Raw genomic sequence first — 57,671 nt, forward strand, 5'->3', positions numbered from 1 at the left:
AGAGAGGTTAATATTCGTTTATTTATCAAAACCGTATTCGGTATTGTATTCTGTAAATATAAATATTAATATTGTATTATTAATTAAATGACATTGTTAATGCATAAAAATGAAGAGTTCAGGAAGAAAGTTGAAGAAATGTTCAAAATGAAGATTTTAGATTTGTATTTTCCACATCAGAAGTATTTAGATTTCCTAATAAGCTCTCTATCCTTAACCGAAGCAAATAGTTACAATAATGCTGAGCTGGCATTCATCACTAAATTTAATTCAACTGATGTTAAAGATTTATCCCAATTTATTCATTGGTGTTTGAATCAACTACTTTGGGTTAACTCAATTTTAGAATCAGAGAAATATTGTTCTAAATCTGATGATATAGAAGAGTTTTTTGATTACCCTGAACCTAGTGTTGACGGGGATCATTGGATATTATCAAAAGTAATTGATAGAGGGTTATATTTTTATCATATGGAAGATATCACTGCCTCTAAAGTGATAATTAATTCAGCTAATATTACAGGTATAGCAGAATCTTTGTCGAAAGCAAAAAATAAGTCCAATTTGAAAAAGGAGAATCAAATTATTCTGCATAATGATGATAGCTCTACTTTATTTATAAACAAAGATATAGAAGAAAGGTGCATCAATGTTTTAAAAACTATAAAACATCCCGTATTAGATGAGCAAGGAGCTTTTATAAATAGTCATGGTATGATAGCTGCAATTGTTTTTTGGTACTATAAATGTAAAGTATTAAGTTTTATTTCTAAAGATTCATCTACAACAAGGGATAATATTTCAAAGGAGCTAATGGAACTCATTCCAAACCTATCAATTGAATCTAGTAATTTAAGTCAGAACACAAAAGCAAAAAAATACAAAGAAGATATTGAGAATAAACTTAATGAGATTGCAGATAAACTAAAAGAAACACACTAAAAAAACCTTCACAACCTTCACCTTTTTCCCAACTTCCTCCTCTAAACTTTAAACCTTCACTAACATTTTTAACAACTTTAACTAACTCTTAATAAGGTTTTTACACTTTATTCCTATTGACTAAAATTGTATCATATTATAAAAAAAATATAATTATGATGCAGAATATTACATATACTATTTTCAAGGTTTCAGCCTTAATTTACTCGCTTAAAAATAACTTATCGCCCTCTATTCAATGGGCAGTTTCCACTAAAAAATTACCCGCTTCTGTATTAGAGTTTTACTAATTATTAAAGAATAGTTAGTAAAGCATGTTCAAGCTCAAGAACAAAATAGCATCCATGGTAATGGACAATCTATCTCTAGAAGATTTGGAAGCTATGGTTGCGCTTAAAAAACAAGAAAGTTCTAAAAGAATTGATCCGGTTGAAATGACTGCGGATGAAAAAATTAGAAGCTATTGTACGGAGCTACTTAAAAATAAACTTTATGCACCTAAGTCTTAATAAAGGTTCTGTAGAATGGTTAAGAAGACTTCAAATAAAGACTCATTTTACAAAGCTCTTGGCAAGTATCATGTTAATCCCTTCATTATAAATGTCCCAAAAGGGTCTTTAAGAATTGTTAGTAGATTATCTGCTAAAAAGCTAAAGGTAATCGATAAAAATGCAGATGTTGCTAGAGAAAAGATTTTAATCTTCTTAAACGAATTTAATAGAGGGCATGCACTATTCCTTGCCGATAAATTGAAGTTTGACTCCGTAGATATACGTTCTAAAAAAATATCTAAAATATTTAGTTCTAAAAAATATAAAGCAGCATTAGAACTCTTATATGATAATGATATTCTTATTAGATCAACTAAAAACCCATATAAGGTTGGAGATTTTCCTAAGGCCTATAAACTGGCTAATGAAATGATTACTAAACCATTTGTAAAATACACTGTCCTATCTGATAAATTAAAAAAAAATCTAACCACTTTATATGCAGATCAATCTAGGTTTATTAATGATAACCCCATAGCAAAATCAGCAGTAGATACATCTAAAAATATAACTCTACCTACAGAGGAGGAATTAATAAAACATGCAAAAAAACTAATTTCTATAGAGTGGAACAATAAAGGGAAAAAGTTAGCTTTTAAAAGAAATAAAACCAAAAATGATAAAAAAATACAGGAGCTTAGGAAAGCTGGTATAGCTGAAAATGAATTACCGAAATTTTATTATATAGAAGATGGGATTAAGCTCTTTAAACTTTATACTGATAATGGTTATATGTTACCTAAAATTGGAAACTTTAAATCTGGAGGACGAGTAACCACATCATTTACATTAATGCCGAAATGGATAAGAATTTGTTTAAAGCTAAACAATAAAAGTATTGTAGGTGTAGATTACTCTGCATTGCACCCAAATATAGCTTCTAAATTATGGGGAACAGGTGTATATATAGATCATCAAATAATAGCAGACTTCTTAGATATACCTATTCATATCGCTAAACTAGAGCATCTTAAATTTTTTAACACAACCAAAAGAGGTATGAAGAGGTTGAATGTTTACAAGTACTACAAAGAAAACCAGCCAGAGTTACTAAAGAATTTAGAAAAAACTAAGTCAAAAACCTACAAACGCACATCTGCACTAATGTTTAAAGCAGAAGTAGAAATTATGAGCGAAGTAATATCAAGGCTAGAAAAGAAAAATCTTTCAAACAGTATTATTTATGTATATGATGAAATCATGACAAATAAAAAACACGCTCAAACGGTTAAAGAAGTTATGGAACAAGTAGCTATTGATTTAGGTTATAAACTATATGCCAAAATCGGTTAATATTTATAAAAAAAAAACGCGAAATTGATTCTAAATTCAGTCTAGAATTATTCTATAATTTAGAACTTAGAGTTATATTTAATTATAACTCCACTTAATATAAGCAATCAATAATTTAAATTGCTCATCTTACAGAATGGTATATTATTTCTTTCCATTGTTTTCTCAAAATCATTTACCCCTAATGTCTTTAAACTTAGTTATAGCAGGTGTTTCAGGCTTTTTTTGTGAAAAATTTTCTGACAAATAAATACATATGCTGTAGTTAAAGTATTTATATAAAGTTCAAAACAATAGTAAATATTTCATAATTGCCTTTTAACTAAGATTATATAAATTGGTTACAAGCCCTTAAAATATATAGAAAAGTTTTCTACAATTACGGTACTACTTTTACACTATATGTTTAAAAAGATTCCTATTTTTAAAGTCAATTTAAAAAATAGCTATTCTACAATGTCAGAAGATCATAAAAAGCAATTAGAACAACAACTCTGGAATATTGCCAACACCCTGCGTGGTAAAATGAATGCAGATGAGTTTCGTGATTATATATTAGGCTTTATTTTCTACAAGTACCTTTCTGAGAGAATGGAAATATACGCTAACAAAATATTGAAAGAAGGTGGTGATGCATTTCTATTTTCTGAAATAGACGAAAACACAGAAAACGGTCAAGAATACATAGAAGCTATAAAAGAAGAATCTTTAGAAAAATTGGGTTACTTCTTAAAACCATCAGAATTATTTTCAGCAGTTTCTAAACGTGGTAATCATAATGAAGATTCTACAGAAAGCGATACAGTAGCAGAAGATACTTCATTAACGTACAATACAAAAGACAACTTCATATTAGAAGACTTGCAAAAAATCTTAAACAATATCCAAAACAGCACAATGGGTACGGATAGTGAAGAAGATTTTGAAGATCTCTTTGAAGATATGGATTTAAACTCTACCAAGTTAGGAAAAACACCAGAAGCGCGTAATGAAATTATCGCTAAAGTACTCGCACACTTAGACAAAATAGATTTTAAATTAGAAAACACAGAGTTAGATGTATTAGGTGATGCTTACGAATACCTAATAGGGAAATTTGCAAGTGGAGCAGGTAAAAAAGCAGGTGAATTTTACACGCCACAAGAGGTAAGTATGGTGTTAGCAAAGTTGGTAACAACAGGTAAAAAGAAACTAAAATCTGTATATGATCCAACCTGCGGTTCTGGTTCTTTACTATTGCGTGTTGCTAAAGAAGTAGATGAAGTAAACAACTTTTACGGTCAAGAATTAAACCGTACAACTTACAATTTAGCGCGTATGAATATGATATTGCATGGTGTGCATTATCGTGAGTTTGATATTAAACAAGAGGACACTTTAGAGCATCCACAGCATATAGAACATCGTTTTGAAGCTATTGTAGCAAACCCACCTTTTTCTGCAAAGTGGAGTGCGAATCAACTCTTTATGAGTGATGACAGGTTTAGTCAATATGGAAAATTAGCACCAGGTAGCAAAGCAGATTTTGCATTTGTACAACACATGGTACATCATTTAGCGGAAAACGGACAAATGGCAGTGGTATTACCTCATGGAGCTTTGTTTAGAGGAAGTGCAGAAGCACACATACGTAAATACTTAATAGAAGAAAAAAACTGTTTAGATGCTGTTATAGGTTTGCCTGCCAATATATTTTACGGTACTTCTATACCAACCTGTATTTTAGTATTTAAAAAATGTAGAGAAAACCCTAACAACATTTTATTTATAGATGCCAGCGCAAATTTTGAGAAAGTGAAAACTCAAAATATATTAAGTGAGGCTAATATGAATAAAATTGTAAGTACGTATCGTGAACGTAAAACCGAAGACAAATATTCTTATGTCGCACCTTTAAGCGAAGTGGTAGAAAACGACTACAACTTAAATATACCACGTTATGTAGATACTTTTGAAGAAGAAGAGTCAATTGATATTGATGCTGTAGCTACTGAAATTGAAAGTTTAAATACCGATTTAAAAGAAAACGAAACGCTAATAGCTTCTTTCTGTAAAGAACTAAACATTAAAACACCTTTTTAATATGCAGAAAGAAAAAAGGTTGATTCCAGAATTGAGGTTTGTGGGTTTTGAGAAGGAGTGGCAAAATAAGTTCTTTTCTGAGATGTTATTATCATCAAGATTGGGTGGTAACTATTCCAATTCTGAAATCCCTAACGACTACCCACTAATTAAAATGGGAAACTTAGGAAGAGGAAGTATTAAGCTTGATAAATTAGAATATATAGATGAAAAAGAAGAACTTAAAAGTGAAGATTTAATTAAAGAAGGAGATCTTTTTTTTAACACAAGAAATACGCTTGATTTAGTTGGTAAAGTTGCTATATGGAGAAATGAATTACCAAAAGCTTATTATAACTCAAATCTTATGTATATAAAATTTGAAAATAATTATTTTATGAATTACAGTCTTAATTCATTTCAAGGAATAAAAAAACTAAGACGAATAGCAACAGGAACCACGAGTGTAGCCGCAATATATTCTAAGGATTTATTTAAACTAAAATTTAATATTCCCTCATTAGAAGAACAACAAAAAATAGCCAATTTTCTAACTACCATAGATACCCAAATACAGACTTTAGAAAAAAAGAAAAGCCTTTTAGAACAATACAAGAAAGGAGTAATGCAAAAAATCTTTAAACAAGAATTTAGGTTTAAAATGGAAGATGGGAGTTTGTTTCCTGAGTGGGTGAAACTTAAGTTGTCAGATTTTTTAATTACCACATTGAGAGAAGTTGATAAGCCAAATAATAATTATTTAGCCATTGGTATAAGAAGTCATTGTAAAGGTACTTTTCAGAAACCTAATTCAGATCCTTCTAAAAACTCAATGAAGAAACTTTTTGTAGTTCAAGAAAACGATTTGATAGTAAATATAACTTTTGCTTGGGAGGGTGCAATAGCCATAGTGAAAAAAGAAGATGAAGGTGCTCACGTATCTCATAGATTTCCAACTTATACATTTAATAGAGACTTAGTAATTCACGAGTTTTTTAAATATGTAATTATTCAAAAAAAATTTAGAAATATTCTTGATTTAATTTCACCAGGTGGTGCTGGAAGAAATAGAGTAATGAGTAAAAAAGAATTTGTAAAAATAAAGTGGAGTATACCTTGTGTAGAAGAACAAACCAAAATCGCTAATTTTTTATCTGCAATAGATGAAAATATAGCTTTAGTCAATACCAAAATAGAACACACAAAAGCCTATAAAAAAGGCTTGTTGCAACAGATGTTTGTGTAATACTTTCTCAAAATATAATTAGTTAAAAATGAGAGGATTGTTAAAAAATATCACAAAAATGTTAATAAGTTATGCTAGGTTGTATAAAAAATGTATTTTTGTACCAACAAAGCACAGCAGTGTTTTTGTTTACATAGCACTAGACAGTACATACACTAACAATAATACACCTTCCATGCCTCTTTACAATGCACACTCGGAAGGTTTTTTCTTTTAATGCTATGAATAAAAAAAAGTACACCAAACAACCGTTGTCTTTTCAAGACCAAATCACACAACTTCAAGGTAGAAACTTAACCATTCAAAACCCTGCTGAAGCTACTGCATATTTACAGAGTATAAGTTATTACAGGTTAAGTGCCTATTTTTTACCATATCAGCAAACAAAAGATACTTTTAATGCAGGCACAACCTTTAGTCAAATTATTGAAACATATATGTTTGATAAAGACTTGCGTTTATTGGTTTTTGATTGTATTGAGCGTTTAGAAATTGCCATTCGCACACAGTTTATATACGCAATGGCAGTGCATTATAACGATGCACATTGGCAAGATAACAAAGCGTTATTTGTTAATCCTTTTTACAACAGAGTAGGTAACTTAGTAGATCCCTATAACGATTTGCAAAACATTATTTCTAAAGCAAAAACAAAACGTACACCAGAGGTCTTTATAAAGCATTATACAGATAATTATAATTCGCCAGCAAACCCACCATCTTGGATGTGTTTAGAGTTGTTAACTATGGGAGAGTTGTCACATATCTACAGAGGATTACGAAACAATGCCGATAAAAAAAGAATAGCTTCCTTTTTTGATGTTCATCACAAAGTGTTTACCTCTTGGTTGCATAGTTTAACATATGTAAGAAATTTATGTGCGCATCATTCAAGATTATGGAATAGAGATTTAGCAATTGAGCCTAACAGACTTTTAAAACCAAAAGGAGCTTGGATTGGTAGTAACTATCAAAATAATAAACGAATGTTTTACTTTTTATGTGTATTAAAGTATATGCTAAATAGAGCAAATCCTACAAATACATTAACACAAAGATTAGATACATTATTTAACAAATATCCATCTGTTCCTGTTCGGTATGTAGGTATTCCATCAGATGGAAATGGGAATTTATTAAATTGGAAAAATGAGCCTTTATGGCAATAATTTTATGAGTACACAACCAGAACAAGTATTAGAAAATCAGTTAATAGAACAGCTATCAAATCAAGGCTATGCTAAAGTTAGTATTCCAGATGAAGCATCTTTACTAGCAAACTTAAAAACACAATTAGAAAAGCATAATAATATTACGTTTACTGCTATAGAATTTGAGCGTGTTTTAAATATTTTAAGCAAAGGTTCTGTATTCGAGAAAGCAAAAACATTACGTGAAAAACAACATATTATTCGCGATAATGGCGATAATCTATATTTCGAGTTTTTAAATACCGAGCATTGGTGTCAAAATCAATATCAAGTAACCAATCAAGTTACTATTGAGGGCAGTTATAAAAATCGTTATGATGTAACTTTATTAGTCAATGGTTTGCCTTTAGTTCAAATAGAGTTAAAGCGCAGAGGCTTAGAAATGAAAGAAGCCTTTAATCAAATAAACCGTTATCAAAGGCATTCGTTTGGTGCTAAATCTGCATTATTTCAATACGTGCAAATATTTGTAATTAGTAACGGTGTAAATACCAAATACTATGCAAATAACAGGCATCAATCTTTCAAGCAAACATTCTTTTGGGCAGACAAAGAAAACAAACGTTTAACCAATATTTTAAATGGTTTTACATCAGAGTTTTTAGAGCCTTGTCATATCTCTAAAATGATATGTAAATACATTGTATTAAACGAAACGCATAAAATATTAATGGTGCTAAGACCGTATCAATATTATGCAGTAGAAAGCATTATAGATAAGGTTAAAAACAGTACGCATAATGGTTATATATGGCACACTACAGGATCAGGTAAAACGCTTACATCTTTCAAGGCAAGTCAAATAATTATGAAAATGCCACAAGTTAAAAAGGTGGTATTTGTAGTCGATAGAAAAGATTTAGATTATCAAACTACCAAAGAGTTTAATAGCTTCTCTAAAGGCAGTATAGATGGTACAGATAATACAAAAGCATTAGTAAAACAGTTTAGTGATGATACGAAGATTATTGTAACTACCATTCAAAAGCTAAACACAGCCATTAGTAAAAAGAACTATTTAGCGAAGATGGAGAAAATGAAAGAGGAGCGGATCGTCTTTATTTTCGATGAATGTCATCGTAGCCAGTTTGGAGAAACCCACAACCGTATAAAAGCGTTCTTCAATAACTATCAAATGTTTGGTTTTACAGGCACACCAATATTTGCAGATAATGCAGTTAAAAACGAATTAGGAAAACGTACTACCAAAGAATTGTTTGGTGATTGCTTACATAAGTACGTGATTACAGATGCAATTAAAGATGAAAATGTATTAAAGTTTGCTGTAGAATATGTAGGTAAATACAAGCAAAAAGAGTCAGCAACAGAAATAGATATTGAAGTAGAAGACATTGATCGAAAAGAGTTAATGGAATCGCCTAAACGTTTAGAAAAAATAGCAGATTATATTATCGCAAATCACAACCGTAAAACACACAGCAAAGAATTTACAGGAATGTTTTGTGTGGGTAGTACAGATATGTTAGTCAATTATTATGATATTCTACAACGTAAAAAAGAAGCAGGAGAACACAATCTAAAAATAGCAACCATATTTAGTTATGTAGCGAATGAAGACGATGCAGATGCAAACGGATATATTCCAGAAGAAGTAGCAATAGCAGCCGAACCTAATGCTGAATACAATTTAAACCTACATAAAAGAGACAAGTTAGAAAGCTATATGGAGGACTATTACAAAATGTTCGGTACTCGCTACTCAACAAAAGATAGTCAGTCATTTTACAATTATTACAATGATATATCAAAGAAAGTAAAAGAACGTAAAATTGATATTCTGTTAGTAGTAAATATGTTTTTAACAGGTTTTGATAGTCCTGCTTTGAATACTTTATATGTAGATAAGAATTTAAAGTATCACGGATTAATACAGGCGTATTCAAGAACAAATAGAATTATAAACGAGCAGAAATCACAAGGTAATATTGTAGTTTTCCGTAACCTTAAAAAGGTAACAGATCAAGCAATAACACTCTTTAGTAATAAAGAAGCGATAGATGTTATTATAATGAAACCTTACGAAGATTATGTAGATAAATTTGATGAAGCCTATAAAAATCTATTGGAATTAGTTCCTACAATTAATAGTGTAAATGAATTAGTAAGTGAAGAAGATGAATTAGAGTTTATTAAGGCATTTAGAGAGTTAATGCGTTTAAAAAACACAATGACAACCTTTGCTAATTTCGATTGGGAAGATTTAGCAATGGAAGAACAGTTGTTTAATGACTACAGGAGTAAATATCTTGATTTATGGCAAAAAACCAAACACGATAATGCAAAAGAAAAAGTATCTATACTTGATGATGTAGATTTTGAATTAGAATTAATCCATAGAGACGAAATCAATGTTACTTATATTCTAAAACTGTTGGCATCCTTAAAAGATGTTAAGAAAGAAGAACAAGAAACTAAGAAAAAAGAGATTATAGATGCGTTAACAGGTGAAGCTAATTTAAGAAGTAAACGAGAGTTAATAGAAAAATTTATCGAAGATAATTTACCTCAAATAGACGATTCTGAAACCATACCACAAGAGTTTGAAAAGTTTTGGTCAGAAGAACAACATAAAGCATTTGAAGTATTTGTTAAAGAAGAAAATCTATCATCAGAAAAAACACAAAAACTTATAGAAGATTATCTTTATGCAGAAAGAGAGCCTTTACGTGATGAATTATTAGATTTAATAGAGGGTACAAAACCAAGCGTTTTAAAACGTAAATCAATAGGCGATAGAATCTTAAATAAAGTAGTGAACTTTGTAGAGACTTTTATTAATGGGATGGATAGTTAAGTGAAGTTATATAAAAAGGGTAATAAGGTGTCCCTCAGTCATTCCACTTAATTCCGTAGAACATAATTAAAAATTCTCCTTCGATCGTATTTGTACTTACCATTCGTTCTGCCACAATTTGTGCTCCAGCTGGTGCTCATTGCAGCTCTCTCCTTTGTTCTACTGCATACGCTACTCTATTCGGATACCCATAGCTTTCTTTACTCTTAAAATCTAAAGAAGATATGCTACGCATGCATTTTTATTAAGAGGAAAACGCTATTTCACTCTTTGCGAGCCCGCTTTGTCTCTCAGACTATTTGATGTCATAGTTATTGTTTATTTATTGCTTGAAGATTATTGAATTTTAATGCCATTTGGAGAAATCACGTGCTCAGAAAAATCGCACAAGATTCTACCAACGCGCACAAGAGAAAAACAAACATTCCATTTCACTTTAAATTATTATTCTTAAGAACATCTGCAGAAGTAATTAAGGTATATATTATTAATAAAAACCATCTCAGCGCGCATTATTCACAGATTATTTGTGAGTTTTAATAGCAATTTATGCTATAGAAAATATATAGTTTAATATTAATTAGTTTATTGCATGTGATCTGTAAATAAATGCTGGCTTCTATTAATTGATACGAGTCGTTACATTCCATTTATTGTGTTTCCCTTGTCTTGCAGCCGCAAAATTTGGAAGGGGTTCAGATTAGTTAGTATTAATTATCAATAACGTACGCCATCAGCGTTTCACGTAGCTATAGCACGCTCTTATTCATTCTTCAACGAGCTAATGCTCTACCATCTTCGTTCCGCTCGCGGGGGCTACGCTGCAAGTCAATAAAAACCATTTAAAGATTTAAAACAGTTGATTGTTAACACGATTTTTTTACTTGTGTTTTTCAAAACAATAAGACTTATATAGTTGATAAACTGATTACTACACATCTAAAAATCATTCTGAAATCTATTTTTTTAGGTAATATAGAAAGAATGCAAATTTAAATCCTCCCATCAGCAGCCGCATATTTTTTGTAAAGGTCAAGCTAAAGTTTCCACGAAAACCTCCACCTAGAATAAACATTTAATAATACAATACAGACTCTTACAGAGGTAGTGTTTTCGTGTAAAACCTTGACAAAAAAGCCTCGTCAATAATACAGTCATTCTTTTTCTAATTCGCTCAAAAAATAGAGCAAAAAACTCAATTTAAGAATGACTAATATAGATTACTTCGAAATTAAAACTCATAAATTAGGTAGAACCTATGGCAAACCCCACTTCTTCATTCTAAACAAGGGATTAAATTCTGGTAGATCCATGAATCAACCTTGTCCCAATTGTTTTGTAGTAGTTTCTGAAACAAATGCACAAAGAGAATTATTATATTATCTGTGTTTATCACTTCAAGTAGGTCGCTATTTTAAATTTTATATCAAAGGTTCTGTAATTCCATTTATAACTATAGATGATGCTAGAAAAGTTATTAATAAAGCATTACTAAACTATGAAGCAGATCAATGGCAGATAAAAGTAGAGAAGCTTAAAAAGATAACCACCTATGAAGAAAATCTTAAACATCAGATAAAGATTATAGGACAATTAAAAATAGCCTTATTAAGAACTTAGTATTTATGAGTGATACATATTAAGACCCCACCCCAATAGATAATATTTCAGATTATATTAGAAGTTTATGGGGTGGGGTACTACTGTAGTATTCAACAATTATTATTTTGCTACTCTTATAGGTGTTTAACTGATTAGTATAGAGTGTACTATATGTTTATTTGTATCCTTTTTAGAAATATTTATTATGCCCCCTTTTTCAACATTAAAACCTTTAACAAGCTGTATTTATCTGCGGTTTTATTGATTTTTACTACATAATTCATGAGTTTTCAACTCAACTTTGTAATACATCCGTGCGCCAATAGTATATGTCTTTACCCCCCTAGCCTAAATTTTAGGGGAAATGAAACTATATGTAAAATTGAAGGTAGGTTGATTCTAAAAGTGACATCAATTTTTATTAGGGAGTAGTGTAGATTTTATTGTTTTATTTTCTTATTATTATAAAAAGTTTTAGAAAGGTGTTCAAATAGGGAGCATTAAAAAAATAAAACGTTTAAGTAGCAGTATTTCAGATAGTTAATAAGTAATGGGTAGCCCATGTGGGACCACTCATAATTTTAAAGCACTTACATAATTGTAAGTGCTTTTTTTATTGAATTCAGTACAAATTTTATAGCATTTTCAACTCTCATCAAGCAGGAATTTTAGAAGTAAAATCTAATTCTAAAGCGATAAAAAACCTCAAATTTTGCTTGAGGTTTAGCATATAATAATAATTATTAAAAAATTAAATCTTTAGTTTCGATTTTGGTAGATTTGGCAACTGATCAAAACCCATATTAAACAAGGTAAATCCGAAAATATCTGCAGTTTCTTTAATAATTTTAGCAATTGGTTTTCCTGCTCCATGACCAGCATTTACTTCTATTCGTATTAAAGTTGGGTTATTCCCTGTTTGTTTTTCTTGCAATTCTGATGCAAATTTAAAGCTATGTGCAGGTACAACTCTATCATCATGATCGCTTGTGGTAACCATAGTTGCTGGGTATTGAACACCTTCTTTTACATTATGTACAGGAGAATATCCTTTTAAGTAATCAAACATTTCTTTGCTATCGTTAGCAGTTCCATAATCATAAGCCCAACCAGCACCAGCTGTAAATGTGTGATAACGCAACATGTCTAAAACACCAACTGCTGGCAAAGCCACTTTCATTAAATTTGGTCTTTGTGTCATTGTTGCACCTACTAATAAACCTCCATTTGAGCCTCCACTAATGGCTAAAAATTCTGAAGAAGTGTATTTGTTTTCAATCAAATATTCTGCAGCAGCAATAAAATCATCAAAAACATTTTGCTTTTGCATTTTAGTACCAGCAATATGCCATTTTTTTCCATATTCACCTCCACCACGTAAATTGGGTACAGCATAAATTCCTCCTTGTTCCATCCAAACAGCCATTGTAGTTCTAAAACTTGGTGTAAGGCTTACATCAAATCCTCCATAACCATATAAAATTGTTGGATTTTTTCCATTTAATTCCAATCCTTTTTTATGTGTGATAATCATAGGTACTTTTGTACCGTCTTTAGAAGTATAAAAAACCTGTTTGCTTACGTAATCATCAGTCTTAAAATCAAGAGTAGGTTTCCAGTAGGTTGTATACGTTCCATTTTCAGGATTTAATTTAAACGAAGAACTAGGCGTTTTATAATTGGTAAAAGTAAAATACAATTTTTTGTCTTTGGTTTTTCCTTTAAACCCATAAGCAGTTCCTAAACCCGGTAGTTTTACTTCACGAATTAAGTTTCCATCAAAATCATATTGCAATACTTTTGATACAGCATCTACCATATAACTTGCAAAAAAATATCCAGCACCTGTAGAAGGAGACAATACGTTTTCTGATTCAGGAATAAAATCTTCCCAGTTTTCTGAAGTTGGGTTAGCAGCATCAACAGTAACCACTTTTTTATTTGCTGCGTTTAAATTGGTAACCAAATACAATTTATTATCTCTATTATCAATAAGATATGTATCACTTTTTGTATGATGTAAAACAGTGATTAATTTACTATTTGGTTTTGATAAATCTTTGATATATAACTTGTTTCCAGAGGTTGAAACAGATGCATAAATCACCAAATATTTGTAGTCTTTGGTTAACTCACTAAAAACATATCTGTGTTTTTCTTTGGGAGTTGCTCCAAAAATTATGGTATCTGTTTTTTGTGATGTTCCTAATTTGTGATAATACAGTTTATGTTGATCTGTTTTAGCAGACAATTCACTTCCTTTAGGTTTATCGTAACTTGAGTAATAAAAACCTTCATTTTTATACCAAGAAATTCCGGAGAATTTTACATCAATCAAAGTATCTTCTTTTATGGTTTTAGATTCTACATCTAAAATTATAATTTTTCTCCAATCAGAACCAGCTTCAGAGATTGAATATGCAGCAGTTTTTCCATTTTCAGAAAAACTTAATGTGCCTAAAGAAGTTGTAGCATCTTTAGAAAAAGTATTAGGATCTAAGAAAATTTCTGGTTCAGAATTGCCTTTTTTTCTATAAATAACAGACTGATTTTGCAAACCATCATTTTTAGAAAAATAGGTGTAATCACCCTCTGTATAAGGAGTTCCAATTCTTTCGTAGTTTAACAATTCTGATAAACGAGATTTTAATTGCGATCTGTAAGGTATTTTGCTTAAATAATCGAAAGTAACAGCGTTTTGTGCTTTTACCCACGCTTCAGTTTGTTCACTTTTATCATCTTCTAACCATCTATAATTGTCAGTTACAGCTGTGCCAAATAAGGTATCTACAACTGGTTTTTTTGCTGTTTCAGGATAATTCACTTCTATATTTCTTTGGTATAAGAAGCTAAAGTAATACTTGCTAAAATAATGTGTGGAATAAATCTGATTTTCATTTTAAAAAGATAAGTTATTTTCACATTATCAAGTATTTACTGATTTTTAACATTTTGATTATTTACAAGATCAGGATTTGTAATTATCAACTTAAAAAAACGACTACTTTTGTGTAAAATAGATTTATTATGACAGAAAACTTAACAAAAGCAACTTTTTTAGAAAAGGTGTTTAATTTTGAAGAAAACGCAGCATGGAAATTTGAAGGAGACAAACCAGCTTTAATCGATTTTTATGCAGATTGGTGTGGCCCTTGTAAAATGATTGCTCCAATTTTAGAAGAATTATCAGAAGAATATAAAGGTAAAATAGATATCTATAAAATTGATACTGAAGCAGAGCAAGAATTATCTGCTGCCTTTGGTATAAGAAGTATTCCATCAATGTTATTTTGTCCTGTAGAAGGAGAACCACAAATGGCAAATGGAGCTTTACCAAAAGCTGATTTAGAAAGGGTAATTGCTGATGTTTTAAAGGTAAATAAGTAATATAATACCTAATAATTATAAAGAGTAGCTATTGAGATAGTTGCTCTTTTTTTATTTGTCAGTTTTAATATCATTTATTTCAAAATCTGCAAAATATACTTTTTCATCTCTTAGTTTATTGGCATGTTTTAAACTTCTATAAATTCCCCATTTTGGTCTTGCATACTCCATTGTATCATACCAAGTTTGTATGTTTTTTTTATCAACTTTAAGAATTGTTTTACCACTTAATGTTTTTAATGTAACAGCATAACTTCCGTTTTTACCATAGATTATTGTTTCGTCTGCAACAATCCATTTACCAGTAATTTTAGATAATTTTACAGAACTTAAAACCTGTTGTACATCTTGATCAATATACACTATATCAAAACTTCTTTTCCCTTTTTTATCTCTAGCCATAAAAGCAAATAAAGGTTCGTTTGTTTCTGTTAATCTATATGTTATTTGATGCAAATTTGTATGTCTAGAAGATGCTTTAAATCCTTTTTGTAGTTTAAATTTCCACTTATAATTCAGTTTTTCTCCTTCTGTAGCTAAGATAATAGGATTAGATCTTTTGTGTGCTTTAATTTCATTGCGCTGTCTATCAAATCGTTTACATCTATCCTTATCATTTTTAATATGTATGATAAATTCAAAAACATATTTATTTAAAGTAGAATCAAACACTTCAGATATATGTCTGCCAAAATCTTTATGATTACAATCTGGCACTTCTACAGCAGTTCTATTTTCTGAAATAAGTACTTTGTTTATCAACTCATAAGTATCTCCTTCTCCATTTGCAGTTAATTTAATTTGTGAAAAACCTTCATTAAAAAAGAATAAAGTAAAGATTGTAATAAAACTCAGTAGTTTTTTGCAGTTATAAAAATGCATAGATAGTTTGTCTTTTGAGTTACTAAAGTAATTAAAATCTATTTTTTCTAAAATTACTATACCTAAGAATATTATACATAAGAAATTTATGTATATATTTACAACATGGGAAATCAGAAATTATACAAAGGATCTTTACAAACCATCATTTTAAAATTATTAGAAACTAATGATAAAATGTATGGGTATGAAATTACGCAGAAAGTAAAAGAACTCACCAAAGGCGAACTAAAAATTACAGAAGGTGCTTTGTACCCTGCATTGCACAAATTAGAAGCTGATGGTTTATTAGATGTTGAGGTTGCAAAAGTTGGTAACAGACTTAGAAAATATTACAAATTAACAGAAAGTGGTACCAAAGAAACTGCGAATAAGTTAGAAGAAATGCAAGAGTTTTTAAAAACGATGCAGCATTTGGTGAACCCTAAATTTAGTTTGGAGTAAAAATTATTAGCTATGGAATTAACAACAGAACAATTACAAAGAGTAGAGCATTATTTAAATGTAAAACAGATTGATTATATAGATATTCGATTAGAAATTTTTGATCATATTATTTCTGATATAGAAGCAAAAATGGAATCCGAAAAATTAGATTTTGAAACCGCATTTTATGCTGTTACTGATAAATGGAATAAACATTTAAATGACACTTCTAGTTTTTATTTTGGAATAATGTATTCTGCTCCAAAAATGGTAATAGAAAAGGCAAAGAAACAATATAAAAAATGGTTTTATTTATCTTTCTTTTCATGTTTAACACCTTCAATTATCATTGATAATTCAAATATTTTGGTTTCAGCTACAATTGAAAATATTTTAAATTATGCGTTTTATGGGATTACTTTTATATGTCTTTTAATAGGTGTTTACCTATTTATAAAAAAGGATACAAAAAAAGTAAAAACTACTTATAGTTTTGTTTTAAAAACACAAAGTTTGGGTTTTGTAATTGGTTTTCCAATATTATTTTCTTTAAGGTTTTTATCCGAAAATGGTGTTTTAAATTCTTTTAACATAAGTTTTCTATCAATTTTTATTTTGCACTTATTTTGCTATTTCCATTTCTACAAAAAACACAAAGAAGCTATCAAAAAATATAAAATTTCATAACTATGGAATTATCAAAAGAACAAATACAGCAAGTAGAAGAATATTTAGATAAAAAAAGATTCAATTTTATTGATTTAAGAGTAGAAGTTTTAGATCATATGATATCTGATTTAGAAAGCTTTTTGAATAAAAACATTTCTTTTGAAAACGCTTTTAAAACAATTGTTTTAAAATGGGATAAACATTTTAGAGAATCTTCTAGTTTCTTTTTTGGTTTTCAATATCATGAGTCTAAAATTGTGGTTAAAAATGCGGTAAAAATATTTAAGCCTTTTTACTTTTTGTATTTGGTTTGTTATTTTTTACCTATGCTAATTTTCACAAATTTTCATATTGTTTTTTCAGAGGGTTTCGCAGATGTTACGAATGGATTTTTAAACGGTTTAAATATCAGTTTTGTAGTTTATTTGATCTTTTTAATTACAAAAGTGTATAAATCTAAAGTAAAAACAACTTACAGTTTTATTTTAAAAACGCAGTATTTAGGAATCATCTTTTTAGTACTTCCTCTATTTATGGGCAATCATTTTAACGATGATAAAAGTTTTATTCCCTTTTTAATTAGTTTTCAAAGTGCAGGTTTTGCAGTTACTTATATCTGTCATTATTTCTACAAAAAGCACAAAGAAGCCATCAAAAAAAATAAATTTCATAAGTTATGGAATTAACAAAAGAACAAATACAAATTATAGACAATCATTTTAAAAATAATGGTATTAAATACTGGGATTTAAGAGTAGAAATGATAGATCATATTGTTTCTGATATTGAAAAAAATGCTACTTCAGATGATTTTAAAGCAGAGCTTTACAAATCTTTATTAAAAACAAAATGGTTGGGAGATTTGTCTAACCTAAACAGAAAAGGCTGGCAAAATGTGAATAGAATCTATAGAAAGAAATATTTTCAAGGTTTTCTAGATTTTTTTAAAAAGCCATTTTATGTTTTGCTATTAATAGTAATTTTAATTGCTTATTACTTTCTTTCAGAACATATATCTCATAAAGTATTTTTGAAAACAAGTTTTGCAATTTTTGCTGCGCCATTATTTGTTTATTTCTTTTTTGCATTTAAAACATTTAGAAAAAAGTTAGGTAAATCTATTCATAGAGATTATGCTTTAAATTACTTTATGTTCTCTTTTTTGACGTTAAATGCTATAGTAATATTTGTAAGAATTGAGGACGGTTTTCCTATTGAGTATCATAAAATCATATTATTTATAGTACTTCCTATACACTATATTTTTACTTTTTCTGGATACAAAGTGTATAAAAATGCAATGAATAGAGTTCAAGAAATGAAAAAAGCCTTGTGACTATAAATTTCGTAGCTATGGAATTATCAAAAGAACAACTTTTACAAATAGACAACTTCATTTTTTCTTGCGGCATAAAATATTATGATGTGAGAACAGAAATTGTAGATCATTTTGCAAATATTTTAGAAGAAAGGTTAGCTAAAAATCCAGATTTAGATTTTAAAAAAGAAATTAGAAACATCCACAGCAACTTTTCTGATAGAGGTTTTAGCAAACTTTTAAAAGAGAAAACAAAATCTGTTCAAAAAAAGTTTTACAAACAGTCTTTTAAACATTTAATTACGTTTTTTAAACTTCCTAGAATTTTAATTTCTGCAGGTTTATTTTATACTTTGTTTTTGTTGATGAATTTGTTTGAGGATAAAAAAGATTTTTTCTTTTTGGCTTATCCATCTTTGCTATTTGTTGCTGTTTTAATCTTTTATCAGAATTGGAAAATTAATAAAGAAAAAAGAGAAACTTTTTTGGTTTTAAATAAGACTAATAGCTTTTTACAAATAGTAAACCTTACATCAATATTATTTAATTCAATTACAAATTTTAGAAGTGAAGAAAGTTTTTTAAATCCAACTCAAAACATTATTCAATTAGGTGTTTTTGTCTTGCTATTGTTGTTTTATTGGTCTGGAGAATATGTTTTTCATCAGAATAAAAAAATGATAAAAGAACAATATCCAAATGTAATTGTATAAACTATGATACTAACAAACCTCCAAATAGAAAACCTATACAAATTTGCCAGAAAACATTATGTAGAGCATTATGATGTACAAACAGAATTGGTAGATCATTTAGCCAATGATATTGAGCAAATTTTAGAAGAAAACCCAAAATTAACTTTTGAAAATGCTCGTGATAAATCCTTTAAAAAATTCGGAATTTTTGGTTTTATGGATGTTGTAGATGCCAAACAAAAACAACTGAGTAAAAAATATTATAAAGTTCTTTTCACAATAATGAAAGAATGGTTTTCTATTCCTAAAATAATTATTACAGCATCAATATTTATGTCATTTTACCTTTTAATGACATTAAATATCAATAACACTTATTTATCTATATTAATGTTGATTTTAGCTTTTATCGATGTTTATTTAGCGCAAAAGTTAAATAATAAAGCAAAGAGCAGTTTTAAAGAAAATGGCAAAAAGTATTTGCTAGAAGATATGATTTATAGAGTAAGTGCTTTTAGTAGTATTTTGGTGTTTTTAAATATCTTTCATTTATCCTCTTTTTTAAAACATAGCGAATCATTTTATGTAAAAATGTTTGTTTGCAGTTTAATAACTTTTGCCATTTTATACTCTTATATAGCTTTAATAGTTATTCCAAAAAAAGCAGAAGAATTACTGCAAGAAACCTATCCAGAATATAAATTGGTTGAAAATTTGTAACAAAAACATTGCAAGCACTACTTATACAATAACTACTTAACCAAACTTTATGATTTCACATTTTTTAAAACTAGAGTGGAAACAGTTTTTTCGTTCTGCTTCTTTCGGAAAAAGTGTTGCTTTAAAAATAGTAATGGGCTTTTTTGCGCTTTGGATGCTTTTAGGCTTTTTGTCTATTAGTGTTGGAGGTTATTTTATTCTTAAAGAAGAATTTCCAGACAAAGACCCTTTTATTGTTGTCAATAATTTTCTAATCTTTTTATTGATCTCAGATTTAATAATGCGATATATTTTACAGAAAATCCCAGTAATGGATATAAAACCAATGCTGATACTTTCTATTAAAAAGAAAAAATTGGTGAATTATATATTAACGAAGTCCATTTTTTCTTTTTTTAATTTTGGTGCACTTATTCTATACATCCCTTTTTCTATTGTATTAATTTCTAAAGGATATAATTTAGTTGGTGTTTTAGGTTGGTTGTTTTTTATGCTAATGCTAACCTTATGTATCAATTTTATTAACTTTTTAATAAATAAAAATAACATTGCACTTGGTGTTTTAGTTGTGTTTTTGGCTGTAGTTTGGTTGTCTTATCAATATCAATTTTTAGATATTACAGTGTACTTTGGTAAAGCCTTTTACGCTGTTTATAATTATCCAATACTTTCAATTATTGCTTTGTTATCAGTAACAATATTTTATTATTTAAATTTTAAACAATTATCTAATGCTTTGTATTTAGATGGTGCAATTAAGTTAAAAGAAGAAGAAGTTAATTCTGCAGATTTATCATTTATAGATAAATTTGGTGATGTAGCTCCTTTTATAAAAAATGACATTCGTTTAATCTGGCGAAATAAAAGAACAAAAATGGTCTTTTTTATGTCTTTTTTCTTCTTATTATTTGGTTTAGTGTTTTTTACTGTAAAAACATATAGAGATTCAGAAATATGGCAGTTATATGGTTGTATCTTTTTAACAGGTGGTTTCGCAATGAATTATGGGCAATTTGTACCTGCTTGGGATAGTGAGCATTATAGAATGTTAATGACACAAAATTTTTCTTATCGTAAGTTTTTAGAATCTAAATGGTTTTTAATGGTAGTAATGACTGTTGTACTTTTTATTTTGTCTACACCATATATCTATTTTGGCCTAGATAAGTACTTATTAATAGTTGCAGGTTTTTTCTTTAATATTGGTTTTACACCTTTAGTAATGTTATATATGGGTGCTTTTAATAAAAAAAGAATAGATTTAGGTGCAAGTGGTTTTGGCAATACACAAGGTACAAGTGCAGCTCAATTTATTGTAATGCTACCAGTTTTAGTATTTCCAATAATAATTTATGCATTAGTTAATTATTTTGTTGGTTTTAATGCTGCAATCATTGCAATAGCTGCAGTTGGTATAATTTCAATTTTATTAAGAAATTCTATTATGAATTTTATTGAAAAAAAATATCAACAAAAAAAATACAGTACACTTCACGGATTTAAACAATCAGAATAACCAAAATTTAATTTAAGACAACAATGATTACAATAGATACAGTTTCAAAAAAATACGGAAAAGCAGAAGTTTTAAATGTTGCATCAATAGAAATACCTACAGGCCAAAGTTTTGGTTTGGTAGGTAATAATGGAGCAGGTAAAACAACGTTATTTAATATTTTGTTAGATTTAATTAGGCCAACAACTGGTGCAATTATTAATAATGATATTGTTGTAAACCAAAGCGAAGATTGGAAAAACTTTACAGGTTCTTTTATTGATGAATCTTTTTTAATAGGCTATTTAACACCAGAAGAATATTTCGATTTTATTGGTGATTTAAGAGGGATGAATAAAGCTGATGTTAAAACGTTTATAGCAAAGTTCGATGAGTTTTTTAATGATGAAATTATTGGAAAGAAAAAATATTTAAGAGATTTAAGTAAAGGAAACCAGAAAAAAGCAGGAATTGTTGCTGCAATGATGGGTAACCCACAAGTAGTAATTTTAGACGAACCTTTTGCTAATTTAGATCCTACAACACAGATTCGATTAAAGAAAATTATTAAAGAATTAACAGAGAATAAAGAAGTTACAGTATTAGTTTCTAGTCACGATTTAACCCACGTAACAGAAGTTTGCGAAAGAATTGTGGTTTTAGAAAAAGGATCTGTGGTAAAAGACATAGTTACATCAACAGAAACTTTAAAAGAATTAGAGAGCTATTTTGCTGAATAAATATAGAATTCTTTATTTATTATTATTTTTATAGACTGTATTTATACTATTTTTGTCATAAATCAGTTGTAAATAAGAACTTTTGGCTCTTATAAAAAAATAATTCATTTAGATTTACAAGTGTGAAAAACACGCAGAAAACACTTATTGTAGTTATCATTTTTGCAACCATATATGCTTGTGGTACAAAAAAAGACACATTTATAAGTAGAAATTACCAAGCACTTACTACAAAATACAATGTTCTTTTTAATGGTAAACAATACCTTCAAGAAGGTGTAGATGCTATTAATGAAGAGTATAAAGACGATTGGTTTCAGCAATTACCAATAGAACCTATTGTTTTTGATGAAGATAAATTCGTGATTCCTAAATTTAACAATGGTCCAGGTGCTGGCTTTGGTAATTCTAAACAAAAAGCAGAAGTACAAAAAGAACTTACAACTTTCGAAAAAGCAGAAGAAAAAGCCATAAAAGCCATTCAAAGACATGGAATGAATATTGATGGTTATGAACGTAACAGGCAAATAGATGATGCTTATTTGTTGTTGGGTAAATCTCGTTATTATCAACAACGCTTTGTGCCTGCTGTAGAGGCTTTTAATTACGTAATTGCAAATTATCCGCAAGCAAATCTAATTGCAGAAACTAAAATTTGGCGCGCAAAAACCAACATTAGAATGGATAATGAAGAAACAGCCATAGAAACCATGAAGCTGTTGTTGGTGGTTAGAGATACATTAGAAGCCAATTTACCAGACGAAATTAAAGAACAAGGTCACACAGCTTTAGCAATGGCTTATGTAAGAATTGATAGTTTGCAAAAAGCAAAACAACATTTACAATTAGCAACAAGAACTTTAAATAATAGAGCTCAAGCAGCAAGAAATTTATTTGTTTTAGGGCAAATGTATAACCAAGAAAACAAAAAAGATTCTGCAAGTTTAGTGTACCAAAAGTTAATCGACTTTAAAAAAGCACCTTACAAATATAAAATTCATGCAAATATAGAATTGGCTAAAAATTCGCCTAATGATTCTACTGCAAATGTGGTTTTAGAAAAGTTACAAAAGCTGATAAAAAACAGAGACAATAGACCTTATTTAGATGAATTGTATTATCAAACAGGAGTTTTACATCAAAATAACGATAGCATTCAATTGGCTTTAGATTTTTATAATAAATCTTTAAGAGCCAAAAATGGTAGTGATAAACAGAAAACATTTACTTACGAAAAATTAGGAAACATTTCTTTTAAAGAAGATGCTTATCAATTAGCAAGTGCTTATTATGATAGTGTTTTGCAAGTTTCTAAAGACACTTTGAATTTAAGAATTAGACGAATAAAAAGAAAACATAAAAACTTAGCATCCTTAATTAAGTTCGAAAATGTTGTTGCTAAAAATGATAGTATTGTAAGAATTGCATCTTTATCCGAAGACGAACAAAAACAGTTTTTCGAAAATTATATAGAAAAACTAAAAATTGCTGATGAAGAAGCAGCACAAATAAGATTAAATCAATTGGCTTTTGGTAATACTGATGGAGGCTTACAATCTGCGAATAAAGGAAATTGGTATTTTTATAACAATCAATCTTTAAGTTTTGGTAAATCTGAATTCCAAAAAATCTGGGGAACCAGAAAATTAGAAGATAATTGGAGGTGGTTAGAAAAAACGACTATTGGTAGTGAAACTAAAGATTCTGCTCAAGTACAAAAAGTAAATCTAAAATATGATTTAGAAACCTATTTAGCTACAATTCCTACAGAAAAAACAGAAATAGACAGTTTAAAAATCGATAGAAATCAAGCTTTATACGAATTAGGTTTAATTTATAAAGAGCAGTTTAAAAATCAGAAATTAGCAAAAAAACGCTTAGAAAGAGTTGCTTCTTTGCAGCCAGCTAAAGAATTAATTTTACCAATAAACTGGCATTTATATCAAATTTATATAAATTTAGGTGATGTTTCAAGTACTGAAAAATATAAAAATGTAATTCTAAATCAGTATCCAAATACCAAGTTTGCGCAAGTCATTCAGAACCCAAATACAAAATTCGAAGAAGAAGTTGCAGTAAATGAAATAGAAAATACATATAAAAAAATGTATTATTTGTACAAAGAAGATAAGTTTGAAGAAGTTGTTACTAAGGTTGATGAATTTTTACCTACTATTACTAATTCAGAATTAATTCCTAAATTTGAACTCTTAAAAGCTTTTGCTATAGGTAAATACCAAGACAAAGAGGCTTATAAAACAGCCTTAGAATTTGTAGCAGTTAGCTATGGAAATACAGAAGAAGGCAAAAGAGCAAAAGCAATTGTAGCACAATTAGAGAAGTAGAATTTTAGTTTAAGAGTGGTGCTTCTCATAAATAACCCGAAGAAAATGGAAAGAAATGTTATTGCAAAAAACACAACTATCAATGGTGAAATAATTTCTGATGGAGACTTTAGAATTGATGGGGTTTTAGAAGGAAGCTTAACTACAAAAGGTAGAGTAATTGTTGGTTCTGGAGGTTTTGTAAAAGGGAAAGTAAATGCTATAAATGCAGATATAGAAGGTAAGATTTCTGGCGAATTAAATGTAGATAAAACTTTAACAGTAAAATCTATAGCAGATATTTCTGGTAACGTTGTTGTTGGTAAGCTATCTGTAGAGCCAGGAGCAACATTTAATGCTTCTTGTGCTATGAAAGTACCTTCTAAAGTTTTAAAAATTGAGAATGGAAAAAAACCAGAACAACAACAAGAGCAAAAAGCCATTAAATAAAGCCATACAACTTTCGGGAGCAGGTTTACAAATGGGTTTAACCATTTATTTAGGTTTTTTATTGGGCAAATGGTTAGATAAAACTTTTGAAACTGCCTTTTTAAAAGAAGCAATTACCTTACTAGCCGTTTTTTTAGCTATGTATTCTTTAATTAAACAAGCCAATAAAATTAATGATTAAGAAATTAATTATTTACAATACTGTATTTCTTATTCTTTATATTTTAGGATATAATATCCACGATTTCATTCTTTTAAAACAAGAAATATCTTTACCTTTTTCTATTGATAAAGTTTACCTATTTCATGCTGGTTATTCAGCATTAATTTGTATCAATTTTTTACTACTTGCAACTGTTAATAAGTATTTAGATCAATTAGGTTTTATATATCTGGCTACTATGCTTTTAAAATTTATACTTTTTTCCATTACTTTCTATAAACCAATATTTTCAGAAGAAAATTTAACAATTTATTCAAGATTATCATTATTTATACCAACCATTCTTTTTTTATTAACAGAGGTTATTTTTGTGTCTAAAATTTTGAAAAAAAAAGATTCTAAAAATTAGCGTCAAAAATCATTTGTGTTTTTGAATTATTCTATATCTTTGCGCGGAATTTACAAAGCGTATTTTTACTATGAAGATTGCAAAAAAATCAATCAAATTTCTTACAATAGCATTAGTAGCCCTTTTCTCAGCTACAATTTTTGCTTCTGATTTAGACAAAAAACAGGACAATCATAAAGATGGTGGAGAGGTAAATACCCAAGAAGAGGTAACTGCTTACATTCAACATCACCTTAAAGATTCTCATGATTTTACTTTTTTCTCATATACTTCAAGTGAAGGAGAAAGAAAACATTTTGGATTTTCTTTACCAGTAATTTTATGGTCAAGTGAAGGTTTAGTAACTTTTATGTCTTCAGAATTTCATCATAATGATGATGGGCATGTTATTGTTGAAAAGAATGGGTTAAAATTCGCAAAGATTCATAGTAAGATTTATGAGTTAGATAATGGAGCAGCAACTGTTTCTTTTGATGAAACTCACCATGCAACAAACGCACACAAAACATTAGATTTTTCAATAACAAAATCGGTAGTAGGTATTTTATTTGCGGCTTTTTTAATGTTATTGTGGTTTTCTAAATTAGCAAAACAGTATAAAACAAGAAAAGTACCTAAAGGCTTTGGTCGTGTTTTAGAGCCATTAGTAATTTACGTAAGAGATGAAATAGCAAGGCCAAATATTGGAGAGAAAAAGTATAAAAAGTTTATGGGCTTTTTATTAACGGTGTTTTTCTTTATTTGGATATTAAACTTATTAGGTTTAACTCCATTAGGTTTTAACGTAACAGGTCAAATAGCAGTAACAGTTGCATTAGCAATGTTTACAATGGTTATTTATCTTTTTAGTGGTAGTAAAGATTTTTGGGCACACACATTATGGATGCCAGGTGTACCTGTAATTTTAAGACCAATTCTAGCAATAATAGAATTAGCAGGTTTTATTTTAATTAAACCGTTTTCATTATTAGTACGTTTATTTGCAAATATTACTGCAGGTCACTTTGTTGTAATGAGTTTAATTGCATTAATGGTAACAATGAAAGAAGCTTTTGGGCCAGTAGCATCTACAGGAATGTCTTTAGCTTTAGCTTTATTTATAATGGTTATTGAAATTTTAGTAGCCTTTTTACAAGCATTTATTTTTACGATGTTATCATCGTTATTTATTGGGATGGCTGTTGAAGAACATGAGCATCACTAAAAATCTTGATTTTTAAAATCAAGTACAAAAAGAGAATTAGAATTTGTTTAATTAATATATTTAAAATCAATTAGTATGTACAATTTAATTGGAGCAGGATTAATCGTAATCGGAGGAGGAATTGGATTAGGTCAAATAGGTGGAAAAGCAATGGAAGGTATTGCTCGTCAACCTGAAGCAGCTGGTAAAATTCAAACTGCAATGATCATCATTGGTGCCTTATTAGAAGGTTTAGCATTTGGTGCATTAATCTTAGGGAAAGCATAATTTCCTAAAAAAAACAAAAACACATTTCTGTAACGGTTGGTTACAGAAAGTGTTTTTAAATTAAACAAAAACAAAACAAAAGTTAATAGAATGGAAACTTTATTAAACGATTTTTCGCCAGGATTGTTTGCAATGCAAATAGTAATCTTACTTATTTTATTATTTTTAATGAAAAAGTTTGCTTGGAAACCAATTTTAAACTCTTTAGAAGAGAGAGAAACTGGTATAGAAGAAGCATTAGAAGCAGCAGAAAACGCTCGTAAAGAGATGCAAAACTTAACTGCTGATAATGAAAGATTAGCAAAAGAAGCAAGAGCAGAAAGAGATGCAATGATGAAAGATGCTAGAGATATTAGAGATAAAATGATATCAGAAGCAAAAGAAGATGCTAAAGAGGTTACCACTAAATTAATTGAAAATGCACAAGCTTCAATTCAACAAGAAAAGCAAGCAGCTTTAGCAGAGTTGAAAAAGAATGTAGCAGAATTATCAATAGGTATTGCAGAATCTGTAATTAAAAAAGAATTATCTTCTAAAGAAGATCAATTAGCATTGGTAGAAGGAATTTTAAAAGAAGTTGAGTTAAACTAATTTTATGAAAGACGCAAGAGCAGCATTACGTTACGCAAAAGCAATCTTAAATCTTGCAAAAGATTCTAAAGAAGATTCTGCAGTAAATAAAGATATGCAATTAATAGCTTCAACAATTTCAGAAAACCCTGAATTAGGTGTTGTTTTAAAAAGCCCTGTAATAAAGTCTGCTGATAAAATAAACGTTTTAAAAGCTACTTTCTCAAAACAAATAAACAATATTACTTTAGGTCTTTTTAATTTATTAGAAGAGAACAAAAGAATATCAATATTACATTCTATTGCACAGCAATACACTATAATTTACGATTATTATCATCACATACAGATAGCAAAAGTAATTACTGCTGTGCCAATTACTTCAGCAATTGAAAAACAAGTTTTAGCTAAGATAGAGTCTTTAACAGGAGAAAAAGCTGATCTAGAAAATGTAGTAAATCCAGATATTTTAGGAGGGTTTATTTTACGAGTAGGAGATGTGCAATATGATGCAAGTATCTCAAATTATTTAGGAGAGTTAAAGAAGGAATTTGACAACAGTCATTATATCCCAAAAATTTAATAATACATCAAATTAGAACAGATGGCAAGTATTAAACCAGCTGAAGTATCAGCAATTTTAAAAGAACAATTAACTAATTTTGAAGCTCAAGCTTCATTAAGCGAAGTAGGTACAGTATTACAAGTAGGTGATGGTATTGCTCGTGTTTACGGATTGTCTAACGTACAATATGGTGAGTTAGTAGAATTCGATAACGGATTAGAAGGTATTGTTTTAAACTTAGAAGAAGATAATGCAGGTGTTGTATTATTAGGAGCTTCAACTTCTGTAAGAGAAGGTTCTACAGTTAAAAGAACTGAAAGAATTGCATCTTTAAGAGCAGGTGAAGGAATTGTAGGTAGAGTTGTAGATACTTTAGGAAGCCCTATAGATGGTAAAGGACCAATTACTGGTACTACTTATGAGATGCCTTTAGAAAGAAGAGCACCAGGAGTTATCTATAGAGAACCTGTTACTGAGCCATTACAAACTGGTATTAAATCTATTGATGCTATGATTCCTGTTGGTAGAGGTCAGCGTGAGTTGATTATTGGAGATAGACAAACAGGTAAATCTACAGTTGCTTTAGATACCATCTTAAATCAAAAAGAATTTTACGATGCTGGTAACCCAGTATACTGTATATATGTAGCTATTGGTCAGAAAGCTTCTACAGTTGCAGCAATTGCAAATATGTTAGAAGAAAGAGGAGCGTTAGCATATACAACAATAGTAGCAGCAAATGCATCAGACCCTGCAGCAATGCAAGTTTATGCACCATTTGCAGGAGCTGCAATTGGAGAATATTTTAGAGATTCTGGTAGACCAGCTTTAATTGTTTTTGATGATTTATCAAAACAAGCTGTTGCATACCGTGAAATTTCTTTATTATTAAGAAGACCTCCAGGACGTGAGGCGTATCCAGGTGATGTATTTTACTTACACTCAAGATTATTAGAAAGAGCTGCAAAAGTTATCAATGATGATAAAATTGCAAGTGAAATGAATGACTTACCAGATTCTTTAAAAGGAATTGTAAAAGGTGGTGGTTCTTTAACTGCATTACCAATTATTGAAACACAAGCAGGTGATGTATCAGCATATATTCCAACAAACGTAATTTCGATTACAGATGGACAGATTTTCTTAGATGGAGATTTATTTAACTCAGGTGTAAGACCAGCAATTAACGTGGGTATTTCTGTATCTCGTGTTGGAGGTAATGCACAAATAAAATCTATGAAAAAAGTATCTGGTACTTTAAAATTAGATCAAGCTCAGTTTAGAGAATTAGAAGCATTTGCAAAGTTTGGATCTGATTTAGATGCAGCTACAATGAATGTAATTTCTAAAGGACAACGTAATGTTGAAATCTTAAAACAAGCTCAGAACGACCCTTTTACAGTAGAAGACCAAGTAGCAATTATTTATGCTGGTTCTAAAAACTTGTTAAAAGACGTACCTGTTAATCAAGTTAAAAAGTTCGAGAAAGATTATATCGATTATTTAAATGCAAAACATAGAGATGCATTAGATGTTTTAAAATCTGGTAAATTAACTCCAGAAGTTACTGCTACTTTAGAAGCAGCAGCAGCAGAAATATCAAAGCACTTTGCATAAATAGACGTAAGTCTCTAGTTTTTAGTTATCAAAACTAAAAAACTAAAGACTAATAATTAATAACTATAGAATGGCAAACTTAAAAGAAATACGTAACAGAATAACCTCTATTAAATCTACAATGCAGATTACATCTGCAATGAAAATGGTTTCTGCTGCAAAATTGAAAAAGGCTCAAGATGCTATTACAGCAATGCGCCCTTATTCATCTAAATTAACAGAATTGTTGCAAAATTTAAGTGCAACTTTAGATGGTGATACAGGTGGAGTATATTCTACAGAAAGAGAAGTTTCTAAAGTATTATTAGTAGTAGTAACATCAAATAGAGGTTTGTGTGGTGGCTTTAACTCATCAATTACAAAAACAGCTGTTAGAACTATTGCTGAAAAGTATGCTGATAAACAAGTAGATATTTTTTCTATTGGTAAAAAAGGTGCAGATACTTTATCAAAAGAAAACAATGTTGTAGCTACAAGAAATGATATTTATGATGATTTAACTTTTGATAATGTTGCATTAGTAGCAGAAAAGTTAATGGAATTATTTGTTGATGGTAGTTACGATAAAATTGAATTGGTATACAATCAATTTAAAAATGCAGCCACTCAAATACCGCAAGTAGAGCAGTTTTTACCAATTAAACCTATTGAAGGAGGAAAAGATATTTCTAATTCTGATTATATTTTTGAACCATCAAAAGAGGAGATTGTAGAAGCTTTAATACCTAAGTCTTTAAAAACACAATTATACAAAGGTATAAGAGATAGTTTTGCATCAGAGCATGGAGCACGTATGACAGCTATGCATAAAGCAACAGATAATGCAACAGATTTAAGAGACGGTTTATTATTAACTTATAACAAAGCACGTCAAGCAGCAATTACAAACGAAATTTTAGAAATTGTTGGTGGTGCTGAGGCATTGAATAATTAAACGTAGTTTCTAAGAAGACAATATAAACAATTTATAAAAAAGAGCTTATCAATTTTGATAAGCTCTTTTTTTATGATATTTTGGTATAACTATTGAATTGTATTTGTAATATGAGATCTATGAAAACTATCCAAATTTCATCAATTTTAATTATTGTATTTGTGTTTTCTCAATGTGGTTCTTTACAGTTCGATAAAACCCCACCATTTAAAATTATAGCAGCTACTTATACAAATTGGGTTGGTGGTCAACCAGGGGTTAGAGGTACAAATGTAAAAGTCCAATTTACATCAACAAAAAGGATTCAATTTGATAGTATTTATTTTGATAATAAAGTTGCCAAATTACAAACCAAGAATTCAAATGATAATTTATTAATTGGTTATTTCAACACATCATCAATTAAAAGAGATATTATTTTAGATGCAAACCCAATTAAAGAGTTAAAAAATTCTGTACCAAAAATTAAAAAATTTCCTTTTGATTTAGAAGAAAATGAGGTAGTTATTAGCTATAAAATTAAAGATAAAATAAAATATTTTAAAATTATTGGACTCAAAAAGGTGAAATCTACAAACTTTTAAATGAGTTTAAACTGCTTAAAATAAAACAGTTAAAAAATTTTTTTTAGGTTAGGTTATTTTTTGGCATACAATTTGAATATTCATAAGCATAACCACAAAACAGAAAGCTTATGAAGACGCTAAAACTACTTTTCACGATTATTATTGCAGGAACATTATTGAGTTCTTGTTCAACAGTTTATTACGATGATTATGATGACTATGCACCTACTTTAGAAGAGGTAGTTTCAGGTTACGATTTATGGTATGTAGATTATCATAAAACTTCAGGTTCTGGAGATGTACCTTATGTATCTAGAGCTTTTACACTTTCTTTTATTAACGGAATTTTATATGCAAATAACAATATTGCAGATATTGGTAGAACAGGTAATGGTTTAGGGATTGATGTTGGTACTTATAACTCTTTTAATGGTGTGTTAGAAACCAACCACGATATAGATGGTATTAATGATTTTAATGTAACTATTTTATCTACTAACGAAATTAGAATTTACAACTACAGAGAAAATGTAAGTTATTATTTAGTAGGTTACAATACTAACAATTTCGATTATGATAAATTGTTCTATGAAAACATAGAATACCTATTACAAGAATATGAAGCTTGGGCAAAATTTGATGCAGTAGGTGGTACACCAAATGCTTTTGATGATGAAAATTTCCTTGTATTTACACCAGATAATGTAACAACATTTTATAGTTCTCAAGATGAGTTTGGCACACAAGTTGCAAATATAAATTGGGATTACGTTGGTGGATATGAGGTGTATGACGTTAATGGTTTTGAAGCTCTTAAGATTTTAACATTGAATTATGACAATGGAGATATTGAAGAATTTGAATTAAGCGTTTTAGATGATGATAGAATAAGTCTGTTTCATTACAATTCAGAAACCACTTATGAGTTTGCAGGTCGTGGATTTGTACAGTATTTAAAAAGTGAAAAATCTGTTAAATCAGCAAAAGATGTTGTAAGGAATAACGATAGAAAACGTACTAAAATAGAAAGAAAGACAAAGAATAGAAGAAATTAAAAATAAAGTTTGGTTAGTTGATTTTTAATTGGTTATTTCTCAATAACCAATTGAAAGAGAAGTCACCCTGAGGAGGGTGACTTTTTCGTTGTTAATAATTGATGAAAATTTTACAGCTTATTCAATTCTGCTAAAGGCTAGTTTTTATATTTTTAATGATAAATAAAAAAGAATGAAAACAGCATTTATTACAGGAGCAACTTCTGGAATAGGAAAAGCAACAGCAGAGCTGTTTGCAGTAAACAACATTAGATTAATTCTTTGTGGTAGAAGAAAAGAACGTTTGCAAGAATTAGCAGAAGAACTCTCTAAATTAACCCAAGTTACCACTTTACAATTCGATGTTTCTAAAAGGGATGAAGTACAAGCAGCAATAAAATCTTTACCAGAAAATTTTCAAGAAATAGATATTCTAATCAATAACGCAGGTAATGCTCATGGGTTATCAACAATTCAGGATGGAGATATAGATGATTGGGATGCAATGTTAGACATTAACGTAAAAGGTTTGTTATACGTATCAAAAACAATAATTCCTAAAATGATAGCAAATAACAATGGATTTATTATAAATATTGGCTCTATAGCAGGTAAAGAAGTTTATAAGAACGGAAATGTATATTGTGCATCAAAGTTTGCTGTAAATGCTTTAAACAAGTCTATGAGGCTAGATTTAAACGAACATAACATTAGAGTTTCTGCAATTCATCCTGGTTTAGTAGAAACCGAATTTTCTGATGTACGTTTTAAAGGCGATACAGAAAGAGCAAAAACAGTTTATCAAGGTTTTAAAGCTTTGCAAGCAGAAGATATTGCAGACATTATTCACTTTGTGGTTACAAGACCTTACCACGTAAATATCGAAGATTTGGTAGTGTATCCAACAGCACAAGCAAGCGCAACAATGCTCAATAAAAATTGATATGAAACCAACATCAAAAATAATAATTGGTTGTATGTCTTGGGGTAAATGGGGTAAACAATTTTCTACCCAAGAAGCTACAGATATGATTCAGTTTTGCGTAGAAAATGGAAACACTACATTTGATCACGCAGATTTGTATGGAGATTACACAACAGAAGCTGAATTTGGTAAAGCATTTAAAGAAAGTAAAATAGAAAGAGATTTAGTAGAATTTATTTCTAAATGCGGAATCCAGAATCCTGGAGAAACAAGAAACAACAAAGTTAAACATTATAATTATTCTAAAGAATATATTATTTGGAGTGCAGAGCAATCTCTAAAAAATTTAAAAACAGATTATTTAGATACTTTTTTATTACACAGACCTAGCCCTTTAATGATTCCTGATGATATTGCAGAAGCAGTTTTAGAACTACAAGAATCTGGTAAAATCATCAATTTTGGGGTTTCTAATTTTACACCTTTTCAGGTGGATTTAATTGCTGATAAAATTCCAGTATCCGTAAATCAAATTGAATTTTCTTTAACGCAAAACTCAGCAATGACAAATGGTTCTTTAGACCAAATGTTGCAAAATGAAATTCAGCCTATGAGTTGGAGTCCTTTAGGTAGTGTTTTTAGAGCAGAAACAAATCAAACTAAAAAAATAAAGGAAGTTTTAAAAACGCTTTCAGAAAAATACAATAGCACAGAAGATGCTTTGTTATTGGCTTGGCTTTTTAAACATCCTGCAAAAGTTTCTACTGTTATTGGCACCACAAATAAACAACGAATTTTAAATACAAATAAAGCCCTAAAAATTGATTTAGAATTACAAGATTGGTTTTTATTATTAGAAGCAAGTAATGGAAAAGAAGTAGATTAATTTTGAACATAGATAACTTACATAAAGATTGGTTAACTTTAGCTAAAAATTATTTTGATAGTACTGCTTTCATTATTTCTGTTTGGAATAACATGAAGAAGAATTATTCTTCAAAGAAAAGGTATTATCATAACTTTATTCATATACATTCATTGTTAGAAATGGCAGAAGAAAATGGAGATGAATTAAAAGATAAAGATGAAGTTCTATTTGCAATTTGGTTTCATGATATTGTTTACAATCCCTCATCAAAAAAAAACGAAGAAAAAAGTGCAGATTTAGCAAAATCAATTTTAAAAGAAAATTTTAAAAAAGAATTAAATATTAACAAGATTTACGATTTAATAATTTCAACAAAGAAGCATCAAATTATATTAGATGAAGATAATGACAATGCCTTTTTGTTAGATTTTGATTTATCTATTCTTGGTTCTAATTGGAATGTTTATGAGTCTTATATTAAGAATATAAGAAAGGAATATAAAATTTATCCAGATTTTGTTTATAACCTTGCAAGAAAGAAAGTATTACAGCATTTTTTAAATAGAAAACAACTTTATTTTACAGATAAATATCAAGATTTATTAGAAGTAAAAGCAAGACAAAATTTAGCAAGAGAAATAAAATTACTAAGCTTAAAATGATAAACAAACGCTTACTTATCAGAAACTTACTTTCTCATAATGATGAGAATAGTTTTTATGATAAAAAGCAAAAACTATCATTAGGCTCAAAAGAAGGCAAGGCCAAGTTTTTAAAACACATTTGTGCTTTGTCTAACTCAAACCCAGAGAACAATTCTTACATTGTTATTGGTGTAGAAGATGAAGAAAATAAAATAATTGGTGTCGATTTTTTTGACGATAGCAAAATCCAAAATTTGGTAAACGCGTATTTAAATAATCCTCCAAGAATAGAATATTTAAATGTTCCTTTTCCGAGTTTACCACGCTATAAAGTAATTGGTTTGGTAACCATACATCCAAATAACCAAATTACATCTTTATTAAAAAACGCTTGGAAATATAATCGCGATACTATTTTTTACAGAAGAGGCAGCAATTCTATGCCTTTTTTAGGCACAACTTTCGAGCTTAGAAATACCAATAAAAATATTGTTGCTGCAATAGAAAAAAATGCTAGAAATAATATTGAACTCACTTTAAATGGTGTTTTCGATTTTATAAACAAGCACAAAAAAGAATACAAACCACAATACAAAGTTTTTAATGAACAATTTGTGTTGTGTTGGGCAGGAGAGAAGAAAATTATCAGCAAAAATATATATTACTCAAGAGTAGATATTGAATTAATTAACGAACAAGTTCGTTTGTTTTTTTCTTCTTTAGATGATGTTCAAATTTCTTATAATCAAAAATCATTTATTATTACAGAATACATTTTGTTGGGTTTAGAAGCTAATGAAACTCATTATCCATTAGAAAAAACAATAATCAATTTTAAGAATAATGGCAAACATGCAATTGTTAGAGAATTTTTATTTGCCCCTCCTAAATACGATCCTATAATTGTAAATCATATTTATAATAACTGCAATAACATCATTCAAAAAATAACAGCTAAAACAAAGCTTTCAGTTTTAGAACACGAAGATGTTTTTAGGTTGCCACATAATTATTTACTCTGCTATTTAAACGGATTTTTAGACGCACCAGATTTACTTAGAAAAGCCAAAAACTACATTAAAAATTTAGAGGATAAAACTACCTATGTAAAATACAAAGAGGCAATGAGAGTAATTCGAAAAGTAAAATATAATTAAGGTTTTTTACCCTTTAATTAAAAAATGTTTTCTTTTTTGAAACCTTTAAAAATTCGTATCGTTTTTAAAATAGAACCAACCAACTACAATGTCTAAAAAGATTCATCTTTTAGTTTTACAAAGCAAAAAAGGCAATCAGAAAGCACAAATAAAGCTTTATGATTTGCACTGTAAAGCAATGTTTATAATTTCTTGTAGGTATTTAAAAAATGATGAAGAAGCTAAAGATGCTATGCAAGATGGTTTTATAAAAGCATTTTTGAATTTAGCCAATTATAAAGATGGTACCAATTTTAGTGCTTGGTTAAAAACAATCATAATTAATAGCTGTATAGATCATTTAAAAAAGAAAAAATTAGAAACGATTTCTATCGAAAATTATCCTTTAGAAATTACAAATGATGAAAACTGGAAATTTGATATAAGAATAACAAAAGAAGCAATTTTAAATGCCATAGAAACTTTACAATTAAAATATCAGTTGTTAATAAAATTATACTTGATAGAGGGTTATGATCATCAAGAAATATCAGAAATATTACAGATACCAGTTAAAACATCTAGAACACAATTAAGAAGAGCAAAATTAGCATTAAGAGGCCTTTTAAAAGACGAGAAATATGGAACATGATATAAGAGATTTATTTCAAGAAAATGATGATTTTAAAAAGGATTTACCAAAATCTCATAGAGAAGATTTTTTAAATAAACTAAATAAAAATAATACCCAAAAGCCAAAATGGAAATTTGGAACTGCGTATAAAATTGCAGCATCTGTAGCTCTAATTTTAAGTTTGATGTATTTTTTTAGTATTAAAACTGATGATATTGACAACACAAATTCTTTTGAAAATCAGTTTTCTAAGATTGAAAAGGACTATTTAAAAAACATCGATAAAGAATGGAAACAGTTTAAAAAAATAACAACAGATACTTTATTAATTAGAAAATACGAGGAGAAATTGAACAATTTTAATGATGATTATAAAAAGATAACCAACCAATTAAAAGAGTTTCCTAACGACATAAATTTATTAGAATCTTTAATTACTAATCTGCAAAGACGTTTGCAATTAATTAAAGAAATTAATGAGCATATTAAAGAATTGAACCCAAAAAACACAAGTAATGAAACCATATATATTTAGCATTTTATTTCTTTTAATAACAAGTATTTCTGTTGCACAAACTAAAGAAGTACTTCTAAAAAAAAGTTTTAAGGTAGATGAAAACACTATTCTAAATTTAGATTTAGACAATGCAAATGTTCATATCATTGAATCTAAAGACGATAAAATTCATTTTGATTATCAAATTATTTTTTATAATTATTCTAGAAGAAAAATAAATGATCTTCTAGATGATACTTCAATAAATACATCTAAAAATCAAAACCAAATTTTTTTAAAAGTCAAGAATTCTCTATATCTAGGTATAGATATAAAATATAAACCTAATTTTGATTATAAAAACTTCAATAATCCTATTAATGATGTTTATAAAGAATATTTAAAAAAATATTATAAAACATATAGAAAAAGCGAAAATTTATACAAAACAAAAGATTCTTTAATAGAAGAGATTAATTTTAGTATTGGAAGAGATATGGACAATTATATTAAAAAAGAAATTGATAATTTTCCTCTTAAAAAGCCTTTAAAAACTGATAAAAAAATAGAGAAGAATTTTATTATTGAAGTTCCTAAATATGTTCAATTAAAAATAAAAGCTTTAGAGTCTGATATTAAATGTGATTATGACATTTTAACAGAATTTAAAATGGATAGTTTTAAAGGTATTTTTAAATTTAAAAGAATTGATGGGAAAAATAACCAAATAACTTCTTCTAATGGAATTTTAGAAACATATGGAATAAAAAATTCTAGAATTCAATTGAGAGATATGTATAAAGTAAATATTGGTTCTATTTCTAATTCAAAATTAAAGTTAGAAAAAACAAAAACTAAAATTGGAGAAATACGAAAAAATGTTTCAATTAATGATTCTAACAGCAAACTCTACCTCTATAATTTTGGTAAAAACTTCACAAAATTTAATCTTACAGGAGATTACTCAGAGATAAATTTATACAATGTAAAAGACACTAATTTTTCTATGGATATTTCTGGCTACAATACAGCTTTAAATATGAATGGCACAAAAACTTCTTTTGGAGCATCAAAAGAAAAAGAACTTACTAAAATTCTTCAAAAAAAGAAAAAAGAAAATAGTCCGTTTTTAGGTAATATAGAAGTATTATTAAAAAATGGAATTATAAATATAAAGTAAAGAAAAACCCAACTTTTAGTTGGGTTTTTACTGTTTAAAATATCTTAAAAATCGAACTTAATGCCTTGTGCTAAAGGTAAGTCTGTTGTGTAATTTATGGTGTTGGTTTGTCTTCTCATATATACTTTCCAAGCATCAGAACCAGATTCACGTCCACCTCCAGTTTCTTTTTCGCCACCAAAAGCACCACCAATTTCTGCGCCAGAAGTACCAATATTTACATTGGCAATTCCACAATCTGAACCAGCAACAGATAAAAAAGCTTCAGCTTCTCGTAAATTATTTGTCATAATTGCAGATGATAAACCTTGCGCTACTCCATTTTGCATTTCAAGTGCATTTGTAACATCACCAGAATATTTTAAAAGATATAGAACAGGTGCAAAAGTTTCATGTTGTACAATTTTAAATTCGTTTTTAGCCTCTGCAATTGCTGGTTTTACATAACAACCAGACTCGTAACCATTTCCTTCTAAAACTTTACCTTCAACTACAATATTTCCACCTTCTTCAACTACTTTTGTTAATGCATTTTCATACATTTTAACAGCATCTACATCAATTAAAGGACCTACATGATTATTTTCATCTAATGGGTTTCCTATACGTAATTGTTTATAAGCTTTTACAACAGCATCTTTTACAATATCATAAACAGATTCATGTATTATTAATCTTCTTGTAGATGTACATCTTTGGCCTGCAGTACCAACAGCACCAAAAACAGCACCAATTACGGTCATTTTTATATCTGCATCTGGAGTTACAATTATTGCGTTATTTCCACCTAATTCTAATAAAGATTTTCCTAATCTACTTGCTACTTCTTTTGCAACAATTTTACCCATTCTTGTAGAACCAGTTGCAGAAACAAGTGGAATTCTTTTATCTTTTGTCATGAATTCTCCAACTTTATAATCGCCATTAATTAAACCAGAAATACCTTCTGGTAAATTATTTTCGGCTAAAACTTCTGCGATTATATTTTGGCAAGCTACCCCACATAAAGGTGTTTTTTCTGATGGTTTCCAGACACAAACATCACCACAAATCCAAGCTAATGCTGTGTTCCAAGCCCAAACTGCAACAGGAAAATTAAAGGCAGAAATAATACCTACAATCCCTAAAGGATGATATTGTTCATACATTCTATGACCAGGTCTTTCTGAGTGCATGGTTAAACCATGTAATTGGCGAGATAAACCTACAGCAAAATCGCAGATGTCAATCATTTCTTGCACTTCTCCTAAACCTTCTTGATAACTTTTACCCATTTCATAAGAAACTAATTTACCCAAAGCTTCTTTCTTTTCGCGTAATTTTTGGCCAAATTGACGTACAATTTCTCCTCTTAATGGTGCAGGTTTTGTTCTCCAAGTTTTAAAAGCTTCTGTAGCTGCTTCCATCACTTTAGCGTAATCTTCTTTTGTTGTAGTTTTTACTTTTCCGATAATTTTACCATCAACAGGTGAGTAACTTGTTATAATTTCTCCACTAGAAAAGTTTGTGTTTCCAGTAGAAGTACCTTCGTTTATATTTTGTAAGCCTAAAGTTAATAATGCTTCTTGTATACCAAAATCTGTCATTTTGCAGCTTTGTTTAAGTTAATTGATTAAAAAATCTTTATTTTAGAAGTCCGAAATTACGAATAAAATCACATATATATGATTTTAACAAAAACAATATTTATTGTTTAAATTTGAACAAATATCTATGAAAACACAAATCTTTCTATTATTTTTTTTAATGACTTTTTTAGCATGTAAAAATGAGTCAAACTCATCATCTAAAGAAAAAAATACTGCCGTAAAACAAAATGAATTTGCTATTATTATTCATGGTGGAGCAGGTACTATTTTAAAGAAAAATATGTCTGATGAAAAAGAAGCAGCTTACAAAGCTAAGTTAGAAGAAGCAATAAAAGTAGGGCATACAATTTTAAAAAATGGAGGAACTAGCCAAGAAGCAGTTGTAAAAACGATTCAAGTTATGGAAGAATCTCCATTATTTAATGCTGGTAAAGGAGCTGTTTTTACCAATTCTGGCACCAACGAATTAGATGCTTCTTTTATGGACGGAAACACATTAAATGCTGGTGCAGTTGCTGGTGTAAAAGATGTAAAAAGTCCTATTGAATTGGCTGTAAAAGTAATGACAGATTCTGATCATGTAATGCTTTCTGGAGATGGAGCAAGTATTTTTGCTAAAGAAAAAGGGTTAGAAATTGTAGATCCAAGTTATTTTTATACAGAAAGACGTTTTAAATCTTTACAAAGAATAATAGAAAAAGAAAAAACTGAATTAGATCATGATGATAAAACAGCTGCTTTTTACGATTCAGATATTAAAAACAGCAAGTTTGGAACTGTAGGTTGTGTTGCTTTAGACAAAAATGGAAATATTGCTGCTGGTACATCTACAGGAGGAATGACTAACAAACGTTGGGGAAGAATTGGTGACGCACCAATTATTGGCTCAGGAACTTATGCTAATAATTTAACTTGTGGAGTGTCTTCTACAGGTTGGGGTGAATATTTTATAAGAAGCCAAGTTGCTTATGATATTTCTGCACAAATGGAATATCAACAAAAGACTTTAAAAGAAGCTACAACAGATGTTATTCATAATAAGTTAACCAAATTAGGAGGAACAGGTGGTGTTGTAGCTCTTGATAAAAACGGAAATATGTCTTTTGAGTTTAATACTGCTGGTATGTACAGAGCATCAATGAACGATAAAGGCCAATTAGTTGTAAAAATTTACAAAGAATAATCTAGCCACTCTTCAGGTAAAAGTTCTAAATTGATATTTATAACTTTAGATTCTTTTTTCTTAGCAAAAGCCAAACTTGAAAAATTTTTAGTTGATAAATTAATATTATGTTTCTTATTTATCATTTTTAAAACCTCGTTCATAGACCTTTTGGCACATAAAACCAAACTGTTCATCATTGAATTAGATTCATTAGATAAATCATATAAATCTACATAATATTTAGGTTTATTATCTTGATATATAATCCATTGAGAGGATTTTCTTTTAGGTATTTTTAAAACTTTTTTTGTACCACTTAAAGTTCTGTACGTTATTTCAATAAGCTTCATTTCATCATCTTTTTAGTTAATAAAATTTTCTAGCAATCATTTTTAAGAAACTGTAAACGCAAATTCAAAAAGCATACAAAATTAGCCGTTTTTTTGCATTTTTATTAAAACATTTCGTTAAAATGTATAATGTAATAGATAATCAGTAATTTATATACGTTGTTTTTGTTAGTATGGTTTTAGAAGTTGTATTTAAGACCTGTATAAAAGCCTAAATTAAAGGGTGCAAAACCATTAGAATTTTTATTAAAAGTGTTTAGTTGCATTTTTAACATCGGGTTTAGGTTTAAAGACCAATTTTCATCAAATAGGTAATTAAAGTCAAATCCTAAATTTCCACTAAAATTAATGTTGTTCAAATTGTTTGCTTCTAATGTTTTTGATAGTGTTTCTGTGTTTAAGTTTACAGTATTTTTATTAAGAAAAAGCGAACTAAAACCAGTTACTATTTGCGTTTCGAATTTGTTGTTGGTAGAAAAACTGTATTTCACTTCTATAGGGATTTCTAAATAACCATAGTTTTGAGTTAGATTACCAAAAGTGGTATTTGAAGTAGTAGTAAAATCGCTACTTAATAATGCATTAAAATTATTATTACTATCAAAAGAAAAAGTTTCGCCATTTGTAAATTCTGTTGTTTCTGTATTACTTTGCTCTGATAGTGAAATGCTTACTTGGTTATTGGCATAACTCATTTCTTGTAAATGAATACCAGATTGAATTGTCCATTTTTTATTGATTTTATAAGCAATTTGTACACCATAAGAATAAGTGTTTTCGCCTTTAGTAGAGTTTGCTAAATTTTCATTAATAGGAGATGTATTTGTAAAAGAATTTGATTGTAAAACTGCAAAAACAGGAGCAACAGACCAATTTTTGTTTATTTGTTTATCTGTAATTAAATCTTCTTTTTCTTTAAATAATTCTTGAATGTTTAACTTTTTAAAATTCTTCTTTTTAGTATTTATTGTTGATATAGATAACTCACTATTTTTTTGTGATATATTTAAATTATCATCAAAAGAACTAAAAGAAACCTGTAAAACCTTTACAGGTTTTCTATTATTTATTACACTTTTATCTAGTCTTGTTTCAGCTAAGTTTTGAGTGTTTTTGTTAATCTGAATTGTTTCATTAGCTATAGAAATAAGCACATCATCTTTTAAGTTTTTATTTAAAATAAGTGTATCCTTTTCTTTTAAAATTGTTGAATTTTCTTTGTGAATAGTTGTAATTACTTCATCAAAAGTGTTATTAATATTTTGATTTTCATCCTTAGAAAAAGGGTTAGAAATTAAGCCCAAAATTAATATTGAAGCTACAGCACCAGAAAACCACCAAAAAGGAAAAACCTTACGTTTCTTCTTTTTTAGTTTGCTTTCAATATTGATCCAAGCGCTTTTTTTTGGTGAGATTTCCAAATCTTTAAGCTGTTCTTGAAACAGTTTATCTATGTTTTTGTTATCCATTAATTCAACTTTTTTTGATGGATTTCTAATTTTTCTTTCAAAATTTTTCTAGCTCTAGATAAGTTCGATTTAGAAGTGCCTTCAGAAATTTTTAGTAACTCAGAAATTTCTTTATGAGAATAATTATCTAAAACATAAAGGTTAAAAACCAAACGATATCTGTCTGTTAATTGCTGAATACATTCTAATAAAACATCAACATTAAAAACAGAGTTTTCTATTTCTAATTCTTCGTTTTCAACATCTTCTATAACTTCATTTACAATTTCTAAAGGTGCTTTTTGCTTGTATTTTTGTAAAACTGTATGAATTGTTATTTTCTTTAACCAACCCTCAAAAGAACCTTTGTATTTATACTGTTTTATTTTTTCGAAAATGGTTAAAAAACTATCTTGTAGGTTGTCTTCTGCATCTTGATAGTTTCTAGAATATTTTAAACAAACAGCAAAAAGTTTATCAGCAAATAAGTGATAAACTTTAGATTGAGCATCCAAATCTTGCTCACAACATTTCTGTATTAATTCTTCGAGTTTGATGTTTCTAATTTACAGGAACTACGACTTCTTCAAAAATGTTTTCGCCATTATTATCTTCACCTTTCCAAAATTTAAAAATATAATCCTCTTCTTGTATAACAGTAATTACCATATCAAACTCGTATTGAGTAGTTTGTTCTGTACAAGTTTTATCTAAATCTACTAAAGATTGTATTGCAACAATTCTTGTAGTGTCTTGGTATTCGTAATATACATGATCAAAACTATAGCAATCATTTTTAAAAGTATATTTTACTTTTATAGTATCTTTTTCACCAAAAGTAAAAGAGCTTGGCACTGTATATTCATCAATAGGTAAAAGTTCAAAACCATAATTTAAATAGTCGTTATTTTCATCATTTAAACAAGAATTAAAGAGTAAAATAATGGTAAAAAGTAAAATAAATTTTTTCATAATTTTTTATGTTTAGTAAATTAATATTGGGTATCCATTTCTGCATTCTACTTGCTTGGGAGGGCTAATAATAGAACAATCAGAAACGATACCCCATTTAATATTAAATGCTTTTTCAGCTTCAGTATATGTTTCTACTTTTTGTAAAAAAGAAGCTACATCAATGTTTTTAGAATAAGGTAAATAACCTTGTGGTCCACCACAAGCTTTAGAACCAAAAGCAGTAAATGCCCAGTTATTTGAGTTAGAACAAGTTTCGCCATAAGCAATATTTGAGATTTCACTAAATAAATCCATTAACGCCCTGTGTTCTATTTCTTGTTCTGTTAATTCTCTTTTAACCACTAAATTTGTTTCTGTTATTTCTATAATTTTCCACCCAAAAAATGAAGAATAACTTGCTGTAGAAATACTTATTAAATCGTTTGCTATTGTAAAAGTACCATCAACATTAAAATAGGTAAGTGGAGGTGTGCCACACCAACCAGAAGTTCTTTCTATAAAACCCCCAGTTTTTTTAAATGCAATTCCATAACCTTCATCTGGTAAAGTACTACTTCTTTTAAATGTTGTGGTTTCATTTTCGTAAAAAGGTTCTACCCAATTACCAATTAATAAATTGTCTGGATCTATTGCTATTTCTTCATCATTCATATTGTTTTCGCAAGAGAAAAAGAATGCAGCAAATACTAAAATTACAATGTTTTTTAAATGCATAATTATAAGTTTTAAATGGGTAAATTTTCTGATATTTTTTCTGTTTTAGAAACAATCTCAATTAGTGTAGTTTCTATAGAAGAAGCATCTTGTGGCGGATTTTCTATTTTTCTTTCTGATACTTTAATTACATATTCAAAGCCTTCTTCGTAGTTAAAACCAACAATTGAGCTATAAAAATATTGCCAATTTTCTGTTTCATTTTCTTTAACTAATAAACATTTTTGATAATCTACACCCACACAATCTGCTTTTATAGATGCTACAATTAGTGTTTTTTCTGGTGTTATTAAGTTATTGTCTTCACAAGACAATAAGCAAATACTAAAACATATTAGGTATATTACTCTTTTCATATTAATTTATTTGTGTATTCCAACCTTCTAAATTTAAAATAATGTCAGAATAACCTTCTTTTAAATTAGAAATATCAAAGGTGTATTCTTGCTCAAAAAAAGCCAAACAAGCTTCATTGTTATCTAAAGAAAGTTTAATGTTTCTTTGCACTGGGTAAGATTCTAAAACTATATTAGCATCTATTAAAACAGCTTTCCAAGAATTGCCATCACAACCACTACTGCTAATTTTTAGGGTTAAAAGATTTTCGTTTAAAATTGCTTCTGTAATAGTATAATTGCTAGTTGTTGTTTTATTATATAGTGAGTTGTTTATGATAACTGATTCATGATCAGTAATTATATCAACATTTTCGTTACAAGAAATCAATAAAAAAATCATTGTAATTAATATACCAATTTTATTCATTTTAAGTTCTTTTTTATAAGATACAAAAAGAGCAAAAAGGTTGCGTTGAATAATAGTATTTTTGTAAAAAATAATTTTTGTTGATTAATTCTTTTTCAATTTTCCTTTTTTAAAGGATGAAAAAAACAAAGAAAACCAAACAGTAAAAGTGTTGTGGTAATTTTATAAAGTTTATGAAAGAAAGCATTTTTAATATAAATAACGAACAAGATTTTACAAAAACAACCATGGCAGTTTTTAAACATCAGTTTAAGAACAATAAAGTGTATCGTTCTTTTTGTGATTTAATAAATAAACATCCTTCTGATGTTACTAAAATAGAAGAAATTCCTTTTTTGCCAATTCAGTTTTTTAAATCAAGAGAAATACTTTCATCCAAAGAAAAAATTGAAGAGATTTTTACAAGTTCTGGAACAACAGGCAGTATTACAAGCAAGCATTTTGTAACCGATATTAACCTTTATAAAGAAAGTTATTTAAAAGGATTTGCACATTTTTACGGCAATATAGAAGATTACGTAGTTTTGGCTTTATTGCCAAATTATTTAGAGAGAAAAGGGTCTTCTTTGGTTTTTATGGTTGATGATTTAATTCGAAAAACCAATAATATAGAAAGCGGATTTTATTTAAATAATTTAGATGAATTAGCCAATAAACTCATCAATTTAGATAAAAAAGGCCAAAAAGTTTTACTTATAGGTGTCTCTTTTGCTTTATTAGATTTGATTGAGAAACATCAATTTAAGTTAAAAAATACCATAATAATGGAAACAGGTGGTATGAAAGGCATAAGAAAAGAATTGATTAGAAATGAGTTGCATCAAATACTTTCTGATGGTTTTGGAGTTAATGAAATTCATTCTGAATATGGAATGACAGAATTACTAAGTCAAGGGTATTCTAAAGGAAATGGAGTTTTTGAAACACCCAATTGGATGAAAATTTTAACCAGAGATACTGAAGATGCTTTAACCATTCAAGAACAAGGAAAAACTGGTGGGATTAATGTAATTGATTTAGCAAACTACAATTCTTGTTCATTTATTGCTACTCAAGATTTAGGGAAAGTATTTGAAAACAAAACTTTTGAAATTATAGGGCGCTTTGATAATTCTGATATTAGAGGTTGTAATTTGATGGTTTTGTAAAGAATAAAAATAAAAAATTTAATTATGAAGTTTAAGTTATTACAAGAGTTTAAAGATTTTGCTGTAAAAGGTAATATGATTGATATTGCTATTGGTGTTATAATTGGTACTGCATTTAATAAAGTTGTAAATGTTTTAGTAAAAGAGGTTTTAATGCCACCATTAACATTAATGACAGATGGCGCAAATTGGGAGAATAAAAAGATTATTTTAAGAGAAGCTATTGTAGCTGATGGCAAATCTAAAATTGAAGAAATAGCTATTGGTTATGGTAAATTAATAGAAGCTGGTGTAGATTTTTTAGTAATTGCAATTACTGTTTTTTTAGTGGTAAAAGTTATGAATAGTATGAAACAAAAAGCAGACGACCCAAAAAATAAAACAGTGGCTACCCCAAAAAATATTGAGTTAATGAATAAGACCAATGAACTTTTAGAAAAACAGAATGCCTTTTTAATGAAGCTTTTAGATAAATAATTTTTTTTGTAATTATTATAAATTTTATCGACCAAAAAGAAAACAAAACTCGATGAAACCTATAATTACTATTTTATTTTTAACGATTTCAATTTCAATTTTTAGCCAAGAATATAATCTAAAAAAAGGATATGTTGCAGAAGGTTATGATGTGGTTGCTTACTTTAGTAATAAAGCTGTAGAAGGCGATAAAAAGTTTACAACTGAGTTTGATGACGTAAAATTTAAGTTTTCATCTAAAGAAAATTTAGAAATTTTCAAAAAAAACCCAAAAAAATATGTCCCTGCTTATGGAGGGTATTGTGCTTATGCTGTGGGGGTTAAGTCTAGTAGGGTAAGTGTAGATCCTGAAACTTTTGAAATAAGAGATAAAAAATTGTACCTGTTCTACAATTCTTGGGGAACAAATACGTTAGAGTTATGGAAAGACGAAGGAGCTGACGATTTAAAGAAGAAAGCAGATGCCAATTGGCAAAAAATAAAATATAATTAATAACCAGTGCAGACTTAGGGGACATTTTTTTGCCTGTGTTATTTAGAAAGAGGGTTGATTTTATCAACCCTCTGTTTATTTACAAAAGTTTCGTTTTTAATTACTGAATTACACTACCCAAAGAAAAAACTGTTTTTCCATTAGCGTTCATTAATTTCTGAGCATCAAAATTGGGCATTAAAACTGTATTTAGTTCGTTTAAATTCCAAGTATTAGGGTTTTTAAACCATTCAGAAATATCCATTTTAATTTCTATGGTAGCACTATTTGTAATTACTATGTTGCCCAAATCAACTTCAAAAGAAGTGTCTTCGAATACTAAATTATTAGAGTCAGACATGTCTATAGCTCTAATTGTATGGTAATTAAAATTTGCATCAGCATTATTTGTGTCTTTGTATTTACCATCAAACTGCATAAAATGATAACCACCACCCATCATTCCTGGTACATTAAAAGTAACAGAATTTAAATCTTGATAAACACCATCTATATTATCTTCATCAGTAAAACCAAAAGTAAATTTTAGTGATTTTGTACCTGGTGTAATTTCATTAAATTCGATTTCAAAACCAGAATCTTCACCAATATTTATAAGTTGATAGTCTTTAGTATTATCATCTAAAGTGATGTTAGAAACCAAATATCTTAACCTTTCTATACTGATAGATTCTCCATTTTCAGTAGTAAATTTAAACTCATTAAAATCTTCGGAAGTAAGAGCTGTACCTGCCCAATTATGAGTGAATTTTAAAGTAACATTTGTGCTCTCTGGAAAAACACAACAATCTATTTCGTTTTTACAAGAAGTAAATAAAAATATTGTTAAAAAAACTAAGCTTATATATTTTTTCATTTTTCTGTTTTTATAATTAATGCATCAGAGAAACCTTTATTTTCGGGAATATCTTGGTCTGAACTAGAACTCTCCCCAACTGCAATTATAGATTGATTATTTAATTCAATAGCATCAAAAAGGAAATCATTTTCTGTACCACCAAAAAACTTTTGCCAGATTAAATTACCAGAATTATCAACCTTTAAAAGCCAAGCATCACTTTGCCCAAAATTTGTAAAATCGTTGTCTGAGCTTCTAGAATAACCAGCAATTAAAAAGTCATCATCTTGTGTTTTAGATATTGAACGAGCAACATCAAAACTAGTTCCTCCAAAAGTTTTCTCCCAAATTAGAGTTCCATCCGTAGAAATTTTAAGCATCCACAAATCTGCTGCACCATTGTTAAAACTTACATTATTGTCTGAGCTTCTGGTATCACCAACAATTATAAAATTACAATCGTTTGTGGCTGTTATCCCTCTTGGTTCTTCAATTTCTGAACCTCCAAAATTTTTCTCCCAAATTAGAGTTCCATCAGCAGAAATTTTTAAAATCCAAAAATCGTAAGTGCCTAAATTGTTAGAAATATTAAAATCGTCACTGTCTGAAGAAGCTGCAATTATATAGCTATTATCTGTAGTTTCTACAACTCCAAAAGGTGTATCTGTAAAAGACCCACCAAAATATTTACTCCATTCTAAATTACCAGAATTGTCTGTTTTTATAGCCCAAACATCACCACCTGCATGTTTTTGAGCGGTTTTGGCATTGCCTTCTCCATTAGATGCTGTAACATCTAAAACGCCTGTTATTAAAAAGCCATCATCTGAAGTTTGTAGTAAAGTTGTACCAGTATCAGCACCAATAAAACCAAAGCTTTTTTCCCAAGTAATGTTGCCATCAGTAGAAATTTTTAAGAGCCAAAAATCTTGTGCACCTGCATTATTTGCAACAACAAAATCGGCACTTTTGCTGTAACCAAAAAGCGCAAAACCACCATCGTTTGTAGCAATTAGATCTGCACCTCTATCATCATCAGAACCTCCAAAGGTTTTTTGCCAAAGCAAATTATCATCCGAAGAAAATTTCATTACCCAAAAATCGAAACTCTCGTCAGTTTTTGTTTCAATATCTAAATCGTTGCTTTGTGTATAACCTAAAATTGCATAACCACCATCTGAAGTAGCTACAACAGAATTAAAAACATCGTTTTTAGTACCGCCAAAAGTTTTTACAAAGTTTGGGATACCTTCATATAAAGTTGGTAAATTTTCAATTTGTTTTTTAGTACAGCAAACAAATAGTAGCAGTATTGCAGTAAAACAAATTTTTTTCATTTCTTGGATGATGTTTTTAATTTTGAGAGTAGTTTTTTAATTAACTACCAATTTTGTGGTGTAATCATCATTAATTTTAACAAAGTAAATTCCTTTATTAATATTGCCAATATTTAGTTCGTATTGAGTGCTATTTATGTTGTTTTCTTCCGCTATTTTTTGCCCAACTAAAGAGTAAACTTTAATGTTTTTAATAGATTCACTATTTAAGGATTTAATAGTTGTTTTGTTTGATGTTGGATTAGGAAACATAGAAAACCCCAATTCTAAATTCTGATTTTCTAAGCTTAATGTTCCACTTTTTCTGATGACAAAAAATCCATTGTCAATATCACTCACAATAATATTTCCGCTCGGGAAATAAGGATAAACATTCCAAGCCCCATTAAAAGCAGTGTTGTTGTTATCTGGATACGTATCAAAATAGCCAACTTCTGTAATTGTTTTGTTTTCGATATCAGAAATATCTAACATTCTAACTCCTGCAGTATAACTTGCTTGATAATAAATGTTGTTTTTTACATATCCATTATGGTCTATTGCAGCAGCATCACTATAATAATCGAAATGATGTAAAGGGTTATCTAAATCTGTAAAATCGAAAATTACAGTTTTGGTGTTGTTTCCAACTCGAATTTCATCAAGTTCATCACCTAAAATAAAATATTTTAAATCTTCTGTAAACCAACCTTGGTGCGCATATCTTACATCTGTATAAGTAATTGTAGAAATGATTTTAGGCGCTGTTTTGTCTGTAACATCTGCAATTACTACTTCATTTTCGTTACTACCAATTAAAATTTCTTTGCCTGTATAATCTAAATCAGGTCCATTATAGGTAATAACTTGTGCATCATGAGCATAACCACCTTCTCCAAAACCACCTTCTAAAATTGGGTTGGTTGGATTTTGAATATTGATAAAAATAGGACCACCTTTGTAAGTAGAGCTTCTACTTGCACCTACGATATAAGCATAACCACTTTCTTCGTTAATTACAATATTATGAGCTGTACCAAATTCTGTAAAATGAGTATCAGCCAAAAATACTTCAGGAGAATTTGTTACATTTCTTAGTCTTGTTAAATCGAAAACTTGCATACCATGATTACTGGCTTCGCTCACAATAAAAGCGTGATTGTTGTATACTTTTACATCTCTCCAAGAACTATTTACAGTGCTTGTTGCTAAAGTTCCTAAAATTATTGGCGATAATGGATCTGTAATATCTATAAAAGTGACACCTTTGGTTGTGCCCATTAAAGCATATTCACTTTGTGTATCTGGGTCTGTCCATCCCCAACTGTCATTGCCTTCTGCTCCAGAACCTGCAATTTCAGTAATAGAAAAATGAGAAAGTAAATCGTAATCATTACAAGGATAATTACCTGAAAATCCGTTTGTACAAGGTATTTGAGAAAATGCAATTTGAGATAAAAAAAGGAGGATAAATGTAGTTTTTTTCATTGCCAAAAGAGATTTATATCAAAAATACATTATAAATTGAAATATTATTCATTTTCTCTGTTAAACTAATTCTCTCAATTTTTAGAATGTACCTATCTTTGCAATATGTTAGAAGACAAAAATCAACAAAAAACATCTTTAGCTGAACTTGGTGAGTTTGGTTTAATTAATCATATTACAAAATATTTTAAAGTTGAAAATGCATCAACCTTAAAAGCAATTGGAGATGATGCAGCAGTTTTAGATGCTTCAGAAAAGCAAACTTTAGTAACCACAGATTTATTAATTGAAGGTGTACATTTCGATTTAAGTTATATGCCTTTAAAGCATTTAGGTTATAAAGCTGTAATGGTTAATTTATCTGATGTATATGCAATGAATGGATCTGCAGAGCAAATTACAGTTTCTATTGCTGTTTCTAATCGTTTTCCTTTAGAAGCTATAGAAGAATTGTATGCTGGTATTCAGTTGGCTTGTGATACGTATAAAGTTGATTTAATTGGTGGAGATACTACATCATCTACCAAAGGAATTTTAATTTCTGTAACAGCCATAGGTAAAGCAGAAAAAGAAGATGTTGTTTATAGAAGTGGCGCAAAAGAAACCGATTTAATTGTGGTTTCTGGTGATTTAGGTGCAGCTTATTTAGGATTACAAGTTTTAGAAAGAGAAAAACAAGTTTTTAAAGTAGATCCAAATAATCAGCCAGATTTAGATAATTATACGTATTTAATCGAGCGTCAATTAAAGCCAGAAGCTCGTAAAGATATTGCTGGTTTGTTAAAAGAATTGGAGGTAAAACCAACTGCTATGATTGATATTTCTGATGGACTTTCTTCAGAACTTTTTCATATTTGTACACAAAGTAAAGTAGGTTGTAAAATTTATGAAGATAAATTGCCTTTAGATCCGCAAGTTATTTCTACTTGCGAAGAATTTGAGTTAGATTCTACAATGGTTGCTTTAAGTGGAGGTGAAGATTATGAACTTTTATTTACAGTGCCAATTGCTGATTTTGATAAAGTAAAAGCAAATCCTAATTTTTCTATTATTGGTCACGTAACTGCAGAAAACCAAGGTTTACAATTAATTACGAGAGCAAGTCAAGAAATTGAGTTGAAAGCGCAAGGTTGGAATGGTTTAAAAGAAGGCTAATTTTTTAATGAAATCTTTACGATTAATACTATCTAACTTAATTTTTTTGGCACCTTCTTGGGTTTTCTCTTCCATTAACATTTTAATAGGAACCTGGATTTTATATATACCTTTTATAAAAACTAAATTCCAATTAAATGATGCTGAGATTGGTTTCGCACTTTTTTTTACAGCTTTAGGCTTGTTAATAGCCATACCTTTTATTCCGAAAATTAATAGAAAAGTAGGTTTAGGAAAATCGACAAAAACAGGAATTATATTATTAGCTCTTGCTTTTAATTTACCATTATTAGCATCTAATTATATACTGCTTTGTGCCTCACTATTAACTGTTGGTTTGTGTTCTGCATTTACAGATGTTTCTTTAAATGCCTTAACAGCAACCATAGAAAAACGAGAAAATGAAAATTTTATGTCTGCTGCACACGGTTTTTTTAGTTTGGGTGGTTTTATTGGTGCTTCTGTAGGTAGCTTGTATATAAGTCAGTTTTCTAACCCGCATTTGCATATGCTTAGCATTTCTGTACTTGTAATTGTATCTAATTTGTATTTATCTAAAAGCTATAAAAATGTTCAAGTTGATGTAATAAAAACTCAGCCTCAAAAACAATCTTTTTATAAAAATATTAAACCACTTATTATACTATCTATTATTGCATTTATTGTATTATTTAATGAAGGTGCAGTAGAACATTGGAGTAATTTATTTTTGTTTGATGTAATACAGGTCTCTGAAAGTAAAGCAGGTTTAGGTTTTATTGTTTTTTCTTTAATGATGACTATTGGGCGATTTTTAGGTGATGGTTTTAGTACTAAACTAGGTTCTTTAAAAACCATACTTTTAGGAACTTTACTAGCCTTTTTTGCTTATTTACTCATTATAGTTTCACAATTATATGTAACAGTTATCGGCTTTGGTTTTTTAGGATTAGGTTTATCAGTAATAATACCAGAAATTTATAGAGTTGCAGGTAAAACCAAAGAATTGGAAACCTCTTTTGCAATATCTATAGTATCAGGAATTGGTTTTGTTGGTTTTTTAGTTGGCCCAGTTATTCTTGGTGCAATTTCTAATTGGAGTAACTTAGTTACAAGTTATATTTTTTTAGGAATATTGATGATAATTGCCTCTTTTTTAACTTTGTTCGTATTAAAAAAGAAGCCATAAATTATCCTATTAATTACTTCTTCTTTGCTCATCATTATTGCTAAAAGCTCTGTTTTTTACCTTAACTTTTTTGTTTCCAAAATCGTAAGAAAGTGAAATTCTAATATTTCTAGAGCTTTCATTAGATCTGTAATTTTGTTTAATCCCATTCACATCAGAAACATAATCTCTTAAACTTGCTGTGTTAAAAACGTCGTTGCAAAATATAGAGAATTTTACATTATTTTTAAATTGATGTTGTAAGCCAAAAGATAAATTATATAAATTACCAACACTATATAAACCTCTACTGTGTTTAGATCCAAACCAAGAATTTACTTGTAATTTTGTGTTGTTAGATACAGAAAATGTATTGTTAGAACTAATAGATAATTGCGTTCCGTTTTTCGGATTAGTGCCAATATCTTTTGTAAATTTAGTAACAAATGCCATTAGACTTAGGTTGTTCTGAGATTTCCACCAAGAAATTTTATTGTAAGAAAAACCTTCTGAAAACATATAAGTAAATGTTTTAAAATAGTTTTCTCTTGTAATTATTTGATCTTGATTTTGAGCATCTGTATTAAAAACTGCTCCAAAACCATCATTAGTAATGTTTAAAGAAAAACTAGTATTTAAGTTGTTTTTATAAAGGTGATAAACCTCGAAATTATCTGAAAAAGATGGTTGTAAAAACGGATTTCCAACACTGTAACTATTGTCATTAATATAAACTCTAAACGGATTTAAGTTTCTAAAATTAGGTCTGCTTATTCTTTTACCATACGCAAAACCAAAATTATGAAGTTCGTTCTTTTTATAAGAAAGATATAAAGTAGGGAATAATTTGCTATAGTTATTTTGGTTTTCTTGTTGTATTGCTGCGTTAATTCCTGTGGCTTTTGTGTCTTCAAAACGTAAGCCAAATTGTAATGTTAATTTATCAGATAAATTGGTATTTCCAGAAAAATAAGCCGCTAATACATTTTCTTCATATTCAAAAGCATTAGATCTGTTTGGGTCTAAAACTTCATTACCAGAAAGCGTATTGTAGTAGAATACATTACTCTTTGTATTTGTAAAACTCGCTTTAACTCCATAAGATAATTTTATTTTCTTAAGAGGAAAAGCAACATCTATTTGAGTATTAAAATTTTCTATTTCTTGATTTGCTAAATTTAATGCTGCTGCATTTATACCTTGAGAATTGTAATTGACATCAAAACTTTCTGCAATAAAATCTTGACTAATTTTTGAGTTGTACGTAAAATAATCTACATCTAAAGAAATACTTTTACCTAGAGAATCTAACTCAGAATTTAAATGAAAATTTATAGAATGATTCTTGTTCTTAACCTCTCTGTTTCCAGTATTTATCAAACTACTTTGCAAGTTTTTTTGATTGTCAAAAATTGTTGATGTTGTTGTGCCTACTATATCTGGTTGTTTTGTGTTTCCTAAATATTGTATTCCAAAAGTAGTTTTATCAGAAAGTGCATAATCAACCAAAAAACGCCCAGAAAATTGGTCTTTTTTATTCTTTCCTTTAATGTCAATATCCCAAAAATTGTTAGGATAATTAATTAATAGTCCTTCTAAACCTTCAAAGCTTCCTTTGGTTGCATTTATACTTGCTGATAAAGAAAGTTTATTTTTATTGTAAAAGAAATTATTAGCAAGCGTGGTAAAATTATACTTGTTTTGATTGTAAGAAACTGTAGTTGCATTTCTCCAAGAATCTAACAATCCTTTCTTTAAAATTATATTTATTAGACCTCCATTTCCTGCAGCATCATATTTTGCTGGCGGATTTGTAATTACTTCTATTTTAAGAATATTGCTTGCAGAAAATCCGCTTAAAAAACTCATTAAATCATCACCTTGTAAAGGAGAAATTCTACCATTAATCATTACTTGAGTTGCCCCTTTTCCTAAAATAGAAAGTGCTCCATTTATAACTTGAACTCCAGGAGTTATGCTTAAAACATCAATACCATTTCCACCAGTAGCAGAAATACTTTTTGCAACATTAAAAATCATTCTATCAATTTTTCTTTCTAAAATTCTTTTTTCTGTTTTTACAATAATTTCGTTTAAAGCTTGTGTGTTTTCCTCTAAAATAATAGTTCCTAAATGTAGATTTTTATCAATTTTAATAGTTTTTTTCCAAGTTTTATATCCTAAGAAAATAATTTCTAAGGTATAATTTCCACTAGTAGTTTTTAGTTCAAAAACACCATTTTCATCTGTAGTAATTCCAGTAACTATTTTATTGGTTTTGTCTTTTAAAATTACATTTGCAAACGGAATAACATCTAAATTATCAGTTACTTTTCCTGAAATAATTTGTGCTGATAAAATTCCTGAGCATAATAAAGTAAGTACAATTAATGTGTTTTTAATATTTGTTTTCATCGTTTTTGTTTTTGATGATACAAATGTGCAATTCAAATTAATTTTGTGCGACCGAAAACGCAAAGTCGAACTGTTTTCTGTAAAAGAAATCAGTTCGACTTTGTTTTGTAAACGTTCGACTTTACGTTAAATAATTGATTTTAAGTAGTTTTTCTAAACTGAGTTGGCGTTTTTCCTGTATACTTTTTAAAAGCAGTATTAAAGGATGATTTAGAATTAAAACCAACTTCGTATAAAATTTCTAAGACTGTATATTCTTTTTTGGACGGATTTCTAAGTATATTTTTAGCTTCTTCGATTCTATATTCGTTTACAAAATCGAAAAAATGCTGATTTAAATTTTGATTGATTAAAACAGATAAATCTCTGGAATTCATTTTTAATGCTGAAGCTAAATCTCTAATCGTTAAAGACGGATTTAAGTATGGTTTTTTATTAACCATAAAATCTTTTAAGAGTGAGATTTTTGGGTTTATCACTTTTTTAATTTCAGTGTTTTTAATTTCTTTTGATGTTTTTAAATCTACATCTACACCTTTAAATAATTTAGGAGAATTTACAGCCTTTAAAAACAGCCAACAGATAAAAAAGACACCAAAAAGTAAAGTTACAGTTCTAATAATATCTATTGCATTACCATTATAATTTACTCGAATATAACCTTTTATAAGTGTTATTACTTGCCCAATAAAGAGCAAAATAGATAATTGTTTTAACCAATTATAGTTTTTAAAAGCATTTTTATCTGTGTAATTTTCCAGTAATAATTTTCTATATCTTAAAATATAATAGATTTCTGCGCATAAATATGCAAAGGATAAAACATCACCAAAATAGCTTAAAAATTGTACTTCACTATTATTATCATAGTTGCTAAAAAAGGCAATTTTAGCAGCATCATCTGCTAAAAAGAAATTAGGTAGTAGTACTAAAATAGTAATTAACCAAGGTAATAAATGAATTAAATGTTTCCATTTCAACTTAAAATTTGAATAAATTACTGATAAAATATATAAAAATAAAAGCGGATTTTTAAACAAAGAAATTTTATTTCTTAGCATTTCTAGATCAAGAGGTAATTCTATAATTTGATAATAAAAAAAAGCACTAATATCTATTGCAGTAATTATTAAAAAAGCTGCTAAAAGCTGATTGCTTAGTTTTTTTTCTGCTTTTACAGAAAGTAAAAAAACAGAAAACAACAAAAATAGGATTACAATAAGAACAGCTAAAAAACTAATTATGGAATCATAATTCATAATTTCAAATATACTTATTATTTAGAAGAGCATAATTATATAAAATTTGTTAATGTATCAATCAAAATTGCTGTGTTTTCTATATGACTCATATGCCCATCAGGAAAAACAACAAAATCTGAATTGGTATTTTTAGCTTCATCAATAGAAGCTTCAAAATCTAAAACTGGATCTTTTTCACCAATAATCATCAATTTTTTAAATGTGTTTTTTGTTAAAATATGGTTCCTATTTGGTCTGTTTTTCATTCCTTCATTAGCAGCCATATAACCTTGTACAGAAGTTTTTAAGGCTTGTATTTTAACGTCTTCAATTTCGTTTTTATATTTTGATAAATTCTCTGGATGAAACAAATTAGCAACCGACATTTTTACCAAAGATTCAAAGCTATTCTGAACCATTTTATTGGCTCTTGTTCTTAGGTTTTTGCGTTCTTCAGAATCTTCGTTAGAAGTAGAATTCATTAAACATAAACCTTTTATTTTCTTCGGATTTTTATCTGCCAAAGCCAAAGCAACATAACCGCCCAAAGAATGCCCAATTAAAAAATAGTCATTAATTTTTAGATGATGTAAAACAGCCTTAATACTTTCTGCAAATAATTCCATAGAATGGATATAACCAATAGATTCTGAGTTTCCATGACCTAATAAATCAACTGTAATTATTCTATTGTTTTTAGAAAGTTGAGGTGTAATTTTATCCCACATTGTGGAATTCTCTAAAAATCCGTGAATTAGAACAATTGGGGTTCCTTTTCCTACATCAGAAAAAGAAATGTTTGCGTTTTTGAATGTGATTGATTTCTGCATCACACAAAAATATGTATATTTCAAGTATTAAAATAAACATTCTATGTTCAAATTCAAACACACATTTTTAGTACTCTT

Annotated in this window: 59 protein-coding genes (1 of these 59 running past the window's edge); 43 read left to right on the plus strand and 16 right to left on the minus strand. The window is 28.7% G+C overall.

What is annotated here, in order from left to right; translation table 11 throughout:
* The first annotated feature begins 99 nt into the window (after window positions 1–99).
* The 8 genes from KO506_RS06975 to KO506_RS07010 all read left to right on the plus strand — a co-directional run bounded on the left by KO506_RS06975 (window position 100) and on the right by KO506_RS07010 (window position 11,739).
* The gene (locus KO506_RS06975) at window positions 100–942 is read left to right on the plus strand and encodes a hypothetical protein (RefSeq protein ID WP_215994183.1); all 843 of its coding nucleotides are present in this window, start codon (window positions 100–102) and stop codon (window positions 940–942) included.
* A 350-nt stretch (window positions 943–1,292) separates the two neighbouring features.
* Window positions 1,293–1,451 carry a hypothetical protein gene (locus tag KO506_RS06980; protein ID WP_215994184.1) on the plus strand — a complete coding sequence of 53 codons (159 nt, stop codon included), beginning with the start codon at window positions 1,293–1,295 and terminating at the stop codon, window positions 1,449–1,451.
* A 15-nt stretch (window positions 1,452–1,466) separates the two neighbouring features.
* A complete protein-coding gene (locus KO506_RS06985) occupies window positions 1,467–2,786 on the plus strand; it encodes a hypothetical protein (protein WP_215994185.1) in 1,320 nt (439 codons plus the stop codon).
* A gap of 456 nt (window positions 2,787–3,242) precedes the next feature.
* The gene (locus KO506_RS06990) at window positions 3,243–4,868 is read left to right on the plus strand and encodes a type I restriction-modification system subunit M (protein ID WP_215994186.1); all 1,626 of its coding nucleotides are present in this window, start codon (window positions 3,243–3,245) and stop codon (window positions 4,866–4,868) included.
* A gap of 1 nt (window position 4,869) precedes the next feature.
* Window positions 4,870–6,093: a restriction endonuclease subunit S gene (locus tag KO506_RS06995; RefSeq protein ID WP_215994187.1), complete on the plus strand. Its 1,224-nt coding sequence runs from the start codon at window positions 4,870–4,872 to the stop codon at window positions 6,091–6,093.
* 221 nt (window positions 6,094–6,314) lie between these two features.
* Window positions 6,315–7,262 (plus strand): Abi family protein, encoded by a 948-nt coding sequence (locus tag KO506_RS07000; RefSeq protein WP_215994188.1) that lies wholly within the window; start codon window positions 6,315–6,317, stop codon window positions 7,260–7,262.
* A gap of 4 nt (window positions 7,263–7,266) precedes the next feature.
* Window positions 7,267–10,119: a type I restriction endonuclease subunit R gene (locus tag KO506_RS07005; RefSeq protein WP_215994189.1), complete on the plus strand. Its 2,853-nt coding sequence runs from the start codon at window positions 7,267–7,269 to the stop codon at window positions 10,117–10,119.
* 1,206 nt (window positions 10,120–11,325) lie between these two features.
* Complete coding sequence (locus tag KO506_RS07010; RefSeq protein ID WP_215994190.1) at window positions 11,326–11,739, plus strand: DUF6943 family protein; 414 nt, start codon at window positions 11,326–11,328, stop codon at window positions 11,737–11,739.
* 733 nt (window positions 11,740–12,472) lie between these two features.
* On the opposite strand, the gene KO506_RS07015 is transcribed toward KO506_RS07010, so the two are convergent.
* Window positions 12,473–14,545: a prolyl oligopeptidase family serine peptidase gene (locus tag KO506_RS07015; protein ID WP_303436296.1), complete on the minus strand. Its 2,073-nt coding sequence runs from the start codon at window positions 14,543–14,545 to the stop codon at window positions 12,473–12,475.
* A gap of 203 nt (window positions 14,546–14,748) precedes the next feature.
* Here KO506_RS07015 and trxA point away from each other — a divergent pair, with 203 nt between their 5' ends.
* On the plus strand, window positions 14,749–15,108 hold the full coding sequence (trxA, locus tag KO506_RS07020) for a thioredoxin (protein WP_215994191.1): 360 nt from the start codon (window positions 14,749–14,751) through the stop codon (window positions 15,106–15,108).
* 51 nt (window positions 15,109–15,159) lie between these two features.
* Here trxA and KO506_RS07025 read toward each other — a convergent pair whose 3' ends face one another.
* Complete coding sequence (locus tag KO506_RS07025) at window positions 15,160–15,990, minus strand: heparin lyase I family protein (RefSeq protein WP_215994192.1); 831 nt, start codon at window positions 15,988–15,990, stop codon at window positions 15,160–15,162.
* A gap of 105 nt (window positions 15,991–16,095) precedes the next feature.
* On the opposite strand from KO506_RS07025, the gene KO506_RS07030 reads away from it, so the two are divergent.
* From KO506_RS07030 to KO506_RS07160, 27 genes are all read left to right on the plus strand, one after another.
* Window positions 16,096–16,434: a PadR family transcriptional regulator gene (locus tag KO506_RS07030; RefSeq protein WP_215994193.1), complete on the plus strand. Its 339-nt coding sequence runs from the start codon at window positions 16,096–16,098 to the stop codon at window positions 16,432–16,434.
* 12 nt (window positions 16,435–16,446) lie between these two features.
* The gene (locus tag KO506_RS07035) at window positions 16,447–17,103 is read left to right on the plus strand and encodes a hypothetical protein (RefSeq protein WP_215994194.1); all 657 of its coding nucleotides are present in this window, start codon (window positions 16,447–16,449) and stop codon (window positions 17,101–17,103) included.
* Between the two features lie 2 nt (window positions 17,104–17,105).
* Window positions 17,106–17,771 carry a hypothetical protein gene (locus KO506_RS07040; protein ID WP_215994195.1) on the plus strand — a complete coding sequence of 222 codons (666 nt, stop codon included), beginning with the start codon at window positions 17,106–17,108 and terminating at the stop codon, window positions 17,769–17,771.
* Window positions 17,762–18,421, plus strand: coding sequence for a hypothetical protein (locus KO506_RS07045; protein ID WP_215994196.1), 660 nt, complete (start codon window positions 17,762–17,764; stop codon window positions 18,419–18,421). Before KO506_RS07040 ends, KO506_RS07045 begins: the two co-directional genes overlap by 10 nt.
* Window positions 18,422–18,438: 17 nt before the next feature.
* Window positions 18,439–19,116 (plus strand): hypothetical protein, encoded by a 678-nt coding sequence (locus KO506_RS07050; RefSeq protein WP_215994197.1) that lies wholly within the window; start codon window positions 18,439–18,441, stop codon window positions 19,114–19,116.
* A gap of 3 nt (window positions 19,117–19,119) precedes the next feature.
* Window positions 19,120–19,818 (plus strand): hypothetical protein, encoded by a 699-nt coding sequence (locus tag KO506_RS07055; RefSeq protein WP_215994198.1) that lies wholly within the window; start codon window positions 19,120–19,122, stop codon window positions 19,816–19,818.
* 49 nt (window positions 19,819–19,867) lie between these two features.
* Window positions 19,868–21,334 carry a DUF5687 family protein gene (locus KO506_RS07060; RefSeq protein ID WP_215994199.1) on the plus strand — a complete coding sequence of 489 codons (1,467 nt, stop codon included), beginning with the start codon at window positions 19,868–19,870 and terminating at the stop codon, window positions 21,332–21,334.
* Window positions 21,335–21,357: 23 nt separating this feature from the next.
* The gene (locus KO506_RS07065) at window positions 21,358–22,053 is read left to right on the plus strand and encodes an ABC transporter ATP-binding protein (RefSeq protein ID WP_215994200.1); all 696 of its coding nucleotides are present in this window, start codon (window positions 21,358–21,360) and stop codon (window positions 22,051–22,053) included.
* 122 nt (window positions 22,054–22,175) lie between these two features.
* Window positions 22,176–24,398, plus strand: a complete 2,223-nt coding sequence (locus KO506_RS07070) for a tetratricopeptide repeat protein (protein ID WP_215994201.1) — start codon at window positions 22,176–22,178, stop codon at window positions 24,396–24,398.
* A 45-nt stretch (window positions 24,399–24,443) separates the two neighbouring features.
* Entirely contained in the window at window positions 24,444–24,827 is a 384-nt protein-coding gene (locus KO506_RS07075; protein ID WP_215994202.1) for a bactofilin family protein, read from the plus strand.
* Window positions 24,781–25,008, plus strand: a complete 228-nt coding sequence (locus tag KO506_RS07080; protein WP_215994203.1) for an AtpZ/AtpI family protein — start codon at window positions 24,781–24,783, stop codon at window positions 25,006–25,008. Before KO506_RS07075 ends, KO506_RS07080 begins: the two co-directional genes overlap by 47 nt.
* Window positions 25,001–25,399, plus strand: a complete 399-nt coding sequence (locus tag KO506_RS07085) for a DUF6168 family protein (protein ID WP_215994204.1) — start codon at window positions 25,001–25,003, stop codon at window positions 25,397–25,399. The genes KO506_RS07080 and KO506_RS07085 overlap by 8 nt, the downstream gene beginning before the upstream one ends.
* A gap of 70 nt (window positions 25,400–25,469) precedes the next feature.
* Window positions 25,470–26,603: a F0F1 ATP synthase subunit A gene (gene atpB / locus KO506_RS07090; RefSeq protein ID WP_215994205.1), complete on the plus strand. Its 1,134-nt coding sequence runs from the start codon at window positions 25,470–25,472 to the stop codon at window positions 26,601–26,603.
* A gap of 75 nt (window positions 26,604–26,678) precedes the next feature.
* On the plus strand, window positions 26,679–26,870 hold the full coding sequence (gene atpE / locus KO506_RS07095) for an ATP synthase F0 subunit C (RefSeq protein WP_013620961.1): 192 nt from the start codon (window positions 26,679–26,681) through the stop codon (window positions 26,868–26,870).
* Window positions 26,871–26,960: 90 nt separating this feature from the next.
* The gene (locus KO506_RS07100) at window positions 26,961–27,461 is read left to right on the plus strand and encodes a F0F1 ATP synthase subunit B (RefSeq protein WP_215994206.1); all 501 of its coding nucleotides are present in this window, start codon (window positions 26,961–26,963) and stop codon (window positions 27,459–27,461) included.
* 4 nt (window positions 27,462–27,465) lie between these two features.
* The gene (gene atpH / locus KO506_RS07105) at window positions 27,466–28,023 is read left to right on the plus strand and encodes an ATP synthase F1 subunit delta (protein ID WP_215994207.1); all 558 of its coding nucleotides are present in this window, start codon (window positions 27,466–27,468) and stop codon (window positions 28,021–28,023) included.
* A gap of 21 nt (window positions 28,024–28,044) precedes the next feature.
* On the plus strand, window positions 28,045–29,622 hold the full coding sequence (gene atpA / locus KO506_RS07110) for a F0F1 ATP synthase subunit alpha (RefSeq protein ID WP_215994208.1): 1,578 nt from the start codon (window positions 28,045–28,047) through the stop codon (window positions 29,620–29,622).
* Window positions 29,623–29,692: 70 nt separating this feature from the next.
* Window positions 29,693–30,556 carry an ATP synthase F1 subunit gamma gene (gene atpG / locus KO506_RS07115; RefSeq protein WP_215994209.1) on the plus strand — a complete coding sequence of 288 codons (864 nt, stop codon included), beginning with the start codon at window positions 29,693–29,695 and terminating at the stop codon, window positions 30,554–30,556.
* 119 nt (window positions 30,557–30,675) lie between these two features.
* Window positions 30,676–31,140, plus strand: coding sequence for a hypothetical protein (locus KO506_RS07120; RefSeq protein WP_215994210.1), 465 nt, complete (start codon window positions 30,676–30,678; stop codon window positions 31,138–31,140).
* 110 nt (window positions 31,141–31,250) lie between these two features.
* Window positions 31,251–32,177 carry a hypothetical protein gene (locus KO506_RS07125; protein WP_215994211.1) on the plus strand — a complete coding sequence of 309 codons (927 nt, stop codon included), beginning with the start codon at window positions 31,251–31,253 and terminating at the stop codon, window positions 32,175–32,177.
* 172 nt (window positions 32,178–32,349) lie between these two features.
* Complete coding sequence (locus tag KO506_RS07130; protein WP_215994212.1) at window positions 32,350–33,099, plus strand: SDR family NAD(P)-dependent oxidoreductase; 750 nt, start codon at window positions 32,350–32,352, stop codon at window positions 33,097–33,099.
* A gap of 1 nt (window position 33,100) precedes the next feature.
* The gene (locus tag KO506_RS07135) at window positions 33,101–33,967 is read left to right on the plus strand and encodes an aldo/keto reductase (RefSeq protein WP_215994213.1); all 867 of its coding nucleotides are present in this window, start codon (window positions 33,101–33,103) and stop codon (window positions 33,965–33,967) included.
* A gap of 2 nt (window positions 33,968–33,969) precedes the next feature.
* Window positions 33,970–34,611 carry an HD domain-containing protein gene (locus KO506_RS07140; protein WP_252726812.1) on the plus strand — a complete coding sequence of 214 codons (642 nt, stop codon included), beginning with the start codon at window positions 33,970–33,972 and terminating at the stop codon, window positions 34,609–34,611.
* Window positions 34,608–35,750 (plus strand): ATP-binding protein, encoded by a 1,143-nt coding sequence (locus tag KO506_RS07145; RefSeq protein ID WP_215994214.1) that lies wholly within the window; start codon window positions 34,608–34,610, stop codon window positions 35,748–35,750. Before KO506_RS07140 ends, KO506_RS07145 begins: the two co-directional genes overlap by 4 nt.
* Window positions 35,751–35,838: 88 nt before the next feature.
* Complete coding sequence (locus tag KO506_RS07150; RefSeq protein ID WP_215994215.1) at window positions 35,839–36,381, plus strand: RNA polymerase sigma factor; 543 nt, start codon at window positions 35,839–35,841, stop codon at window positions 36,379–36,381.
* Window positions 36,371–36,898, plus strand: coding sequence for a hypothetical protein (locus KO506_RS07155; RefSeq protein ID WP_215994216.1), 528 nt, complete (start codon window positions 36,371–36,373; stop codon window positions 36,896–36,898). The genes KO506_RS07150 and KO506_RS07155 overlap by 11 nt, the downstream gene beginning before the upstream one ends.
* The gene (locus KO506_RS07160; protein WP_215994217.1) at window positions 36,879–38,039 is read left to right on the plus strand and encodes a hypothetical protein; all 1,161 of its coding nucleotides are present in this window, start codon (window positions 36,879–36,881) and stop codon (window positions 38,037–38,039) included. Before KO506_RS07155 ends, KO506_RS07160 begins: the two co-directional genes overlap by 20 nt.
* 44 nt (window positions 38,040–38,083) lie before the next feature.
* Here the strand turns inward: KO506_RS07160 and amaB are convergent, their stop codons facing one another.
* A complete protein-coding gene (amaB, locus tag KO506_RS07165; RefSeq protein ID WP_215994218.1) occupies window positions 38,084–39,625 on the minus strand; it encodes an L-piperidine-6-carboxylate dehydrogenase in 1,542 nt (513 codons plus the stop codon).
* Between the two features lie 127 nt (window positions 39,626–39,752).
* Here amaB and KO506_RS07170 point away from each other — a divergent pair, with 127 nt between their 5' ends.
* On the plus strand, window positions 39,753–40,811 hold the full coding sequence (locus KO506_RS07170; RefSeq protein WP_215994219.1) for an isoaspartyl peptidase/L-asparaginase family protein: 1,059 nt from the start codon (window positions 39,753–39,755) through the stop codon (window positions 40,809–40,811).
* On the opposite strand, the gene KO506_RS07175 is transcribed toward KO506_RS07170, so the two are convergent.
* From KO506_RS07175 to KO506_RS07205, 7 genes are all read right to left on the minus strand, one after another.
* Window positions 40,799–41,143, minus strand: a complete 345-nt coding sequence (locus tag KO506_RS07175; protein WP_215994220.1) for a hypothetical protein — start codon at window positions 41,141–41,143, stop codon at window positions 40,799–40,801. The two genes, KO506_RS07170 and KO506_RS07175, sit on opposite strands and share 13 nt — an antisense overlap.
* 179 nt (window positions 41,144–41,322) lie before the next feature.
* Window positions 41,323–42,612, minus strand: coding sequence for a hypothetical protein (locus tag KO506_RS07180; protein ID WP_215994221.1), 1,290 nt, complete (start codon window positions 42,610–42,612; stop codon window positions 41,323–41,325).
* Entirely contained in the window at window positions 42,612–43,148 is a 537-nt protein-coding gene (locus tag KO506_RS07185; protein WP_215994416.1) for an RNA polymerase sigma factor, read from the minus strand. Before KO506_RS07185 ends, KO506_RS07180 begins: the two co-directional genes overlap by 1 nt.
* 4 nt (window positions 43,149–43,152) lie before the next feature.
* Window positions 43,153–43,563: a hypothetical protein gene (locus KO506_RS07190; protein WP_215994222.1), complete on the minus strand. Its 411-nt coding sequence runs from the start codon at window positions 43,561–43,563 to the stop codon at window positions 43,153–43,155.
* Window positions 43,564–43,575: 12 nt separating this feature from the next.
* Window positions 43,576–44,280, minus strand: coding sequence for a hypothetical protein (locus KO506_RS07195; protein ID WP_215994223.1), 705 nt, complete (start codon window positions 44,278–44,280; stop codon window positions 43,576–43,578).
* Window positions 44,281–44,291: 11 nt separating this feature from the next.
* Entirely contained in the window at window positions 44,292–44,636 is a 345-nt protein-coding gene (locus tag KO506_RS07200; protein WP_215994224.1) for a DUF4377 domain-containing protein, read from the minus strand.
* Window position 44,637: 1 nt separating this feature from the next.
* Complete coding sequence (locus KO506_RS07205) at window positions 44,638–45,045, minus strand: hypothetical protein (RefSeq protein WP_215994225.1); 408 nt, start codon at window positions 45,043–45,045, stop codon at window positions 44,638–44,640.
* Window positions 45,046–45,218: 173 nt separating this feature from the next.
* Between KO506_RS07205 and KO506_RS07210 the strand changes: the two genes are divergently transcribed.
* Genes KO506_RS07210 through KO506_RS07220 form a run of 3 tightly spaced genes read left to right on the plus strand, consistent with a single transcriptional unit; the run spans window position 45,219 to window position 47,163 of the window.
* On the plus strand, window positions 45,219–46,193 hold the full coding sequence (locus KO506_RS07210; RefSeq protein WP_215994226.1) for an acyl transferase: 975 nt from the start codon (window positions 45,219–45,221) through the stop codon (window positions 46,191–46,193).
* A 24-nt stretch (window positions 46,194–46,217) separates the two neighbouring features.
* Window positions 46,218–46,670, plus strand: a complete 453-nt coding sequence (gene mscL / locus KO506_RS07215; protein WP_215994227.1) for a large conductance mechanosensitive channel protein MscL — start codon at window positions 46,218–46,220, stop codon at window positions 46,668–46,670.
* A 52-nt stretch (window positions 46,671–46,722) separates the two neighbouring features.
* On the plus strand, window positions 46,723–47,163 hold the full coding sequence (locus KO506_RS07220) for a YHS domain-containing (seleno)protein (protein WP_215994228.1): 441 nt from the start codon (window positions 46,723–46,725) through the stop codon (window positions 47,161–47,163).
* 100 nt (window positions 47,164–47,263) lie between these two features.
* Here the strand turns inward: KO506_RS07220 and KO506_RS07225 are convergent, their stop codons facing one another.
* From KO506_RS07225 to KO506_RS07235, 3 genes are read right to left on the minus strand one after another with little or no spacing between them, the layout of a single operon-like run.
* Entirely contained in the window at window positions 47,264–48,019 is a 756-nt protein-coding gene (locus KO506_RS07225; RefSeq protein ID WP_215994229.1) for an MbnP family protein, read from the minus strand.
* Entirely contained in the window at window positions 48,016–49,338 is a 1,323-nt protein-coding gene (locus tag KO506_RS07230) for a hypothetical protein (RefSeq protein ID WP_215994230.1), read from the minus strand. The genes KO506_RS07225 and KO506_RS07230 overlap by 4 nt, the downstream gene beginning before the upstream one ends.
* Window positions 49,339–49,374: 36 nt before the next feature.
* The gene (locus KO506_RS07235; protein ID WP_215994231.1) at window positions 49,375–50,805 is read right to left on the minus strand and encodes a choice-of-anchor B family protein; all 1,431 of its coding nucleotides are present in this window, start codon (window positions 50,803–50,805) and stop codon (window positions 49,375–49,377) included.
* 105 nt (window positions 50,806–50,910) lie between these two features.
* On the opposite strand from KO506_RS07235, the gene thiL reads away from it, so the two are divergent.
* Both thiL and KO506_RS07245 read left to right on the plus strand, forming a co-directional pair.
* The gene (gene thiL, locus KO506_RS07240) at window positions 50,911–51,960 is read left to right on the plus strand and encodes a thiamine-phosphate kinase (protein ID WP_215994232.1); all 1,050 of its coding nucleotides are present in this window, start codon (window positions 50,911–50,913) and stop codon (window positions 51,958–51,960) included.
* A gap of 7 nt (window positions 51,961–51,967) precedes the next feature.
* On the plus strand, window positions 51,968–53,128 hold the full coding sequence (locus tag KO506_RS07245) for an MFS transporter (RefSeq protein ID WP_215994233.1): 1,161 nt from the start codon (window positions 51,968–51,970) through the stop codon (window positions 53,126–53,128).
* Between the two features lie 9 nt (window positions 53,129–53,137).
* Here KO506_RS07245 and KO506_RS07250 read toward each other — a convergent pair whose 3' ends face one another.
* The 3 genes from KO506_RS07250 to KO506_RS07260 form a co-directional block, all read right to left on the minus strand.
* A complete protein-coding gene (locus KO506_RS07250) occupies window positions 53,138–55,522 on the minus strand; it encodes an outer membrane beta-barrel family protein (protein ID WP_215994234.1) in 2,385 nt (794 codons plus the stop codon).
* Window positions 55,523–55,662: 140 nt separating this feature from the next.
* Window positions 55,663–56,781 (minus strand): helix-turn-helix domain-containing protein, encoded by a 1,119-nt coding sequence (locus tag KO506_RS07255; RefSeq protein WP_215994235.1) that lies wholly within the window; start codon window positions 56,779–56,781, stop codon window positions 55,663–55,665.
* Window positions 56,782–56,816: 35 nt separating this feature from the next.
* Window positions 56,817–57,593 carry an alpha/beta fold hydrolase gene (locus KO506_RS07260; RefSeq protein ID WP_215994236.1) on the minus strand — a complete coding sequence of 259 codons (777 nt, stop codon included), beginning with the start codon at window positions 57,591–57,593 and terminating at the stop codon, window positions 56,817–56,819.
* 43 nt (window positions 57,594–57,636) lie between these two features.
* On the opposite strand from KO506_RS07260, the gene KO506_RS07265 reads away from it, so the two are divergent.
* A protein-coding gene (locus KO506_RS07265) for a serine hydrolase (protein WP_215994237.1) crosses the window boundary here: on the plus strand, window positions 57,637–57,671 show its start. The gene runs 1,522 nt beyond the window's last position; 35 of the gene's 1,557 nt are visible here — the first part of the coding sequence; the start codon lies at window positions 57,637–57,639; its stop codon lies beyond the right edge, outside the window.

It is taken from the genome of Polaribacter vadi, from assembly GCF_018861005.1.
Lineage (GTDB): Bacteria > Bacteroidota > Bacteroidia > Flavobacteriales > Flavobacteriaceae > Polaribacter > Polaribacter vadi_A.

Bases quoted from the DNA above. Each gene is read 5' to 3' on its own strand.
- KO506_RS07120 (WP_215994210.1), top strand. From the start codon at position 30,676: ATGAAAACTATCCAAATTTCATCAATTTTAATTATTGTATTTGTGTTT.
- KO506_RS06985 (WP_215994185.1), top strand. From the start codon at position 1,467: ATGGTTAAGAAGACTTCAAATAAAGACTCATTTTACAAAGCTCTTGGC.
- KO506_RS07145 (WP_215994214.1), top strand. From the start codon at position 34,608: ATGATAAACAAACGCTTACTTATCAGAAACTTACTTTCTCATAATGAT.
- atpH (WP_215994207.1), top strand. From the start codon at position 27,466: ATGAAAGACGCAAGAGCAGCATTACGTTACGCAAAAGCAATCTTAAAT.
- thiL (WP_215994232.1), top strand. From the start codon at position 50,911: ATGTTAGAAGACAAAAATCAACAAAAAACATCTTTAGCTGAACTTGGT.
- KO506_RS07220 (WP_215994228.1), top strand. From the start codon at position 46,723: ATGAAACCTATAATTACTATTTTATTTTTAACGATTTCAATTTCAATT.
- KO506_RS07150 (WP_215994215.1), top strand. From the start codon at position 35,839: ATGTCTAAAAAGATTCATCTTTTAGTTTTACAAAGCAAAAAAGGCAAT.
- atpB (WP_215994205.1), top strand. From the start codon at position 25,470: ATGAAGATTGCAAAAAAATCAATCAAATTTCTTACAATAGCATTAGTA.
- KO506_RS07155 (WP_215994216.1), top strand. From the start codon at position 36,371: ATGGAACATGATATAAGAGATTTATTTCAAGAAAATGATGATTTTAAA.
- KO506_RS07085 (WP_215994204.1), top strand. From the start codon at position 25,001: ATGATTAAGAAATTAATTATTTACAATACTGTATTTCTTATTCTTTAT.
- KO506_RS07225 (WP_215994229.1), bottom strand. From the start codon at position 48,019: ATGAAAAAATATATAAGCTTAGTTTTTTTAACAATATTTTTATTTACT.
- KO506_RS07025 (WP_215994192.1), bottom strand. From the start codon at position 15,990: ATGCATTTTTATAACTGCAAAAAACTACTGAGTTTTATTACAATCTTT.
- KO506_RS07175 (WP_215994220.1), bottom strand. From the start codon at position 41,143: ATGAAGCTTATTGAAATAACGTACAGAACTTTAAGTGGTACAAAAAAA.
- KO506_RS07255 (WP_215994235.1), bottom strand. From the start codon at position 56,781: ATGAATTATGATTCCATAATTAGTTTTTTAGCTGTTCTTATTGTAATC.
- trxA (WP_215994191.1), top strand. From the start codon at position 14,749: ATGACAGAAAACTTAACAAAAGCAACTTTTTTAGAAAAGGTGTTTAAT.
- KO506_RS06975 (WP_215994183.1), top strand. From the start codon at position 100: ATGCATAAAAATGAAGAGTTCAGGAAGAAAGTTGAAGAAATGTTCAAA.
- KO506_RS07065 (WP_215994200.1), top strand. From the start codon at position 21,358: ATGATTACAATAGATACAGTTTCAAAAAAATACGGAAAAGCAGAAGTT.
- KO506_RS07075 (WP_215994202.1), top strand. From the start codon at position 24,444: ATGGAAAGAAATGTTATTGCAAAAAACACAACTATCAATGGTGAAATA.
- atpA (WP_215994208.1), top strand. From the start codon at position 28,045: ATGGCAAGTATTAAACCAGCTGAAGTATCAGCAATTTTAAAAGAACAA.
- KO506_RS07040 (WP_215994195.1), top strand. From the start codon at position 17,106: ATGGAATTATCAAAAGAACAAATACAGCAAGTAGAAGAATATTTAGAT.
- KO506_RS07130 (WP_215994212.1), top strand. From the start codon at position 32,350: ATGAAAACAGCATTTATTACAGGAGCAACTTCTGGAATAGGAAAAGCA.
- KO506_RS07080 (WP_215994203.1), top strand. From the start codon at position 24,781: ATGGAAAAAAACCAGAACAACAACAAGAGCAAAAAGCCATTAAATAAA.
- KO506_RS07135 (WP_215994213.1), top strand. From the start codon at position 33,101: ATGAAACCAACATCAAAAATAATAATTGGTTGTATGTCTTGGGGTAAA.
- KO506_RS07210 (WP_215994226.1), top strand. From the start codon at position 45,219: ATGAAAGAAAGCATTTTTAATATAAATAACGAACAAGATTTTACAAAA.
- mscL (WP_215994227.1), top strand. From the start codon at position 46,218: ATGAAGTTTAAGTTATTACAAGAGTTTAAAGATTTTGCTGTAAAAGGT.
- KO506_RS07245 (WP_215994233.1), top strand. From the start codon at position 51,968: ATGAAATCTTTACGATTAATACTATCTAACTTAATTTTTTTGGCACCT.
- KO506_RS07010 (WP_215994190.1), top strand. From the start codon at position 11,326: ATGACTAATATAGATTACTTCGAAATTAAAACTCATAAATTAGGTAGA.
- KO506_RS07170 (WP_215994219.1), top strand. From the start codon at position 39,753: ATGAAAACACAAATCTTTCTATTATTTTTTTTAATGACTTTTTTAGCA.
- KO506_RS07125 (WP_215994211.1), top strand. From the start codon at position 31,251: ATGAAGACGCTAAAACTACTTTTCACGATTATTATTGCAGGAACATTA.
- KO506_RS07045 (WP_215994196.1), top strand. From the start codon at position 17,762: ATGGAATTAACAAAAGAACAAATACAAATTATAGACAATCATTTTAAA.
- KO506_RS06990 (WP_215994186.1), top strand. From the start codon at position 3,243: ATGTCAGAAGATCATAAAAAGCAATTAGAACAACAACTCTGGAATATT.
- KO506_RS07000 (WP_215994188.1), top strand. From the start codon at position 6,315: ATGAATAAAAAAAAGTACACCAAACAACCGTTGTCTTTTCAAGACCAA.
- KO506_RS07260 (WP_215994236.1), bottom strand. From the start codon at position 57,593: ATGCAGAAATCAATCACATTCAAAAACGCAAACATTTCTTTTTCTGAT.
- KO506_RS07100 (WP_215994206.1), top strand. From the start codon at position 26,961: ATGGAAACTTTATTAAACGATTTTTCGCCAGGATTGTTTGCAATGCAA.
- atpE (WP_013620961.1), top strand. From the start codon at position 26,679: ATGTACAATTTAATTGGAGCAGGATTAATCGTAATCGGAGGAGGAATT.
- KO506_RS07180 (WP_215994221.1), bottom strand. From the start codon at position 42,612: ATGGATAACAAAAACATAGATAAACTGTTTCAAGAACAGCTTAAAGAT.
- amaB (WP_215994218.1), bottom strand. From the start codon at position 39,625: ATGACAGATTTTGGTATACAAGAAGCATTATTAACTTTAGGCTTACAA.
- KO506_RS07060 (WP_215994199.1), top strand. From the start codon at position 19,868: ATGATTTCACATTTTTTAAAACTAGAGTGGAAACAGTTTTTTCGTTCT.
- KO506_RS07050 (WP_215994197.1), top strand. From the start codon at position 18,439: ATGGAATTATCAAAAGAACAACTTTTACAAATAGACAACTTCATTTTT.
- KO506_RS07160 (WP_215994217.1), top strand. From the start codon at position 36,879: ATGAAACCATATATATTTAGCATTTTATTTCTTTTAATAACAAGTATT.
- KO506_RS06995 (WP_215994187.1), top strand. From the start codon at position 4,870: ATGCAGAAAGAAAAAAGGTTGATTCCAGAATTGAGGTTTGTGGGTTTT.
- KO506_RS07035 (WP_215994194.1), top strand. From the start codon at position 16,447: ATGGAATTAACAACAGAACAATTACAAAGAGTAGAGCATTATTTAAAT.
- atpG (WP_215994209.1), top strand. From the start codon at position 29,693: ATGGCAAACTTAAAAGAAATACGTAACAGAATAACCTCTATTAAATCT.
- KO506_RS07235 (WP_215994231.1), bottom strand. From the start codon at position 50,805: ATGAAAAAAACTACATTTATCCTCCTTTTTTTATCTCAAATTGCATTT.
- KO506_RS07230 (WP_215994230.1), bottom strand. From the start codon at position 49,338: ATGAAAAAAATTTGTTTTACTGCAATACTGCTACTATTTGTTTGCTGT.
- KO506_RS07200 (WP_215994224.1), bottom strand. From the start codon at position 44,636: ATGAAAAGAGTAATATACCTAATATGTTTTAGTATTTGCTTATTGTCT.
- KO506_RS07250 (WP_215994234.1), bottom strand. From the start codon at position 55,522: ATGAAAACAAATATTAAAAACACATTAATTGTACTTACTTTATTATGC.
- KO506_RS07005 (WP_215994189.1), top strand. From the start codon at position 7,267: ATGAGTACACAACCAGAACAAGTATTAGAAAATCAGTTAATAGAACAG.
- KO506_RS06980 (WP_215994184.1), top strand. From the start codon at position 1,293: ATGGACAATCTATCTCTAGAAGATTTGGAAGCTATGGTTGCGCTTAAA.
- KO506_RS07205 (WP_215994225.1), bottom strand. From the start codon at position 45,045: ATGAATAAAATTGGTATATTAATTACAATGATTTTTTTATTGATTTCT.
- KO506_RS07055 (WP_215994198.1), top strand. From the start codon at position 19,120: ATGATACTAACAAACCTCCAAATAGAAAACCTATACAAATTTGCCAGA.
- KO506_RS07195 (WP_215994223.1), bottom strand. From the start codon at position 44,280: ATGCATTTAAAAAACATTGTAATTTTAGTATTTGCTGCATTCTTTTTC.
- KO506_RS07190 (WP_215994222.1), bottom strand. From the start codon at position 43,563: ATGAAAAAATTTATTTTACTTTTTACCATTATTTTACTCTTTAATTCT.
- KO506_RS07030 (WP_215994193.1), top strand. From the start codon at position 16,096: ATGGGAAATCAGAAATTATACAAAGGATCTTTACAAACCATCATTTTA.